49 protein-coding genes (2 of these 49 only partly in view) are annotated in these 56,703 nt (G+C 71.7%); 26 read left to right on the top strand and 23 right to left on the bottom strand.

Annotated elements, in window-relative coordinates; translation table 11 throughout:
- The 5 genes from ACWC5C_RS35095 to ACWC5C_RS35075 form a co-directional block, all read left to right on the top strand.
- Positions 1-915 carry the 3' portion of a Ppx/GppA phosphatase family protein gene (locus ACWC5C_RS35095; protein WP_450882194.1) on the top strand. It extends 87 nt beyond the left edge of the window, so only the last 915 of its 1,002 coding nucleotides appear in the window; its start codon lies off the left edge, out of view; the stop codon is at positions 913-915.
- A gap of 101 nt (positions 916-1,016) precedes the next feature.
- A complete protein-coding gene (locus ACWC5C_RS35090) occupies positions 1,017-1,463 on the top strand; it encodes a nitroreductase family deazaflavin-dependent oxidoreductase (protein WP_450882192.1) in 447 nt (148 codons plus the stop codon).
- Between the two features lie 201 nt (positions 1,464-1,664).
- On the top strand, positions 1,665-1,847 hold the full coding sequence (locus ACWC5C_RS35085; protein WP_450882190.1) for a hypothetical protein: 183 nt from the start codon (positions 1,665-1,667) through the stop codon (positions 1,845-1,847).
- A 202-nt stretch (positions 1,848-2,049) separates the two neighbouring features.
- Positions 2,050-3,987: a molecular chaperone HtpG gene (gene htpG / locus ACWC5C_RS35080; protein WP_450882188.1), complete on the top strand. Its 1,938-nt coding sequence runs from the start codon at positions 2,050-2,052 to the stop codon at positions 3,985-3,987.
- 182 nt (positions 3,988-4,169) lie between these two features.
- Complete coding sequence (locus ACWC5C_RS35075) at positions 4,170-5,126, top strand: alpha/beta fold hydrolase (protein ID WP_450882186.1); 957 nt, start codon at positions 4,170-4,172, stop codon at positions 5,124-5,126.
- Positions 5,127-5,144: 18 nt separating this feature from the next.
- Here ACWC5C_RS35075 and ACWC5C_RS35070 read toward each other — a convergent pair whose 3' ends face one another.
- Positions 5,145-5,774, bottom strand: coding sequence for a TetR/AcrR family transcriptional regulator (locus ACWC5C_RS35070; protein WP_450882184.1), 630 nt, complete (start codon positions 5,772-5,774; stop codon positions 5,145-5,147).
- A 73-nt stretch (positions 5,775-5,847) separates the two neighbouring features.
- Here ACWC5C_RS35070 and ACWC5C_RS35065 point away from each other — a divergent pair, with 73 nt between their 5' ends.
- Positions 5,848-6,792, top strand: a complete 945-nt coding sequence (locus ACWC5C_RS35065) for a threonine/serine dehydratase (RefSeq protein WP_450882182.1) — start codon at positions 5,848-5,850, stop codon at positions 6,790-6,792.
- Positions 6,793-6,852: 60 nt separating this feature from the next.
- Here the strand turns inward: ACWC5C_RS35065 and ACWC5C_RS35060 are convergent, their stop codons facing one another.
- Both ACWC5C_RS35060 and ACWC5C_RS35055 read right to left on the bottom strand, forming a co-directional pair.
- On the bottom strand, positions 6,853-7,335 hold the full coding sequence (locus ACWC5C_RS35060; RefSeq protein WP_450882180.1) for a VOC family protein: 483 nt from the start codon (positions 7,333-7,335) through the stop codon (positions 6,853-6,855).
- Positions 7,336-7,392: 57 nt separating this feature from the next.
- Positions 7,393-8,136 (bottom strand): MerR family transcriptional regulator, encoded by a 744-nt coding sequence (locus ACWC5C_RS35055; protein ID WP_450882178.1) that lies wholly within the window; start codon positions 8,134-8,136, stop codon positions 7,393-7,395.
- Positions 8,137-8,258: 122 nt separating this feature from the next.
- On the opposite strand from ACWC5C_RS35055, the gene ACWC5C_RS35050 reads away from it, so the two are divergent.
- Positions 8,259-10,550 (top strand): ATP-binding cassette domain-containing protein, encoded by a 2,292-nt coding sequence (locus tag ACWC5C_RS35050; RefSeq protein WP_450882176.1) that lies wholly within the window; start codon positions 8,259-8,261, stop codon positions 10,548-10,550.
- Between the two features lie 9 nt (positions 10,551-10,559).
- On the opposite strand, the gene ACWC5C_RS35045 is transcribed toward ACWC5C_RS35050, so the two are convergent.
- The 5 genes from ACWC5C_RS35045 to ACWC5C_RS35025 form a co-directional block, all read right to left on the bottom strand.
- Positions 10,560-12,128, bottom strand: coding sequence for a PTS ascorbate transporter subunit IIC (locus tag ACWC5C_RS35045; protein ID WP_450882174.1), 1,569 nt, complete (start codon positions 12,126-12,128; stop codon positions 10,560-10,562).
- A gap of 23 nt (positions 12,129-12,151) precedes the next feature.
- Positions 12,152-12,931 carry a PTS sugar transporter subunit IIA gene (locus tag ACWC5C_RS35040; protein ID WP_450882172.1) on the bottom strand — a complete coding sequence of 260 codons (780 nt, stop codon included), beginning with the start codon at positions 12,929-12,931 and terminating at the stop codon, positions 12,152-12,154.
- On the bottom strand, positions 12,861-14,525 hold the full coding sequence (locus ACWC5C_RS35035; RefSeq protein WP_450882170.1) for a sodium/solute symporter: 1,665 nt from the start codon (positions 14,523-14,525) through the stop codon (positions 12,861-12,863). The genes ACWC5C_RS35040 and ACWC5C_RS35035 overlap by 71 nt, the downstream gene beginning before the upstream one ends.
- Positions 14,522-14,911: a hypothetical protein gene (locus ACWC5C_RS35030; RefSeq protein WP_450882168.1), complete on the bottom strand. Its 390-nt coding sequence runs from the start codon at positions 14,909-14,911 to the stop codon at positions 14,522-14,524. Before ACWC5C_RS35030 ends, ACWC5C_RS35035 begins: the two co-directional genes overlap by 4 nt.
- A gap of 203 nt (positions 14,912-15,114) precedes the next feature.
- Positions 15,115-16,323 (bottom strand): PucR family transcriptional regulator, encoded by a 1,209-nt coding sequence (locus tag ACWC5C_RS35025; RefSeq protein WP_450882166.1) that lies wholly within the window; start codon positions 16,321-16,323, stop codon positions 15,115-15,117.
- 330 nt (positions 16,324-16,653) lie between these two features.
- Here ACWC5C_RS35025 and ACWC5C_RS35020 point away from each other — a divergent pair, with 330 nt between their 5' ends.
- On the top strand, positions 16,654-17,415 hold the full coding sequence (locus ACWC5C_RS35020; protein WP_450882164.1) for a dienelactone hydrolase family protein: 762 nt from the start codon (positions 16,654-16,656) through the stop codon (positions 17,413-17,415).
- A 93-nt stretch (positions 17,416-17,508) separates the two neighbouring features.
- Entirely contained in the window at positions 17,509-18,303 is a 795-nt protein-coding gene (locus ACWC5C_RS35015) for a lytic polysaccharide monooxygenase auxiliary activity family 9 protein (protein WP_450882162.1), read from the top strand.
- Positions 18,304-18,367: 64 nt separating this feature from the next.
- Here ACWC5C_RS35015 and ACWC5C_RS35010 read toward each other — a convergent pair whose 3' ends face one another.
- Positions 18,368-18,814, bottom strand: a complete 447-nt coding sequence (locus ACWC5C_RS35010) for a hypothetical protein (RefSeq protein ID WP_009720338.1) — start codon at positions 18,812-18,814, stop codon at positions 18,368-18,370.
- A 181-nt stretch (positions 18,815-18,995) separates the two neighbouring features.
- Here ACWC5C_RS35010 and ACWC5C_RS35005 point away from each other — a divergent pair, with 181 nt between their 5' ends.
- Together ACWC5C_RS35005 and ACWC5C_RS35000 are read left to right on the top strand one after the other, a co-directional pair.
- Positions 18,996-19,190 carry a hypothetical protein gene (locus ACWC5C_RS35005; RefSeq protein WP_450882160.1) on the top strand — a complete coding sequence of 65 codons (195 nt, stop codon included), beginning with the start codon at positions 18,996-18,998 and terminating at the stop codon, positions 19,188-19,190.
- 91 nt (positions 19,191-19,281) lie between these two features.
- Complete coding sequence (locus tag ACWC5C_RS35000) at positions 19,282-19,809, top strand: hypothetical protein (protein WP_450882158.1); 528 nt, start codon at positions 19,282-19,284, stop codon at positions 19,807-19,809.
- A 134-nt stretch (positions 19,810-19,943) separates the two neighbouring features.
- Here the strand turns inward: ACWC5C_RS35000 and ACWC5C_RS34995 are convergent, their stop codons facing one another.
- Positions 19,944-21,107, bottom strand: a complete 1,164-nt coding sequence (locus ACWC5C_RS34995; protein ID WP_450882156.1) for a LacI family DNA-binding transcriptional regulator — start codon at positions 21,105-21,107, stop codon at positions 19,944-19,946.
- A 435-nt stretch (positions 21,108-21,542) separates the two neighbouring features.
- On the opposite strand from ACWC5C_RS34995, the gene ACWC5C_RS34990 reads away from it, so the two are divergent.
- Positions 21,543-23,261 (top strand): glycoside hydrolase family 13 protein, encoded by a 1,719-nt coding sequence (locus ACWC5C_RS34990; RefSeq protein ID WP_450882154.1) that lies wholly within the window; start codon positions 21,543-21,545, stop codon positions 23,259-23,261.
- A 62-nt stretch (positions 23,262-23,323) separates the two neighbouring features.
- Here ACWC5C_RS34990 and ACWC5C_RS34985 read toward each other — a convergent pair whose 3' ends face one another.
- The gene (locus ACWC5C_RS34985) at positions 23,324-24,505 is read right to left on the bottom strand and encodes a MalY/PatB family protein (RefSeq protein ID WP_450882152.1); all 1,182 of its coding nucleotides are present in this window, start codon (positions 24,503-24,505) and stop codon (positions 23,324-23,326) included.
- A gap of 276 nt (positions 24,506-24,781) precedes the next feature.
- Between ACWC5C_RS34985 and ACWC5C_RS34980 the strand changes: the two genes are divergently transcribed.
- On the top strand, positions 24,782-25,879 hold the full coding sequence (locus ACWC5C_RS34980) for a mechanosensitive ion channel family protein (RefSeq protein WP_450882150.1): 1,098 nt from the start codon (positions 24,782-24,784) through the stop codon (positions 25,877-25,879).
- A gap of 3 nt (positions 25,880-25,882) precedes the next feature.
- On the opposite strand, the gene ACWC5C_RS34975 is transcribed toward ACWC5C_RS34980, so the two are convergent.
- On the bottom strand, positions 25,883-26,890 hold the full coding sequence (locus ACWC5C_RS34975; RefSeq protein ID WP_450882148.1) for a LacI family DNA-binding transcriptional regulator: 1,008 nt from the start codon (positions 26,888-26,890) through the stop codon (positions 25,883-25,885).
- Between the two features lie 115 nt (positions 26,891-27,005).
- Here ACWC5C_RS34975 and ACWC5C_RS34970 point away from each other — a divergent pair, with 115 nt between their 5' ends.
- Both ACWC5C_RS34970 and ACWC5C_RS34965 read left to right on the top strand, forming a co-directional pair.
- Complete coding sequence (locus ACWC5C_RS34970) at positions 27,006-28,676, top strand: fucose isomerase (protein WP_450882146.1); 1,671 nt, start codon at positions 27,006-27,008, stop codon at positions 28,674-28,676.
- Positions 28,676-30,166 (top strand): FGGY-family carbohydrate kinase, encoded by a 1,491-nt coding sequence (locus ACWC5C_RS34965; protein ID WP_450882144.1) that lies wholly within the window; start codon positions 28,676-28,678, stop codon positions 30,164-30,166. Before ACWC5C_RS34970 ends, ACWC5C_RS34965 begins: the two co-directional genes overlap by 1 nt.
- Positions 30,167-30,194: 28 nt before the next feature.
- On the opposite strand, the gene ACWC5C_RS34960 is transcribed toward ACWC5C_RS34965, so the two are convergent.
- From ACWC5C_RS34960 to ACWC5C_RS34925, 8 genes are read right to left on the bottom strand one after another with little or no spacing between them, the layout of a single operon-like run.
- A complete protein-coding gene (locus ACWC5C_RS34960) occupies positions 30,195-30,395 on the bottom strand; it encodes an oxygenase MpaB family protein (protein ID WP_450882142.1) in 201 nt (66 codons plus the stop codon).
- Positions 30,392-31,120, bottom strand: a complete 729-nt coding sequence (locus tag ACWC5C_RS34955) for a GntR family transcriptional regulator (protein ID WP_450882140.1) — start codon at positions 31,118-31,120, stop codon at positions 30,392-30,394. The genes ACWC5C_RS34960 and ACWC5C_RS34955 overlap by 4 nt, the downstream gene beginning before the upstream one ends.
- 20 nt (positions 31,121-31,140) lie before the next feature.
- The gene (locus tag ACWC5C_RS34950; protein ID WP_450882138.1) at positions 31,141-32,112 is read right to left on the bottom strand and encodes an ornithine cyclodeaminase family protein; all 972 of its coding nucleotides are present in this window, start codon (positions 32,110-32,112) and stop codon (positions 31,141-31,143) included.
- A 28-nt stretch (positions 32,113-32,140) separates the two neighbouring features.
- Complete coding sequence (locus tag ACWC5C_RS34945; protein ID WP_450882136.1) at positions 32,141-33,142, bottom strand: proline racemase family protein; 1,002 nt, start codon at positions 33,140-33,142, stop codon at positions 32,141-32,143.
- 5 nt (positions 33,143-33,147) lie between these two features.
- The gene (locus ACWC5C_RS34940; RefSeq protein WP_450882134.1) at positions 33,148-34,056 is read right to left on the bottom strand and encodes a dihydrodipicolinate synthase family protein; all 909 of its coding nucleotides are present in this window, start codon (positions 34,054-34,056) and stop codon (positions 33,148-33,150) included.
- Positions 34,053-35,537, bottom strand: a complete 1,485-nt coding sequence (locus ACWC5C_RS34935) for an FAD/NAD(P)-dependent oxidoreductase (RefSeq protein WP_450882132.1) — start codon at positions 35,535-35,537, stop codon at positions 34,053-34,055. The genes ACWC5C_RS34940 and ACWC5C_RS34935 overlap by 4 nt, the downstream gene beginning before the upstream one ends.
- Positions 35,518-35,799 carry a (2Fe-2S)-binding protein gene (locus ACWC5C_RS34930; protein WP_385441510.1) on the bottom strand — a complete coding sequence of 94 codons (282 nt, stop codon included), beginning with the start codon at positions 35,797-35,799 and terminating at the stop codon, positions 35,518-35,520. Before ACWC5C_RS34930 ends, ACWC5C_RS34935 begins: the two co-directional genes overlap by 20 nt.
- Positions 35,796-36,989 (bottom strand): NAD(P)/FAD-dependent oxidoreductase, encoded by a 1,194-nt coding sequence (locus ACWC5C_RS34925; protein WP_450882130.1) that lies wholly within the window; start codon positions 36,987-36,989, stop codon positions 35,796-35,798. Before ACWC5C_RS34925 ends, ACWC5C_RS34930 begins: the two co-directional genes overlap by 4 nt.
- A 98-nt stretch (positions 36,990-37,087) precedes the next feature.
- Between ACWC5C_RS34925 and ACWC5C_RS34920 the strand changes: the two genes are divergently transcribed.
- Positions 37,088-38,014, top strand: a complete 927-nt coding sequence (locus ACWC5C_RS34920; protein WP_450882128.1) for a hypothetical protein — start codon at positions 37,088-37,090, stop codon at positions 38,012-38,014.
- A 37-nt stretch (positions 38,015-38,051) separates the two neighbouring features.
- On the opposite strand, the gene ACWC5C_RS34915 is transcribed toward ACWC5C_RS34920, so the two are convergent.
- On the bottom strand, positions 38,052-38,705 hold the full coding sequence (locus ACWC5C_RS34915; protein ID WP_450882230.1) for a PAS domain S-box protein: 654 nt from the start codon (positions 38,703-38,705) through the stop codon (positions 38,052-38,054).
- A 198-nt stretch (positions 38,706-38,903) separates the two neighbouring features.
- On the opposite strand from ACWC5C_RS34915, the gene ACWC5C_RS34910 reads away from it, so the two are divergent.
- Positions 38,904-42,086, top strand: a complete 3,183-nt coding sequence (locus ACWC5C_RS34910) for a cytochrome P450 (RefSeq protein WP_450882126.1) — start codon at positions 38,904-38,906, stop codon at positions 42,084-42,086.
- 12 nt (positions 42,087-42,098) lie between these two features.
- Here the strand turns inward: ACWC5C_RS34910 and ACWC5C_RS34905 are convergent, their stop codons facing one another.
- Together ACWC5C_RS34905 and ACWC5C_RS34900 are read right to left on the bottom strand one after the other, a co-directional pair.
- Positions 42,099-42,689, bottom strand: coding sequence for a helix-turn-helix domain-containing protein (locus ACWC5C_RS34905; protein ID WP_450882124.1), 591 nt, complete (start codon positions 42,687-42,689; stop codon positions 42,099-42,101).
- Between the two features lie 46 nt (positions 42,690-42,735).
- Complete coding sequence (locus tag ACWC5C_RS34900; protein ID WP_450882122.1) at positions 42,736-43,938, bottom strand: cytochrome P450; 1,203 nt, start codon at positions 43,936-43,938, stop codon at positions 42,736-42,738.
- Between the two features lie 192 nt (positions 43,939-44,130).
- Between ACWC5C_RS34900 and ACWC5C_RS34895 the strand changes: the two genes are divergently transcribed.
- The 9 genes from ACWC5C_RS34895 to ACWC5C_RS34855 all read left to right on the top strand — a co-directional run.
- Positions 44,131-47,508: a pyruvate carboxylase gene (locus ACWC5C_RS34895; protein WP_450882120.1), complete on the top strand. Its 3,378-nt coding sequence runs from the start codon at positions 44,131-44,133 to the stop codon at positions 47,506-47,508.
- 158 nt (positions 47,509-47,666) lie between these two features.
- Entirely contained in the window at positions 47,667-48,701 is a 1,035-nt protein-coding gene (locus ACWC5C_RS34890; RefSeq protein ID WP_450882118.1) for a LacI family DNA-binding transcriptional regulator, read from the top strand.
- Positions 48,698-49,696 (top strand): 2-hydroxyacid dehydrogenase, encoded by a 999-nt coding sequence (locus ACWC5C_RS34885; protein WP_450882116.1) that lies wholly within the window; start codon positions 48,698-48,700, stop codon positions 49,694-49,696. The genes ACWC5C_RS34890 and ACWC5C_RS34885 overlap by 4 nt, the downstream gene beginning before the upstream one ends.
- Entirely contained in the window at positions 49,693-50,958 is a 1,266-nt protein-coding gene (gene manD, locus ACWC5C_RS34880; RefSeq protein WP_450882114.1) for a D-mannonate dehydratase ManD, read from the top strand. Before ACWC5C_RS34885 ends, manD begins: the two co-directional genes overlap by 4 nt.
- An 11-nt stretch (positions 50,959-50,969) precedes the next feature.
- On the top strand, positions 50,970-52,502 hold the full coding sequence (locus ACWC5C_RS34875) for a mannitol dehydrogenase family protein (protein WP_450882112.1): 1,533 nt from the start codon (positions 50,970-50,972) through the stop codon (positions 52,500-52,502).
- A 111-nt stretch (positions 52,503-52,613) separates the two neighbouring features.
- Complete coding sequence (locus ACWC5C_RS34870) at positions 52,614-53,993, top strand: MFS transporter (protein WP_450882110.1); 1,380 nt, start codon at positions 52,614-52,616, stop codon at positions 53,991-53,993.
- A gap of 214 nt (positions 53,994-54,207) precedes the next feature.
- Positions 54,208-55,248 (top strand): NAD(P)-dependent alcohol dehydrogenase, encoded by a 1,041-nt coding sequence (locus ACWC5C_RS34865; RefSeq protein ID WP_450882108.1) that lies wholly within the window; start codon positions 54,208-54,210, stop codon positions 55,246-55,248.
- 186 nt (positions 55,249-55,434) lie between these two features.
- Complete coding sequence (locus tag ACWC5C_RS34860; protein ID WP_450882106.1) at positions 55,435-56,223, top strand: hypothetical protein; 789 nt, start codon at positions 55,435-55,437, stop codon at positions 56,221-56,223.
- 183 nt (positions 56,224-56,406) lie between these two features.
- Positions 56,407-56,703, top strand: partial view of an SseB family protein gene (locus ACWC5C_RS34855; RefSeq protein WP_450882104.1) — the 5' portion only. The gene runs 102 nt beyond the window's last position; 297 of the gene's 399 nt are visible here — the first part of the coding sequence; its start codon is at positions 56,407-56,409; the stop codon falls past the right edge of the window.

Below are 56,703 nucleotides of genomic sequence, written 5' to 3'. Positions count from 1 at the left end.
ACCACGCTCAAGCAATCGGTCCATCTGGCTGAGGCGACCGATCACCAAGGCGTGATCAGTGACGACGCCATCCGGCGGCTGGTCGGCGCGGTGACCGAAAGCGAAGCGGTCACCGCGGCGCACGAGGCCGACGACCTGGTGCCCCTGGCGACTTCCGCGGTGCGTGACGCGGCCAACCGGGACGCCGTCCTCGCCGCGATCGAGGACGCCACCGGAGTCCGGGTGCGCTTTTTCACCGGCGAGCAGGAGGCGCGCCTGACCTTCCTGGCCGCGCGGAGCTGGCACGGCTGGTCGGCCGGGCAGATGCTGCTGTTCGACATCGGCGGCGGCTCGATGGAGCTGGCCTGCGGCGGCCGTACGGAACCCGCGGTGGCGCTCTCGCTGCCGCTCGGGGCCGGTCACCTCACCCGCCACCACCTGCCCGACGAGGGTCCGGTGCACAAGCGGGACGTGGCACGGCTGCGCGAGTACGCGCGCTCCGTCCTCACCGACGCCACGGTCGGCCTGCGCGACCAGCCGGTCCCCGTGTCCGCGATCGCCACGTCGAAGACCTTCACCCAGCTCGCGCGGCTCGCCGGAGCCCCCAAGCCGACGGCCGGGACGCCCGGCCTCAGCACCCTCGACCGCTCCGATCTGCGGCAGTGGATTCCCCGGCTGGCGGCCAGGTCCGACGCCGAGCGCGCCCGGCTGCCGGGCATCTCCGTCTCCCGGGCCCATCAGTCACTCGCCGGGGCGATCGTGGCGGAGGCCGCCATGGAGGTACTGGGCGTGCCGCGGGTCACCATCTGCCCCTGGGCCCTGCGCGAGGGAGTCCTGCTGGACCGGCTCGCCTCGCTCAGCACCCAGCCGCTTCCGGCGGCGGCCATACCGCGGGCCCGGAGCCACACCCTCCACCGGCTGCACACCGTCTCCTGAACCACCGCGCCGTCCGCCCGGCGCTCCCCCGGGATGATCGGGCGGGTCCCGCGCGTTATGCGGTTCGGCAATCTTTGTCGACGACGATGGGGACGGATGACATGCCTCTTCACGGTGAGTACGAGCCGAGCCCGACCCAGTGGGTGCGCGATCAGGTCGAGCTGATCGAGAGCTCCGGGGGCACCAAGGGCACCACGATGCGGGGCATGCCCGTCATCGTGCTGACCTCGCGCGGGGCGAAGAGCGGGAAGATCCGCAAGACTCCGCTGATGCGGGTGGAGCACGAGGGCAGCTACGCGGCGGTGGCCTCGCTCGGCGGCGCCCCCCAGCACCCCGTCTGGTACCACAACGTGCTGGCCGACCCCCGCGTCGAGCTGCGCGACGGGACGGAGCTGCGGGACATGACCGCCCGCGAGGTCACCGGCGAGGAGAAGGCGCGGTGGTGGCGGCGCGCGGTCGAGGCGTTCCCGAACTACGCCGAGTACCAGGAGAAGACCACGCGCGACATCCCCGTCTTCGTCCTGGAGCCCGCGGCCACACCGCACTGAGCCGCACCGAGCGGGAGCGGGAGCCCGGCCCGGCGGCCGCGCCCCCGCTCCGGCGCCGGGCGGCCTCCACCCGTCCATCACACAATCTCTACGTGATCGGGCCCGGGGGGACAACGGTGATATGCGTCCTCGCGACAGGGGAAACCGAGGGTTAGGCTCGGGTGGCACACCTGCACCACGGCACGAAGGAAGTACCTCAGCATGACCACCGCGAACAAAGGCGACCTGTCGCCGATCTACGACAGTCTCATAGCGGAACAGGGCGACGTTCTCGCCGAGGCGCGGGAAGCGGCCGAGGAGATTCAGCGGGAGGCCGCCGAGGCCCTCGACTGGAGCCGGATCCGCCCCGCCCAGGGCTCCAACCCGCACCAGAAGAGCGAGTGACGAGGGGTCCGTACGCCTCGCCCCGCAGCGGGCTCTTCGGATTCGACCATGACAACCGGCGCGGCCCGGGGCTCCAGCCATCGGGCCACGCGACCGCGCGAAGGCACTGGACCACCACGCGCGGTGACCTCCCTCTTCGATAAGATTCCGGCGACGCAACGGACTTGACCGCGTCGCACACTTATCGCATGAGGGGAATCAGGTGACTACAGGGGTAGAGACATTCGAGTTTCAGGTCGAGGCACGCCAGCTCTTGCAGCTGATGATCCATTCGATCTACTCGAACAAGGATGTCTTTCTGCGGGAGCTCATCTCCAACGCCTCCGACGCCCTGGACAAGCTGCGGCTGGAATCCCTCCGGGACGGGGAACTGGAGGCGGACACCTCCGATCTCCATATCGCGCTGGACGTCGACAAGGAACAGCGCACACTGACCGTCCGTGACAACGGCATCGGCATGTCCCACGAGGACGTGGTGCAGCTCATCGGGACGATCGCGAACTCCGGCACCGCGAAATTCCTCAAGGAGCTGAAGGAGTCGCAGGACGCGGCGGCCTCTCAGGACCTGATCGGGCAGTTCGGGGTCGGTTTCTACTCCAGCTTCATGGTCGCCGACGAGGTGACGCTGCTGACCCGGCGCGCGGGTGAGAGCGAGGGCACCCGCTGGGTGTCCAGCGGCGAAGGCACGTACACCATCGAAGCGGTCGAGGACGCGCCCCAGGGCACCACGGTCACCCTGCGGCTCAAGCCCGAGGACGCCGAGGACCACCTCTTCGACTACTCCTCCCCGTGGAAGATCCGGGAAATCGTCAAGCGGTACTCGGACTTCATCACCTGGCCGATCCGGATGGCCGGTGAAGCCCCCGCCGCCTCGTCCGAGGACGACAGCACGCCCGACGACGGCGGCGCACCGGAACTCGAGACCATCAACTCGATGAAGGCGTTGTGGGCCCGCCCGCGTGGCGAGGTCACCGACGAGGAATACAGCGAGTTCTACAAGCACATCAGCCACGACTGGACCGGCCCGCTCGAGACCATCCGCATGCAGGCGGAGGGCACCTTCGAATACCAGTCGCTGCTGTTCATTCCCTCCCGCGCACCGCAGGACCTGTATATGCAGGACCGCAAGCGGGGTGTGCAGCTCTACGTCAAGCGCGTCTTCATCATGGACGACTGCGAAGCGCTCATGCCGGAATACCTGCGCTTCGTCAAGGGTGTCGTCGACGCCGCCGACCTTTCGCTGAATGTCTCGCGCGAGGCCCTTCAGCAGGACCGTCAGATCCAGCTGATGCGCCGCCGGCTGGTCAAGAAGGTGCTGTCGACGGTGAAGGACATGATGTCCGACAACGCCGAGCGGTACGCGACGTTCTGGCAGGAGTTCGGCCGCGTCCTCAAGGAAGGGCTGCTGGGCGACTTCGAGAACCGGGACGCGATCCTGGAGGTCTCCTCGTTCGCCTCGACGCACGACGCGGAGCAGCCGACCACGCTCCGGAGTTACGTGGAGCGGATGAAGGAGGGTCAGGAGCACATCTACTACCTGACGGGCGAGTCGCGCTCGTTCGTCGAGAACTCGCCCCATATGGAGGCCTTCCAGGCCAAGGGGTACGAGGTGCTGGTCCTCACCGACCCGATCGACGAGCTGTGGGTCGACGCCGTCCCCGAGTTCGAGGGCAAGCAGCTGCGCTCGGTCGCCAAGGGGCAGGTCGACCTCGACGGTGAGGACGAGACGGGCGAGAACGGGCCCGAGCGCGAGCAGCAGAAGAAGGACTTCGCCGATCTGCTGTCCTGGATGACGACGACGCTGAGCGAGCAGGTCAAGGAGGTGCGGCTGTCCTCCCGTCTCACCACCTCCCCCGCCTGCATCGTCGGCGATACCCACGATGTCACTCCGGCGCTGGAGAACATCTACCGCGCGATGGGGCAGAACGTGCCCCAGATCAAGCGCATCCTGGAGCTGAACCCCACGCATCCGCTGGTCAGCGGTCTGCGCACGGCCCATGGTGAGCGCGCGGAGGACCAGGGCCTCGCGGACACGGCCGAACTCCTCTACGGGATGGCCCTGCTCGCCGAGGGCGGGGAGCTGAGCGACCCGTCGCGCTTCATCAAGCTGATGGCGGGCCGCCTGGAGCAGACGCTGTGATCAGCACCCTGTGATCAGCTCCCGGTGAGCCACACCCCCGGGCGGGCCGTCATCACGGCCCGCCCGGGGCGTTTCCGCCCGGCTTTTGCCGGAGCGGCAAATCCTCTCCGTACCTCCCCGGCCGCCGCCGCATGATCGTGACGTAGCGGGCCGGAAGGCCCCGGCAGCTCAGGGAGGATCCCATGCACCACCGGTTGGTCGACGTTCCGGACGCCCGTATCCATGTGGTGGAGGCGGGCTCCGGCCCGCTGGTCCTCCTGCTCCACGGCTTCCCCGAGACCTGGCACTCCTGGCGCCACCAGCTCCCCGCGCTCGCCGCCGCCGGATACCGCGCGGTGGCCCTCGACGTACGCGGCTACGGCCGCTCCTCCGCGCCGCGCGATGTGGCGGCGTACCGCATGCTCGCCCATGTCGGCGACAACGTCGGCGTGGTCCGTGCCCTCGGCGAGGAGACCGCGGTGGTCGTGGGCCACGACTGGGGCTCCCCCATCGCCGCGAACTCCGCGCTGCTCAGGCCCGATGTGTTCACCGCCGTGGGGCTGCTGGGCGTGCCGTACGCGCCCCGGGGCGGCCCCCGGCCCAGCGAGATCTTCGCGCGGATCGGCGGGGACGAGGAGTTCTACGTCAGCTACTTCCAGCAGCCCGGCCGGGCCGAGGCGGAGATCGAGCCCGATGTGCGCGGCTGGCTCGCCGGGTTCTACGCCGCGCTCTCGGGCGACACCGCGCCCCCGCCGGACGGCGGCAGCCCCTTCTTCGTCCCCCGGGGCGGACGGATGCGGGACCGCTTCCCGGACGGCCCGCCGCCCTCCTGGCTCACCGAGGCCGATCTCGACACCTGCGCCGCCGAGTTCGAGCGGACCGGTCTTGCCGGGGCGCTGGCCCGCTACCGCAACGCCGACCGCGACTGGGAGGATCTCGCGGCGTGGGACGGGGCACCGCTCACCCAGCCCTCGCTGTTCCTGGCCGGGGAGCGGGACGCCTCGCTCGGCTGGCTGGCCGACGCCATCGAGGCGTACCCCACCACCCTCCCCGGGCTGGTGTCCTCGCACCTCCTGGACGGCTGTGGTCACTGGGTGCAGCAGGAGCGGGCCGAGGAGGTCAACCGGCTGCTGATCGCCTGGCTGCGGGCGCTCGGCTGAGACCACGCGCCCGAGGGGTCAGCCGAGGTGTTCGGCGGCCGCGGCGCGGATCAGCTGGCGCAGCCCGTCGTAGTAGACGTCGTGATCGGTCAGGGCGGGCAGCACCACGTCCCGCTGGCCCGTCAGCACCGGGAACTCCTCGGGGTCCAGCGCGGCGAGCGCGGTGCGCGCCGTGGCCAGGGCCCGCTTCTCGTCGTGGTGGTCGACGAAGGCGACGGCGCCGAGGGTGAGCAGATACAGCCGCCGGTAGACCTGGATGGCCGCCGCCGGTGTCATCCCGGCGGCGACGCTCTGGGCGAGCTGCGGCTCGACCAGGCGGCTCAGCAGCTGCGGGCCGAACCAGGAGCGGCCCGCGCGCAGCGCCGCAAGACCCGGGTGCCGGAGGAGTACCTCGTAGAGCGCGGTGAAGCGGGTCTCGGTGGCGGCGGCCCAGTCGGTGTCCTGCGGTACGTGAGGCAGCAGCGTGGCCAGGTGGTCGGCGCAGACGTTCAGCAGTCCGTCGAAGTCGCCGCAGCGGCGGAAGACCGTGGCGTGCGAGACGTCGAGCCGCTGGGCCACCGCCCGGAAGCTCAGGGCCTCGGGGCCCTCCTCGTCGATGACCGCCAGGGCCGCCACCGCGATGGCGTCCGGGGCGGGTGGTTCGGCCACGGTCCGCTTCTTCCTCACGGGCACATACTTTCTCACGCGACGCGACGTTACAGTGGTTGTTACAGTGTATCTCGTGGTGACTCATCAAGACGTACAGGCCGCGGCGCGACGCGTCGCGGGGCACATCCGGCCCGTCGCGCTCGCCCCGGTGGACGACGGGGCCTTCGGTAAGGCCGAGGGCTGGCTGGCCCTGGAATTCCTGCAGCACACCGGCTCCTTCAAGGCGCGCGGGGCGTTCAACTTCATCGGCAGCCATGTCGAGGCTGGCACCGTTCCGGACGCGGGTGTCGTCATCGCCTCAGGTGGCAACGCCGGGCTGGCGTGCGCCTGGGCGGCGGCCCGGCACTCCGTGACCGCCACGGTGTTCGTCCCCGAGACGGCGCCCGCCGTCAAGGTGGGCAGGCTGCGGGCGCTCGGGGCGGACGTACGCCAGGTCGGCCGGGAGTACGCCGAGGCGCTGGACGCCTCGCGCACGTACGCCGCCGAGACCGGTGCGCTGGAGTCGCACGCCTACGACCATCCGCTGATCGCGGCCGGTGCGGGCACCGTGCTGGAGGAGATCCTGCGGTGCCGCCCGGACCTGGACACGGTGGTGGTGTCCGTCGGTGGCGGCGGGCTGTTCACCGGGGTCGCGGTGTCCGCGCTGGCGCACGGCGTCGGAGTGGTGGCCGTGGAGCCGCACGGTTCGCGCGCGCTGAACGCGGCGCTGGAGGCGGGGGCGGTGGTCGACGTCCCGGTCGGTTCGGTCGCGGCGGACTCGCTGGGGGCGCGGCGTGCGTCACCGATGGCGCTGGAGTGGGCGCGCAGGGACGGGGTGCGGTCGGTGCTGGTGTCCGACGAGGCGATCGTCTCGGCGCGGCAGGCCCTGTGGGACGAGCGCCGGATCGCGGTGGAGCACGCCGCGGCGACGGCGCTCGCGGCGGTGCGGTCGGGGGCGTACGAGCCCCGGCCCGGCGAGAAGGTGGCGGTGCTGCTGTGCGGGGCCAACACCGATCCGGGAGACCTGGCCCGCCCGTAGCCGCGGATGCCCCCGCCCCTCCTCCGTGCGCGGGGAGGGGCGGGTGGGAGGGGCGGCCGGCTACTCCCCCGCGTACGCCTTCCGCAGTGCGGCGATGTCCAGCTTGACCATCGGCATCATGGCGTCCATGGCGCGCTTCGCCTTCGCCGGATCGGAGTCGGCGATCATCTCGATGAGCCCGTCGGGGACGACCTGCCAGGACACCCCGAACTTGTCCTTCACCCAGCCGCACTGGAGCTCCTGGCCGCCGCCCTCCAGGAGCCGGTTCCAGTAGTAGTCGACCTCCTCCTGGTCCGCGCAGTGGATCTGGAACGAGATGGCCTCGTTGAACGTGAACTCCGGCCCGCCGTTGAGCCCGACGAACTTCTGGCCGTTGACCTCGAAGTCCACGGTCAGCACCGAGCCGGGGGTGCCGGGACCGGCCTCGCTGTAGCGGACGGTCCGCCCGACCTTGCCGTCCTTGAAGATCGATACGTAGTGCTGCGCCGCCTCTTCGGCCCGGCCGTCGAACCACAGACAGGTGGTGAATCCGTCGCTGGCCATCGGTGCCTCCTACAGGTGGGAGTGTTTACCTGTACCGACCGGCGCCGCGCGGCAAACTCATCGCTCCTCGGCGCACTGTTTTCCGGTGAGATAGCGGTGCAGCTGACCGGCGCCTTCGAGCATGGCCGTGGTGCGCCGGGTCAGCCCTTCCCGGCGCTCGGCGATGACCTCGCGCAGCGCGTCGCTGCTGCCCGTGTGGCGCAGCCCCTCCAGCACGGGCCGGATCCGGTCGAGGGGATAGCGGTCCTGCCGCAGCATATGAATCATCCGGGCGTCCCGGACGTCGGCCGGACGATAGGTGCGGTAGCGGGTGCCGCGCTCGCGCTTCGGGACCAGCAGCCCGGCGGACTCCCATACCCGGAGCGCGGAGGTGCGGACACCGAGGTACGCGGCCACCTCGCCGATGCGCAAGCCACCCCGGGGCACGTCCAGGGCCTCCGGGGTCTGCCCGGCGACCGCTTCGAGCGCCTCGCCCGCGGCCCGCAGGGACAGCCGCTGGTCGTGCAGGGCCGCGTGGGCGGCGTCCACGAGGCCGAGCGCGAGCGGTACGTCATCGGCGTGGACCGCCCGCATGACCTCCCGGGCGGTGTGGAGTCCGTACCCGGGGACGAGCGCGTCGTACGTGGCCAGCGCCCGGCGGTGGCGGGTGTCGAGCCTGCGGTAACCGGCCGGGGTGCGGGCGGCCTGTGGCAGGACGCCCGCGTCGACGTAGTTGCGGATCTGCTGGGTGGAGATTCCGGCCGAGCGCGCCAGGTCGATGGGGCGCAGCGGTGTTTCCGGGCTAGTGGTGGGACGGCTCATGGGGTGACTCTATCCGCAAGGTGTGTACGGCGAGTTGAGGGTTTTCCGCCCTCACCTCCCGTCGAGCTGGCGCGCGATGGCGAAAAGTCTCTACGCGGTACTTCAATGAAACACTTGAAGGCATGGATGTCAGTGACAGGGACGATGTTCGGCACCACCATGCCGCGGACGCACACGATGTGATTCAGGTCCGCGGGGCCAGGGAGAACAATCTGCGGGAAGTTTCCCTCGATATACCCAAGCGGCGGCTCACCGTCTTCACCGGAGTCTCCGGATCCGGCAAGTCCTCGCTCGTCTTCGACACCGTCGCCGCGGAGTCACAGCGGCTGATCAACGAGACCTACACGGCGTTCGTCCAGAACTTCATGCCGACGCTCGGCCGCCCCGACGTCGACGCGCTGCGCAACCTCAGCGCCGCCATCATCGTCGACCAGGAGCGCATGGGCGCCAACTCCCGTTCCACCGTGGGCACCGCCACCGACGCCCACACCATGCTGCGGATCCTGTTCAGCCGGATCAGCACCCCGTTTGTGGGCCCGCCGCTCGCGTTCAGCTTCAACACGGCCGAGGGCATGTGTCCGCGGTGTGAGGGGCTGGGCCGGGTGTCGGAGATCGATATCGGCCAACTGGTCGACCGGGAGCGGTCGTTGAACCAGGGGGCGATCACCGCCCCCGGATTCGGGGTGGACACGTGGTACTGGCAGCTTTTTGCGCACTCCGGCCTTTTCGACCCCGATGCCCCGCTGCGGGACTACACCCCCGAGCAGTGGCAGGAGTTCCTGTACAAGCCCGCGACCAAGATCAAGGTGGGCAAGAACAACCTGACCTACGAGGGGCTGGTCACCAAGGTCAGGCGGCTGTACCTGGGCAAGGACCGGGAGGCGATGCAATCCCAGGTGCGCGCGTTCGCGGACCGGGCGGTCGCGCTCGCCCGCTGCCCCGACTGTGACGGCTCCCGGCTGAACGAGGCCGCCCGGTCCTGTACGGTCGACGGCCGCACCCTCGCGGAGTGCTCGGCGATGCAGATCAGCGATCTGGCCGCGTTCGTCGGGGACATCCGGCACGACGCGGTCGGGCCGGTCCTGGAAACCCTCCGCGACACGTTGGACTCGCTGGTCGAGATCGGCCTCGGGTATCTGAGCCTGGACCGGGAGTCCGGCACGCTCTCCGGTGGCGAGGCGCAGCGGGTGCGGATGGTCCGCCACCTCGGTTCGAGTCTGACGGATGTGACGTACGTCTTCGACGAGCCCACCGTGGGCCTGCATCCGCATGACATCAGCCGTATGAACGCCCTGCTGCTGCAGCTGCGCGACAAGGGCAACACGGTGCTGGTGGTGGAGCACAAACCGGAGACGATCCTGATCGCCGACCATGTGGTGGATCTGGGCCCCGGAGCCGGTGCGGCGGGCGGGCAGATCTGTTACGCGGGCGATCTGGCCGGGCTGCGGGCCTCCGGAACCCTGACCGGCGACTATCTCGGCCACCGGGTGAGCCTGCGCGACAAGGTGCGTGAACCCCGTGGCCAGCTGCCGATCACCGGCGCCCGGCTGCACAATCTGCGGGATGTGAGCGTGGACATCCCCCTCGGGGTGCTCAGCGTCGTCACCGGGGTCGCCGGGTCCGGCAAGAGTTCCCTGATCCATGGCTCGCTGGGCGGGCGGGACGGGGTGATCGTGGCCGACCAGTCGGCGATCCGCGGCTCACGCCGCAGCAACCCGGCCACCTATACGGGGCTGCTGGACCCGATCCGGTCGGCGTTCGCCAAGGCCAACAAGGTGAAGCCGGGGCTGTTCAGCGCCAACTCGGAGGGCGCGTGCCCGCGTTGCAAGGGCATCGGCCTGACCTACACCGATCTCGCGATGATGGCCGAGGTGGCGTCGGTGTGCGAGGAGTGCGAGGGCAAGCGGTTCAAGGCGGAGGTGCTGGCGTACCGGCTGCGCGGGCGCAGCATCGGCGATGTGCTCGCCATGCCGGTGGCCGAGGCCAGGGAGTTCTTCACCACCGGACTGCCGCGGGTGATCCTCGACCGGCTGATGGCGGTGGGCCTCGGCTATCTGGGGCTCGGCCAGCCGCTCACCACCCTGTCCGGCGGTGAGCGGCAGCGGCTCAAGCTCGCCATCCACATGGCGAAGAACGGCACGACGTATGTGCTGGACGAGCCGACGACCGGGCTGCATCTGGCCGATGTGGACCAGTTGCTCGGGCTGCTCGACCGGCTCGTGGACGACGGCAACACGGTCGTCGTCATCGAGCACCACCAGGCGGTGATGGCTCACGCGGACTGGATCGTCGACCTGGGCCCGGGGGCGGGCCAGGACGGCGGCCGGGTGGTGTTCACCGGGACGCCCGCCGACCTGGTGGCCTCCGGTACGTCGCTGACTGCCACCCATCTGCGGGAGTACGTCAGCCGGTAGGCCCGTGCGTCACCGGGGCGGTGGCGGGGGCACGGGGGCGCCCGCGGGCGGGGCGATCTTCTGGTACGAGGCGGTCCCGCCCGGGGCGTCCTCCGCCCCCGCGTCCGTGGCCGCCGCCGTGTCCTTGGGCATCAGGGCGTCGCGGGCGGCGCCCGGGTCCCAGCCCGTGTCGACCACGCGCTTCTGCACCAGGACGGCCGCGCCCAGGACCGCCAGGCCGATCAGCAGGACGAGGGCGACGCCCACCCCGCCACCGGCCTTGCCCGCGTTGCCGATGAGCGCGCCGAACCAGCCGAAGTCGGCGTCACCGAAGGTGGTGTTCTGCTTCCCGAACGCGCCGAGCACCTTGAGCAGCAGGGCGGGCAGGAAGGTGATGAGCACACCGTTGAGGAACGCGCCCACGGCGGCGCCACGGCGGCCGCCGGTGGCGTTGCCGTAGACGCCCGCCGCGCCCCCGGTGAAGAAGTGCGGCACCAGGCCCGGCAGGACCAGCGCGAGGCCGAACGCCGGGTTGAACACCCAGGTGAGCAGCGCCAGGCTGGCCAGGCCGCCGGTGAAGCTGGAGAGGAAGCCGATGAGCACGGCGTTCTGCGCGTACGGGAAGACGATCGGCGCGTCCAGCGCGGGCAGGGCGCCGGGCACGACCTTGTTCGCGATGCCCTGGAAGGCGGGCACGAGTTCGCCGAGGATGGTCCGTACGCCGAAGAGGATGACCGCGACCGCGATGCCGAACTGCAGGCCCTGCATGACCGACTGCATCACATAGTTGCCGGTGTCCGTGGCGGCGGTTCCGGTGCCGGTGGCGAAGGCCTTGAAGGCCTTCTGCTGCCCGGCCTTGACGAGGAAGAGCACCGCCATCACGACGTAGATGAACAGCATCGACAGGGCCGTGGCCACCATCGAGTCGCGCAGGAAGCGCAAGCCCTCGGGGAGTTTCATCTCCTCGGTGCTGCGGCTGCGCTTGCCGACCACCTTTCCGGCCGCGCCCGCCACCACGTAACCGGCGGTGCCGAAGTGGCCGATGGCGACGGTGTCGCTGCCGGTGACCCGCTTGGTCCAGGGGTGGGCGAACGCGGGCATGGCCACCAGCATGATGCCGAGCAGCACACCGCCCACCGCCACCACCACGACGGTGGACTGACCGGCGCCCGCCAGCACCACGGTCAGCAGCGTGGCCATGAACAGCATGTGGTGTCCGGTCAGGAACACATAGCGCAGCGGGGTGAACCGGGCCAGCAGCAGGCTGACCACGAAGCCCAGGATCATCAGCCAGGCCACGCGCGACCCGAACTGTGCCTGGGCGATGCCGACGATGGCCTCGTTCGTCGGGATGACGCCGTGCGCGCCGGTGACGCCCTGGATCATCGTGCCCAGCGGGGTGAGGGAGCTGGTGACCAGCCCCGCGCCCGCTCCGATGAGCAGAAAGCCGAGGGTCGCCTTGATGGCGCCGCCGATGATCTGCCCGGTGGTCTTCTTCATCGCGATGAGTCCGATGGCGGTGATGATGCCGATCAGATACGCGGGTTCGCTCAGGATCTCGTTCACGAGAAACTTGGCGGGAGTTACGAGCCAGCCCATGATGTCTACTTCTGTTCCCGTCGTCAGACGTCGTACGTGTCCCGGAGCACCGCGTCGATCTCCGCGGTGCTCGTGAAGTCCTGAACCACCTTCACCGGCCGTCCCACATCGCCCAGGGTCCTGGCGATCTCACGGGAGGTGAGCAGGGCCACGGCCTCGGAGGCCTTGCCCTTCGCGGAGATGGTGTCGGTGGCCTCCACGGTGACGTACGCCGACCACCCCCAGCGGTCCAGGACCTGTTCCAGGGTGTTCTTGAGGAACAGGCTCGTGCCCACGCCGTTGCCGCACACCGTGAGGATCTTGTGCTGGGAAGCCCCTGCCGCCCGCGGCTTCGCGGGGGCGGATTCCGGCTGCTCGTCGCCGCTCAGCACGGCGAGCAGCGCCTCGGGGGTGGGCGCCGCCGCGAGGGCGGCCGCGGCATCGGGGTCGCCGAGCAGCCGGGCCAGGCTCCCCATCGCGGCGGTGTGGGCGCTCGAGTCGGTGGCGGCGAGGGCCACGACCAGGGTGACCGGATCGTTGGTCTCGTGCCCGAACTCCACGGGCTCGGCCAGCCGGACCCAGGACATGCCGGTCGCGCGGACGGCGGGAGAGGGCCGGGCATGGGCGAACGCCACACCAGGGGCGACGACGATGTACGGCCCGTTCTCCTCGACGCCCGCGATCATCTCCGCGGTGTACTCGGCGGTGGTGAAGCCCGCGTCCACCATGAGTCCACCGGCGACCGCGATCGCCTCACGCCAGTCCGCCGCCCCGGCGCCGAGCCGTACGCACCCGGCCGGTAGCAGATCTATCAGTTCGTCCATGGCGCGAAATCCTCGCATCCCCGCCCTGCTCACCAGGTGGCGAGGGGTCCTCGGGACGCGGCCGCCCCGCGAGGCGGGAACCGGCCCAGCCCAGCAGGAAGCCCGCCGGGATGGTGATCAGGCCCGGGTTGCGCAGCGGGAACCAGTGGAAGTCGCGGTCGGGGAAGACCGCGAGGTCGCCGCCCGAGACCGCCGGGGAGAAGACGATCGTGAGGAGAGTGAGGCCGATACCGCCGTACATCGCCCAGCGCATTCCGGTCACCGTGAAGCCGCGCCACATCGTCCCGTACAGCAGGACCGGAAGGAGCGCGGAGGCGGCGGCGGTGAAGGTGAAGGAGATCAGGATCTGCCGGTTCCAGTGCTGGGTCACCATGGCGAGGGCGACGGCCACCACACCGACGCCCACGATCGCCGCCCGGGCCGCGGCCAGTTCGCGGGCCGGGGAGAGCCGCCCCGGGAGCATGACCTTGGCCAGCACATCGTGGGCGAGGGAGGCCGCGGCGGCGAGGGTAAGCCCCGCGACGGCCGCGAGCGTGGTGATGACGACCGCGCAGGCGACGAGGGTGAACAGCAGGCTGCGGTGGGCCGCCTCGGCCCCCGGGTCGAGCGCGCGGGTGAGCAGCAGCAGGGAGTTGGTGCCGGTGGGGTCGGCGGCGCGCAGCGCCGGGGTGCCGACGATGGCCGTGGCGCCCGCGCCGACGATCACGATCAGCCCGCCCAGCACGGCGACCGCGCCGACGGCCCAGGTCGTGGCGGAGCGGGCGGCCCGCACGCCACGGATCGGATGGAGCCGCATGGTGATGTGCGGCAGACAGGCCGCGCCGACCGCCAGGGTCAGCTGGATGCTGATGACCTCCAGCTTGCCGGTGGCCGAGTCGCCGAACTGGCGGCCGGACTCCCAGAAGGCATCGCCGTAGCCGCTCTTGTCGGCCGCCGCGCCGAAGAGGGTCGCGGGGTTCCAGTCGAAGCGCTTGATGACGAGCACGGCGAGCAGGATGAACGCGCCGAGCAGGATCACGGTCTTGAGGATCTGGATGAAGCCGGTGCCCTTCATCCCGCCGAGGGCGGCGTAGCAGACCATGAGGGAGCCGATGAAGATGGTGCAGCCGGTGACCGACGCGGCGCCGGGGATGCCGATCAGCAGGGACATCATGTCGCCCGCGCCATTGAGCTGGACGGTGAGCAGCGGCATCGTGACCACCAGCACCAGCACGGCGGTGCCGATACGGGCGGGGCGCTCGCTCAGCCGCTCGGACAGCACATCGCCCAGGGTGTACCGGCCGTGTCCGCACAGGGGTCCGGCCATCACCAGCATGAACAGCAGGATCGAGACCACGGTGGACATGGTGATGAGGACACCGTCGAATCCGGCGATGGCGATGGTGCCGGTGGTGCTGAGGACGGTGGCGGCCGAGATGTAGTCGCCCGCGATGGCCAGGCCGTTCTGCATCGGGCCCAGGTTGCCGGTGCCGATGTAGAACTCGGAGGGGTCGTCGCTGTCGGTGGCCGCCAGGATGCAGAGCAGGAACGATACGGCGATAAAGCAGGCGAACAGGACGAACGCCAGGGTCCTCGGCTCGAAACCGCCGCTCATCGCTGTCTCTCCCCGGTGTCCTCGGCAGGTCCGCGCCGCTCGGCGCGGACCAGGACGGTGACCAGGACCGCCGCGTCGGCGCCCACCAGCAGGGCGCCCACCGTGAAGCCGCCGCCCGCTCCGAGGTCGATCCCTCCACCGGCGGTGCAGTTGACCACCACGGCGGCCAGATGGCAGGCCAGCGCGGCGCAGGCGGCCCGCGCCGTCCACGGCCACGGCCGCCGCCAGGGCGAGCGCCGCGCCCGGCGCTCCCCGCGGTGGTCCGGACGGACGTCAGTGGGCGGGGCGGGACGCATCCCCGTCACCTCCGGCGGCCGCGGGGGCATGACCTCAGCGGTGCGCACCGGGCGCGGATGTGTGGTCTGCCCCCATGCGTGATCGGACATGTGGTGCTCCTCGTGGCGGATCCGTCCAGCGCGGGTGGGACGAACCGCCACGACAGCAGCTCACCGGGACCGCCGTACAGCCCGTCGGGGTACCGCGTGGCAGAAGCACATGATCCACTGACGGCCGTTGTGCACGCCCACACTCTTCCTGGCCGCCCGCGCCCGTGGCGCACAGGTCCGTTACCGGATCCTCACGAATCCGGTCAGAGTGACAGCAGCCCGTGCGCCGCGAGGGCGAGCGACAACTCGACGACGTCGCGCGGGCGGTGCAGCGTACGCCCGGTCAGCTGCTCGTAGCGACGCAGCCGGTTGAGCACCGTGTTGCGGTGGCAGAACAGCGCCCGCCCCGCCTCGCGCGCCGACCCGTCCGCGCCCAGCCACGCCGTCAGGGTCGTCAGCAGGACGTCCCGGTCGGCGGGTTCGAGCGCCAGGACGGGCCCGAGCATACGGTCGGCGAGCGCGGTGGCCAGGTCCGGGGAGGACACCACCAGCGCCTCCGGGTAATGCTCCTCCAGCAGCGCGGCCTCGCCGGTGGCGGGGCAGGCGCGCAGCGCCGTATCGGCGAGCTGGCGGGCCACGTTCACCGACGCCAGGCCGGTGACGGCGGGGCTGACCCCGGCCCGGGCGCCGGGCTGGACGGTGAGGCCCCGGGCCACCTGCTGGGGGTGGACGTCCCCGAGGAGGACGATCGCGTGGGCGGTGGACTCCCCGGTGTGCCACACGGTACGGCCACCTGCCTGGATCTCCGGCGGGCGCGGCGCACCGGGGCCGGTGCCCGGGTGGTCCAGCGCGACGACCGCGTAACGCCCCTGCTCGGGCAGGCCCAGGACCTCCTCGGCCTCCGGGAAGTCGCTCACCCGGGCGGTGCCGTCCAGCAGCGCCTCGATGATGATCCGGAAGCGGTTCTCGCGGTGCCAGGCGAGCTGCCGTCCGACCTCGTGGTACGCCTCGGCGACGAGCGTGCAGTGCTCGTCGACGAAGTTCCAGATGTCGGCCGCCACATGCACCAGGCCCCGGGCGCCCACCGGGTCCTCGCGCGAGGCCGACTCCACCAGTTCGTCCCAGACGACGGTGCAGCCGATGCGGAAGCCGTGCAGCAGCGCGTCCAGCGGGAGGCCCTGGGCCGCGCGGTCGGCGCCGATCCGCCAGGAGCAGGAGCGGGCCGTCTCCCGGGTCTCCTTGGGGTACAGCAGGGCGCGGACGTTGTTGGACAGCGAGTCGTTGACATCCCGCCACAGCTCGTTCGGGTCGATGGCCGCGGAGTTGTAGACGGGTTCTCGCTCCCGCATCAGGGCGACCACCTCATCGGTGAGCCGGGGCAGTTCGTCGATGAGGACGCGGGCGGTCCGGTGCAGCAGCGCGACGGCCTCGGGGTCGGCCCGCGAACGTACGGGCGGGCGGGCGGCGGGCATACGGGGCAGCGCCCGGGCCCTGTCGGCAGACAGTCGGCTGGCAGAGCGCCCGGCGGCGGGGCCGGTAGCGCGGGAGCCGGTGACTGGGTGCATGACGTTCCTCCACCTCTGACGTGCGATGTGCCGCTCAACGCGGCATCATGAGGCCGGACCCGCTCGGGGGCCAGACCTCCACCGCTATTGCATCATCGGCATACCGCATGGTCGGTGACTTCGGACAATTCCGCTCGGCGCCGCCATCGCCGTCCGGCCACGTGAGCCGGTCCACGGGGTGCCGGGAGCACAGCGATACGGTGGGGCCGCCCCACGACGCGAGAGAAAGGTGCGGCCATGGCTTCCGTGCACGGCACCCCCCTGGACATCCCCACCCTCGACGGAGTCGCCGACGCCTACGTGGCCCATCCCGGCGACGGCGACCCGCACCCCGGTGTCCTGCTGTACCCGGACGCCTTCGGGCCGCGTGCCACGGTGGAGGAGGCGGCGAAGCGCCTCGCCGGACACGGCTACACGGTGCTGGTGCCCAACGTCCTCTACCGGGCGGGCCGGGCGCCCGTGGTGGATCTGCCGGAGTTCATCGACCCCTCGCAGCGGACGGACATCTTCGACCAACTCGGCCCGCTCATGCGGGCGCACACGCCCGAGCTGGCGATGCGCGACGCGGGCGTGTACCTCGACTGGCTGGCCGCCTCTCCCCTGGTCGCGGACGGGCCCGTGGGCAGCGTCGGCTACTGCATGGGCGGTGTGCTGGCGGTGCGCACCGCGGCGGCCCACCCCGAGCGGGTGGCGGCCGCGGCCAGCTTCCACGGCGGCCACTTGGTGACGGACGCCCCGGACAGCCCGCACCGGCTCGTCGACGAGGTGTCGGCGGAGCTGTACTTCGGCCACGCCGACCAGGACCCGTCGATTCCGGCGGACCAGATCGCCGAGCTGGAGGAGGCGCTGGACGCGGCCGGGGTGCGGTACCGCAGCGAGGTGTACGAGGGCGCCCACCACGGGTTCACCCAGGTCGACACCGCCATGTACGACGCCTCCGCGGAGGACCGGCACTGGCAGGAGCTGCTGGCACTCTTCGAGCGCACGCTGCGGCGGTGACACCGCCACCGACGGCCGGTTGAACACACCGGTTGCACAACCGGTTGAACGCACCGGTTGAACGCACCGCCCCTCCCTCTCGTACTCCCCGGCATGACCGCGCACCGCACCGCCGCCTCGGCAACCCTCGCCGGAACCGCCTCGCTGCTGCTCACCGCGGTGGGCGCCGGGCCCGCGCTGGCCCACGGGGCGCCGGTGGATCCGGTCAGCCGGACGGTGGCCTGCTCTCCGGAGGGCGGGCGGGAGGCGCGGTCGGCGGCCTGTAAGGCGGCGAAGGCGGCCGGGGGCGCGGCGTTCGAGGAGTGGGACAACCTGCGCATCGCCGACGTGGGCGGCCGGGACCGGCAGCGGATCCCGGACGGACGGCTGTGCAGCGCGGGCATCGACGGTTACCGGGGGCTGGATCTGCCGCGTGCGGACTGGCCCTCGACCCGGCTCGCCCCCGGGGCCAAGCTCACGCTCGACTACAGCTCCACGATTCCGCACACCGGGACCTTCGAGCTGTATCTCACCAAGCGGGGCTACGATCCGACGCGGCCGCTGAAGTGGTCCGACCTCGACGCCAAGCCGTTCGCGAAGGTCAAGGACCCGGCGCTGACCGACGGCGCGTACCACATCAAGGCCAAGCTGCCCTCGGACCGCACGGGCCGTCAGCTGCTGTACACGATCTGGCGCAACTCCAGCACCGCGGACACCTATTACTCCTGCTCGGATGTGGTGCTCTCCGCCGGGGCCGGGAAATCCGGCGCGAAGGGCGTCAGCGAAGACACCGGTGCGGACGGCGAGCAGAGTGACTCGGCCACCGCCATGCCGCTGGTCGCGGGCGGCTCGGCCGCTGCCGTGCTGACGGCCGCCGGGGTGTTCGTGACACGGCGTCGCCGCCGCTGACCAGCAGCGGCGGCGACCCGTCACGGTGATGTTTCAGGTGCTGCGGTGGGCGGGGCCGGGCGGATTACCAGCCCTTGGTCACCCGGTGCTCCTTGAGGGACGCGCAGTTCGACCCGTAGGTGAAGGTCGACTGGTTGTCGATGCCCCCGGCCCAGTCGACGCACTTCCCGCGCCCGTAGTCGTAGATCGGGCCTGCGTAGGACGTGTACAGGCCTTCGTCCAGCTGCGAGTCTTCCGAGCCGTTCACGTAGAGGTAGGCGAACATGTTCTTCGCCGCCCCGGTCGAGTTGCGGACGGTGACGACGCAGTTCTTGCCCTTGGCGGAGTTGTACGTGAGGAAGACGGTGCCCTGGGTGCCGATCGGCGCCGAGTTCACCACCTTGTACCCGCTGCCACAGGCCCCGTTGTACGCGGCCTTGGCCGCCGCCGAAGCGGACGGGGCCAGGACCACGGAGCCCGCGACGGCGGAAGCCAGGACCGCGGTCGCGGCAACATAGCGTGAAATCTTCATATTTCCCCCTTGTAACCCTAGGGCGCGTTTTTGCGACGTCTAGGTGACATGTGATGGCCCAGGATGGTTGCACGGAAATCTGTAGGGATCATCGAAAATCTATGGGGATCAACGGGGATCTTCCCTCGGACGGCGAAACGCCCCGGTCCCGGCGGCTTTTGAGTACGCGTACTGCGCAGACGTGGCGCGCTCCAGCGGACTCCCGCTGCCGCGCGGGATGTTCGAGCCGGGCGACGACGGCTCGCCGGTGCTCGGCGGCACGTTCTTCGTACTGCTGCCGTCGCTCGCGCGGGCGCCCCGGTGGCGCTGCCCGCCCGTACGCCACGGGTCCTCGCCCGGCAGCTCGGGCGGCTGGCCCCGCAGGCCACGTATCTGACGCCACCGCAGCTGCGGGCGGCGCTCGCCGCCTCGACCCGCTTCACCGGCCGGGTCTGGACCGGCTCGGCTCCGGCGGACGCGGACGAGGCGTGGAGCGTGTACGCGCTCACCGAGCTGTTCCCGGCGGCCGCCGTCGAGGAGGCCGAGACATCTACCCGGGGCTGTACGAGCCGTCGCTGCACGTCGCCGGGGTCGAACTGGCCCTGCCCGTCGGTGTCCCGGACGGCGACGGGGACGAACGGCTCGTCGCGCCCGTCCAGCCGAGCCCCGGCGCCGACCCGCGCCGGGTGCGCGCCCTGCTGGCCGGGCGGCGGTCCAGCTGGACGGCCGCGCAGCGCCTGTTTCCGTACGCGGCCTCCGGCCACGCCGCCGGGCGGGCGGGACCCGGGGCACCCGTCGTGCGGACACCCCGTCATGACCCCGCCGGGACCGCCGCGTCTACCAGGCTGCACACCCGGTGCTCCTCGCCCCGCTCGCCGCCACCCGCTCCCGCCCCGCCGTGCGCCTGGGCTCCACGGTCCTGGTGCACGGCAGGCGCGTCCGTATCGGCCATCTGCCGCGCCCCCGCGCGGTGGAGGCCTCCGCGCGCCACCGGCCGGACGCCCGGCCGGTGCTGACCCGCTACGCGGTGGACCAGCTCGCGGGGGTGTCTTTCGGATCAGGCCAGATCAGCGAGCGGCGTCAGGGGGCACCTCCCAGCGGGAGCGGGGGTGGGTCCCCCGGTGGGCCCTCGGCGACTACGTACGGCGGGTCACGCCGGTGTGCTGGCGCGGATGACGAGACGGGTGGGCAACTCCGGCGGCGCGGCGGGAACGCCGTGATCGGGGCGGTGGTCGGCGCGGTGCTCGCCGTACTGGTCGGTGTGATCGAGGAGCAGCCGGGCCGCCGATTCGCCCTTCTCCACGGTGGGCTGATGGACCGTCGTCAGGGGTACGACGGCGGTGGCGGCCGCCGGGATGTCGTCGTATCCGATGACGGCCAAGTCCCCGGGCACGGCGAGGCCATGGGCCCGGGCGGCCGCGCACGCGCCGAGCGCGAGGGTGTCGGAGACGGCGAGCAGCGCGGTGGGGCGCGGGCCCGGCGCGGTGAGCAGGGTGTGCACGGCCGTACGAATCGCCGCGATGTCGTTCCTGCCGCATTCGATGACGGTGAGATCCGTGAACGGCAGCCCCGCCTCGGCCCACGCGTCGCGGTAGCCCAGCAGCCTGCGGCGCAGGATCGCGCTGGTGGTGGCGAGCGCCTGGGGCCAGGTGGCCGGGCCGAGCCGGGGCTGAACGGCGAGCCGGTCGACCAGGATCACGGCCCGCCGGTGGCCGAGGCCGACCAGATGGCGGGCGGCGCGCCGGGCGCCGCCGAAGTCGTCGACGGTGACGAATCCCGCCCAGGCGTCGCCGAAGCGCTCACGTCCGGTGTCATGGCCGGGCGAGTCCACGGCCAGCACCGGCAGTTCGCGCTTGACCAGGATGTCCAGACCGGGGTGGTCCTCCTCCACGCTGTACAGCAGCGCGGCGTCGATCACGGCCTTCTCCAGCGCCGCGAGCGGCGCGTCGGCCACCTGCTGGACGGGGGCGGCGGCATGCCGGGCGAGCGGTCCCACGGCGGGCGGCAGGGCGAGCAGGGTCATGGTGGTGCGGCGGCGCTGGAACTCACGGGCCACGCCCTCCAGGAAGGCCGTGGCGGCCGGGTCGGCGAACGCCGTCTCCAGCGGGAGGGGCAGCACCACCCCGACGGTGCCGGTACGTCCGCGCCGGAGCGAGGCGGCGGCCGGGTCGGGACCCGCGTAACCGACCTCCTCGGCGGCCTGGAGGACCCGTTCGCGCATGGTGGCGGAGAAGCGGCCGGTGTCGTTGAGGACGTTGGAGACGCTCATCACCGAGACCCCCGCCGTGCGGGCCACATCCTTCAGCGTCGCCATCCGCTCTCCCGGTTTGCTCCGGCTTCTCGTGATCGCTTGCCGCTCACCCCCATCTTATGCCACTGTGCTTTATCGATACATCAACGGTGATGTGCCGCACGAGAGGGCCTGTCCGTGAGCAGTCAGAGGCACCGCATGCCCGCCGGGGAGCCGTACGCCGCCCCCGCCCCGGCCGCCCGCCGTTCGGCCCACCCCTCGGCCCACCGTAAAACCCGCGCCCCGCGCGGCATCTGAGTCCGCCCCGGGGGCCTCCGCGCGCCAACCGCGCCGCACCTCACCGGCGATCGGGCAGCACACCCCGCTGCCGACCGTGACGCCCTGCCGCACGGCGCCGGACCGCCCCTGCCCGGCCGACTCCCGTCAGCAATCGCAACGGCAAGATCCAGCACGAACCAGCAATGGGATGGACGCATGACAGCCCCGGATGAGCGCCGGATGACCGCAATACCGGCGAGTGGCGAGGCAACGGGCCTCGCTACGGCCACCACGGCGCCCCGCCCCTCCACGCACCGCGCGGAGGGCTCACCGAACGCCTGGTGGCGTGACGCGGTGATCTACCAGATCTACCTCCGCAGCTTCCTCGACAGCACCGGGGACGGCATCGGCGACCTCGCCGGGGCCCGGCTGGGGCTGCCGTACCTGAAGAAGCTGGGCGTGGACGGGATCTGGCTCAGCCCGTTCTACCCGTCGCCGCAGCACGACCACGGGTACGACGTCGCCGACTACCTCGGCGTCGACCCGATCTTCGGCGATCTGGACGAGTTCGACCGCCTGGTGCACGACGCCCACCGGCTCGGGCTGAAGGTCCTGATGGACATCGTCCCCAACCACTGCTCCAGCGAGCACGCCTGGTTCCGGGCCGCCCTGGCCGAGGGACCCGGCGGACCGGCCCGCGCCCGCTTCCACTTCGCCGACGGGCGCGGTGCGGACGGCGAACTGCCGCCCAATAACTGGCACGCCATGTTCGGTGGCCCCGCCTGGAGCCGGGTCACCGAACCCGACGGCACCCCGGGCCAGTGGTACCTCCACCTCTTCACCCCCGAACAGCCCGACCTCAACTGGCGCGAGCCGTCGGTCGGCGAGCACTTCCACGAGGTGCTGCGGTTCTGGCTGGACCGGGGCGTCGACGGGTTCCGCATCGACGTGGCGGCGGGCCTGTTCAAACACCCCGACCTGCCCGACTCCGACGACCCCACCATCGACGAACGCACCCGCGACTCCGTCAACCCCCTCGCCTGGAACCAGCCGGAGATCCACGACGAGTGGCGCCGCTGGCGCGCCATCTGCGACGAGTACACGGCCCGCGACGGAAACGACCGGCTGCTGGTCGGCGAGGTCTCCGTACAGACGCCGCTGGAGCAGGCCAAGTACGTCCGTTCCGACGAACTCCACCAGGCCTTCTTCTTCCACCTGCTCACCGCCCCCTGGAACCCGGACGTGTTCCGCAAGGTGATCAGCGAGGCGATGCGGGACATCGCCGACACCGGCTCCACCGTCACCTGGGTGCTCAACAACCACGACCAGGTCCGCACCGTGACCCGGTACGCGGGCGAACCGGGTGACGGCGAGGTGGCGTGCCTCGGCCCGTCCCGGGCCCGCGCCGCCGCCCTGCTGATGCTGGCCCTGCCCGGCGCCGCGTACGTCTACCAGGGCGAGGAGCTGGGCCTGCCCGAGGTGGTCGACCTGCCGGACGAGGTGCTGACCGACCCGATCTTCCACCGCACCGGAAGCCGTCAGCACATCCGCGACGGCTGCCGGGTGCCGCTGCCGTGGTCGGGGCACGCCTCGCCGTTCGGTTTCACCACCGGCGAGGCGGCGTCCCAGCCGTGGCTGCCGCAGCCCGAGTGGTTCGCCGAACACGCCACCGACCGGGCGCTGGCCGACACCGACTCGTTCTGGCATCTGTACCGCGAGGGGCTGTATCTGCGGCGCAGCCTGCCGCAGATGGGCGAGGGCCCGCTGGTGTGGATGGAGTCGCCGCCCGAGGTACTGGCGTTCATGCGCGGCGACGGGCTGGTGTGCGCGATCAACTTCAGCGACCACGCGGTCCCGGCCCCGGTCACCGGAGCGCCCATCCTGGCCAGCACCTCCTGCCCGCCCGGGACGCTGCCGGGCAGCGCCGCGGCCTGGTGGATCACGGACCTGACCGGCTGACACGTCAGCGTGGCGTGATCCGGGCGTACGTCGGTTGAGGACGTACGCCCGGAAGGCAGCCGTCAGGCGAGGGCCGCGCTCATCCGCCGTACCGCCTCGGCGATCACCTCCGGCGAGGTGGCCAGGTTGAACCGGACGTGGCCCGCCCCGCCCGTACCGAAGGGCAAACCGGAGTTGAGGGCCACCCGGCCGCGGTCGAGGAAGACGGCGGCGGGGTCGTCGCCCAGGTCCAGGGAGCGGCAGTCGAGCCAGGCGAGGAAGGTCGCCGGACCCGGCCGGTAGCGGACCCCGGGCAGGTGCTGGGCCAGCAGCTCGGCGAGCAGCCGCCGGTTGTCGTCGAGCCCCTTGAGGAGCGCGTCCAGCCACTCCACGCCCTCGCGCAGCGCGGCGGTGTGGGCGATGACCCCGATGTGGCTGGGGCCGTGGCCGACCTCTTCGGGCAGGCGCGCCAGGTCCTCGGCGGCCGCGGGTCCGGCGATGAGCAGCGCGGCCTTCAGCCCGGCGAGGTTCCACCCCTTGGAGGCGGACATCAGCGACAGTCCGCTCTCCCCGCCGGGCACGCTCAGATACGGGGTGAAGACGGTCCCCGGGGCCACCAGGGGCGCGTGGATCTCGTCGGTCACGACCCGTACGCCATGGCGGTCGGCGAGCGCGGCGACGGCGGCCAGTTCCCCGGCTGTGTGCACGGTTCCGGTCGGATTGTGCGGGCTGCACAGCAGATAGACGGCGCGTCGGCCGCCCGCCACGGCGCGCCGGAAGGCGTCCTCCAGCGCGGTGAGGTCGAGCCGCAGGTCCGCGCCCAGCGGCGCCTCCACGATCCGGCGGTCCATGTGCTCCACGAACGGGTAGAAGGGCGGATAGACCGGACAGTTGACCACCACCGCGTCGCCCGGGCCGCTGGTCAGCTTGATCGCCTCGACGACGCCCAGCATCACATCGGGCACGATCGCCGTACGGTCCACGGCGAGCCCGTCCCAGCCCCAGCGCTCCCGGGCGAAGCCCGCCAGCGCCTCGGCGTACGCCGTACCGGCCGGATAGCCGGTGTCGCCGAGGGCCATCGCCTCCGCGACCGCCCGCACCACCGGCTCGGCGAGCGGGACGTCCATCTCGGCCACCCACAGGGGCAGCACGTCGTCCGGGTAGGTGCGCCACTTCATGCTGGTCCGGCGCCGCAGTTGGTCGAGGGAGAGCCGGTTCAGCGGGTTGGGGTCGTCCTCGGTGGGGCCGTGCGGAATGAGATCCATGTCATCCATGGTCCCCGCGATGCCCGTGTTCGCCCATGTTCTCCACGTGGTCCATGCTGTGACGACCAGCCAATTCCGTCCTCGTGGTCATGGCCGGGCGGTCATCAGCATGTTGACGGGATGCGGCAAGATGGCAGGTCACGTCGAGGCCGTGTGAACGAGCCGCGACGCCATCGGCACATCCTCCGCACGAACAGGTGACCAGGTGAGCAGCAGACAGGACTCCGGGCCGGAGACGACGCGGCCCGCCGCCCTCGGGGCGTCGGGAGGTAAGCGGTGAACCGGGCACTCACGCTGCACGACATCATCATCGTCGGCGCCGCGCTGATCTCCGCCGCGGCGGCCGGACTGCTGGCGCGGATGGCGCTGCGGTGGCTGGGCGAGCGGGCCCGCAGGACGCGGTGGAGCGGGGACGACATCATCGTCGCCACGCTGCGCACCCTGGCCCCCTGGGCGGCGATGTCGGTGGGCGTGTCGTCAGCGGCCGCGGCGCTGCCACTGACCCGTGCCGTCGGCCACACCGTCAACCAGGTGGTGATCGCGGCGCTGATCCTGGCCACGACGGTCACGGCGGCACGGGTGGTCGCCGGTCTGGTGCAGACGCTGGCGCTGTCCCGGTCCGGAGTGGCGGGCACCGCCACCATCTTCGTCAACATCACCCGCATCGCGGTGCTGATGATGGGCGTGCTGATCCTGCTCCAGACCCTGGGCATCTCGATCGCGCCGCTGCTCACCGCGCTGGGCGTGGGCGGTCTGGCGGTCGCGCTGGCCCTGCAGGACACCCTGGCCAACCTGTTCGCGGGCGTGCACATCCTGGCGTCCAAGACGGTCCAGCCCGGCCACTACATCCGGCTCAGCAGCGGGGAGGAGGGGTACGTCGTGGACATCAACTGGCGTAACACCACGATCCGCCAGCTGTCCGACAACCTCGTGATCATCCCCAATGCCAAGCTGGCCGGGACCATCACCACCAACTACCACCAGCCGGGGCAGGAGATGTCGGTGATGGTGCAGGTGCGGGTCGGGTACCGCAGTGACCTCGAACACGTCGAGCGGGTGACGGCCGAGGTGGCCGCGAAGGTGATGGCCGACGTCTCGGGTGGCGTGGTCGATTTTGAGCCGAGTATCCGCTTTCACACCTTCGGCGAGTCCGGCATCGACTTCTCGGTCTTCCTGGGCGCGCTGGAGTTCAGCGACCAGTACCTGATCAAGCACGAGTTCATGAAGCGGCTGCACCGGCGCTACCAGGCCGAGGGCATCGAGATCCCGCTCCCGATCCGCACCGTGGTCCTCCACCAGCCGGGCCAGGTCCCCCTGCCCACCCAGCGCACCGGCGAGCCGACCCCCGACCCGGGTCTCCTGACGGAGCGCTAGGGCTCAGCTCTGGGGCGGCCGTAGCGAGCTGGCGCGGACGATGAGGGTGGGGGACAGCGTGATGCGGCGTGGGGGGCGTTCCGCGGGGGCGCGGAGGGATTCCAGCAGCAGCCGTGCCGAGCGCTCGCCCAGGGGGTGGGCGGGCTGGGCGACGACCGAGATGGGCGGCGTCATGTACGGGGCCCAGGGGGCGTCGTCGAAGGAGACGAAGCCGACGTCGGAGCCGACGCGCAGGCCGCGTTCGGCGAGGGCGGCCAGGGTGCCGAGCGCCATCGGGGCGTTGGCGACGAAGAACGCGTCGGGCGGATCGGCCCGGGACAGCAGCTCCCGGGCGGCGAGCATCGCGCCGTCCTGCCGGAAGTCGGCGTGCGCGACGATTTCCCGCAGGCCGTGGTGGTCGCGAAGGGCCGCGCGGTAGCCGCGCAGCCGGGCGCGGGCGGTGTCGGCGGACGCCGGGCCGGTGACACAGGCCGGGCGCGACCAGCCCTGCTCGATGAGGTGGGCGGTGGCGGCCCGGGCGCCCGGATAGGAGCGCACCACGATGGCGTCGGTCTTCTCGCTCAGCGGGCGGTCGATCACCACGACCGGGATACGGCTCTGGCGCAGCCGTGAGATGTCGGTGTCCCGGCCCTGCGGGGACAGCACGACCCCGGCCACCCGGGCCTGCTCGGCCACGGCGAGGTGGCGGCGCTCCTTCTCGGGGTCCTCGTCGGTGTTGCAGAGCAGGACGGTGAAGCCCTCCGCCTCGGCGGCGTCGGTGACGCCGCGCGCGACCGCGGTGAAGAACGGGTTGCCGATGTCGGGGATGAGCAGCGCGATGACCTTGGTGGTGCGGGTGCGCAGGCTGCGGGCGATCCCGTTCGGCCGGTAGCCCACCGCGTCGGCGGCCCGCATCACCCGCTCGACGATCTCCGGCGCGATGGACGGATTGCCGTTGAGGGCCCGGGACACGGAGGCCGGGGAGACCCCCGCCTCCTCGGCAACGGTTTTGATCGTCGGCGTTGGTGTCACCTCACCCACGGTAGCCACCTCTCGGCGCGGCATCACCACAGGTGTCGGACCCTTGTCCGAGAAATCGATTTCTGAGAGCCTGCGGGCACCCGCGGCGACCGTCGCGGACCCATCGATGACGCAGGGAAATGTGGTGGCGTCCATGCCGTACACCGTGCCGGTCCGTACGCCGAGGCCGACCGTGGAGCCCGCCACGGTGTGGCTCGTGGCCAGCGGCGATCTGCGCCCCTCCGCCAATGCGGCGGGGTGGCCGGTCCAGGAGGCGGTGGAAGCCGCGCTGGGCGACGCCTTCGGGAAGCTCGGCTGGACGGTGCGCCGGGCGCATGAGGTGGATCCGGTCAAGGGCCATGGCTTCATCGACAGCCAGCGCATGGGGCTGTCCGTCTTCCGCTCGATCCCGCCCGACGCGCCCCTGGTGGTCGCCGAGGCGGTGTGGCAGTACAGCCACCATGTGCTGGCCGGGCTGCGCACCCACCGAGGTCCCCTCCTGACCGTGGCCAACTTCGACGGCACCTGGCCCGGCCTGGTGGGGCTGCTCGGGGTGAACGCGGGCCTGACCAAGATGGGCAAGGAGTACTCCACGCTGTGGAGCGTGGACTTCACCGACGACTGGTTCCTGGACGGGCTTCGGAGCTGGGTGGACACCGGCACCGTTCCCCAGGACGCCTCGCACGTACGGCCGTTGCCGCCGCTCCCGGCCTCGCCCGAACGCGAGCTGGGACACGCGGTCGCCGACCAGCTGATGGCGGACAAGGCCATCATCGGGGTCTTCGACGAGGGCTGCATGGGGATGTACAACGCCATCATCGACGACGAACTCCTCAATCCCCTCGGCATCTACAAGGAGCGCCTGTCGCAGAGCGCGCTGTACGCCGAGATGGCCACGGTGCCGGAGGCGGAGACCAGCTCGGTGCGCACGTGGCTCACCGAGCGCGGCATGCGCTTCGAGACGGGGAAGGACGAGGCCACGGAGCTGACCGAGGAGCAGCTGCGCCAGCAGTTCGCGATGTACATCGCCGCGCTGCGGATCAGCGACGACTTCGGTCTTGACGCGGTCGGTATCCAGTACCAGCAGGGCCTGAAGGACCTGGTGGCCGCGTCCGACCTCGCCGAGGGGCTGCTGAACAACGCCGAGCGTCCCCCGGTACGCAGCCGCGACGGCTCCCGGGTGCTGTGGGAGGACCAGCCACTCCCCCACTTCAACGAGGTGGACGAGGGCGTGGCGGTGGACGCGCTGCTCAGCAACCGCGTCTGGACGGCGATGGGCCTCGACCCGGCCACCACCCTGCACGACGTCCGCTGGGGCGAGGAGTACGACGGCCGGTTCGTCTGGGTCTTCGAGATCTCCGGCTCCGTCCCGGCCTCCCACCTGGCCCGGGGCTACGCCGAGGCCGTCTCGCTGCGGCAGAACCCGGTGTACTTCCCGGCCGGTGGCGGCACCCTGTCCGGGGTGTCCCGGCCCGGCGAGATCGTCTGGTCCCGGCTGTACATCGCCGGTGGCGCGCTGCAGCTGGACATCGGCCGCGGGCGGGCGGTGGAGCTGCCGGAGGAGGAGACGCGGCGGCGCCGGGAGGCCACCAACCCGGAGTGGCCGATCATGCACGCGGTCCTCGACGGGGTGAGCCGCGACCAGTTCATGGCCCGTCACAAGGCCAATCACATCCAGGTGGTGTACGCGCCCGACGCGGCCACGGCCGACCGCGCGCTGGCCGCCAAGGCGACGGCCTTCGAACGGCTCGGGGTGTCCGTGCACCTGTGCGGCGACGTGGCGATCGAGGCCGGGTGATGACGTCGCACAGCGCACAGCGGCGCGCCGTGGTGGGCGTGGACATCGGGACCTCCAGCTCCAAGGGTGTGCTGGTGTCCACGGATGGCACGGTCCTCGCCCAGTCCGTCGTACGGCACTCCGTCGACCGGCCGCGTCCGGGCTGGGTGGAGATGGATCCGGAGGTGTGGTGGCGGGAGTTCATCACGCTGGTGCGGGATCTGCTCGGATCCGCCGAGGTGGCCGCCGAGGTGACCGTCGAGGCGGTCGGGGTCAGCGGGATGGGGCCGTGCGTCGCCGTCACGGACGACGCCGGGGTGCCGCTGCGTCCGGCGCTGCTGTACGGGATCGACACCCGCGCCACCGAGCAGATCCGCGAGCTGGAGGGCGAGCTGGGCCGCGAGGAGATCCTGCGTCGCTGCGGTTCGGTGCTCTCCACGCAGGCCGTCGGCCCCAAGCTGGCGTGGCTCGCGCGGCACGAGCCCGGTGTCTTCGCCCGCGCCCGGCGGCTGTTCATGCCCAGCTCATGGCTGGTGCACCGGCTCACCGGGGAGTACGTACTGGACCACCACTCGGCCAGCCAGTGCACCCCGCTGTACGACACCGGCGCGCTCGACTGGTACCGCCCCTGGTCGGACGGGCTGGCCGGGCGGATCGAACTGCCCCGGCTCGGCTGGTCCGGGGACGTGGCGGGCCGGGTGTCACCACGGGCGGCGGAGGCGACCGGGCTCGCGCCGGGCACCCCGGTGACGGTCGGCACCATCGACGCGTGGGCGGAGGCGGTCAGCGGCGACGCGCACAACGCCGGTGATCTGATGCTGATGTACGGCTCGACGATGTTCCTCATCAACACGGTCGAGGAGCGCGTCACCTTCCCCGCCCTGTGGGGCACCGTCGGGGCGCTCCCGGGCACCCGCAATCTGGCCGGTGGCATGGCGTCCTCGGGGGCCATCACCGACTGGCTGCGCTCGCTGTTCGGGGACCCGTCCGTGCCCGAACTGCTGGCCGAGGCGGAGACCTCGGGCACGGGTGCGCGCGGGCTGCTGATGCTGCCGTACTTCGACGGGGAACGCACTCCCGTCGCCGACCCGGCGGCCCGTGGTGTCCTCGCGGGCCTCACCCTCGCGCACACCCGCGGCGATCTCTACCGCGCGGCGCTGGAGGCCACCGGCTTCGGCGTCCGCCACAACGTGGAGGCGATCCGCGCCGCCGGTGGCCGCATCGACCGGGTGGTGGCCGTGGGCGGTGGCGCCCAGGGGCATTTGTGGACGCAGATCGTCTCCGACATCACCGGGCTGACCCAGGACATCCCCACCCACACCATCGGCGCGAGCCTCGGTTCGGCGTTCCTCGCCGCGTCGGCCGTCGGCGATGCCTCGATCACGCGGTGGAATCCGCCCGCCGTCCAGGTGCGCCCCGACCCGGCCACCTCGGCGCGCTACGACGAGCTGTACGCGCGCTACCGCGAGCTGTACCCGGCGACCGCGGACATCGTCCACGGGCTCTCTTAGGGCTCCTGGGCCCGCGTCCAGGAGTGTCCTACGGCTCCTGGACGCGCGGGCCGAGCACCCCGGGCACCCGGTCGGCCAGCATGCCGCGAGTGGCCTGCCACAGCGCCCGGCCCTCCGGGGTGGCGGCGAAGTGCGCGCGCTCGTGAGTCCTCATCCAGGCCTCGAACTCCCGCCAGGTGGCGGGCACTTCGGCGATGCCCATGCGGTCGGCGAGGCCGAGCTGGGTCATCCGGCCCGTGGCGGCGAGCACCCGGGCGGGTGGCCTTCGGGGGCGGGGGTCTGCTCGGCCCAGATGCCACGGACGTGGCCGAGGTGGCGGCGCATCAGGGCCTCCGCGCCGTCCGCGTCGCCCGCCTCGATGAGGTCGAGGAGTTCGGCGTGTTCGTGGGAGGAGTCGAAGAGGGCGCTGCCCTCGGTCAGTGTCCGCAGCCCGTAGAGCCGGGAGCTGGTGCGCAGGGAGCGCACGATCTCCACCAGCCTGCTGTTCCCGGCCTGTTCCAGCAGGGTGAGGTGGAATTCCATGTCGATGGTGACGTGGGCGATGAAGTCGCGGCGGTGTGCGGCATCCTCGATGCCCGCCGCCAGCGGCCGCAGCCGCGCGATGACCTCGGGGGCCACGCCCGCCTCGGTGATCTGCCGGATCACCGGGATCTCGATGAGCGCGCGCAGGTGGGTGATGTCGTCCAGCTCGGCCGCGGAGAGATGGGTGACCCGGAAGCCCTTGTTACGGGCGATCTCGACCAGCCCCTCCTTGGTGAGGTCGAGCATGGCCTCCCGTACCGGTGTGGCGGACACCCCGAAGTGTTCGGCCAGGCTCGGCGCGGAGTACACGACACCGGGCTTCAGCTCTCCGGAGATCACCGCGCCACGGAGGGTTTCGGCGATCTCCTCGCGGAGGCTGAGGCGGCCGCGGAGCGAGGGCAGGCGCGTGGTGGCCCCGTCGTCCACGGTCATGCGGTCTCCTTCATCTGTCGCTACTCGTCGGCCTGACGGGACTCGATGGCCTCATGGACGGTACCGGCGAGTACCAGATCTTCCCATGCCATTCCCACACTCTTGAACAGCCGGGGGCGTCCGCTGTCCACGGCCGGGCCGCCCGGCCGGTCGCGCACCAGGTCGGCGAGGGGCAGCAGTTGGGCGGGGTCGAGCAGGCCTCGGTCGATGACCTGGATGAGGTCGCCCGCCTCCCGGGTGGCGGCGGCGCGGGACTCGACCACGACGGTGGCGTGGCGGACGGTGTGGTCGTCCACTTCCCTGGCATCGGGTTCATGCGATCCCACGGCCATCACGGTGGCGTGCGGGGGCAGCAGGGTCCCGTCGAACAGCGGGGTGCGGGCCGTGGTGCAGCAGGCGATCAGATCGGCGTCCGCGACCGCCTCCGGCGCACCGGCCATGACGCGGACCCCGGCGGTTCCCGGGAAGCCCTCGACGAGTTGGCGGGTGCGCTCCGGGGTGCGGCCCACGACGGTGACCTGGGTGATCGGGCGGATCGCGCGCAGCGCGGCCAGATGGCTGTGGGCCTGTGGGCCGCCGCCGAAGAGCACCAGCCGGGACGCGCCGGGCGGGGCGAGCAGGTCGGCGGCCGCTGCGGACATCGCGGCGGTGCGGACGTTGGTGAGCGCGACCCCGTCCAGCAGGGCGAGCGGGGTGAGGGTTTCGGCGTCCAGCAGCAGGTACTGCCCCTGGATGCGGGGAAGTCCGCGCGCCGGGTTGTCCGGTGCGACGGTGGCGATTTTGACGCCCGCGTAGGCGCTTCCCCGGGTGGTACGGCCTTCGGCGGGCATCAGCAGCAGCTGGCCGTGGTCCACCGGCACCACCGCGCGGGGCGGGGCCGCCTCGGGGTCGAGCCCGTTCCGCAGCGCCTGCTGGAGCGCCCGGATCGCGGTGTGCGGGGACAGGGCGGCGGCCACGGCGGCCGCGTCGACAGTCTTCATACTGGTCTTCATGAGTGGTCGGCTCTTTACGCTCGAATCTCTACAGCTCGAAACCTTCGGGGAACGGGTCGTCGGGGTCGCGCAGATACTGGGCGGTGCCGGTGATCCAGGCGCGCCCGGTGACGGTGGGCACCACCGCGGGCAGTCCGCCGACCGTGGTCTCCTCGACCAGCCGCCCGGTGAAGTGGGTGCCGATGAACGACTCGTTGCGGAAGTCGGTGTGCAGCGGCAGCAGTCCACGGGTGTGCAGCTGGGCCATGCGGGCGCTGGTGCCGGTGCCGCAGGGTGAGCGGTCGAACCAGCCCGGGTGGATGACCATGGCGTGGCGGGAGTGCGTGGCGTCCGATCCGGGGGCGGCCAGATAGACGTGGCGGCAGCCGCTGATCTCGGGGTTTCCGGGGTGGACCGGGCGGTCCTGCTCGTTGATGGCGGCCATGATGGTCATCCCGGCGTCCATGACGCGGTTCTTGTGGGCCCGGTCGAAGGGGATTCCGAGGTCGCCCAGGTCGGCGATGGCGTAGAAGTTGCCGCCGAAGGCCATGTCGTAGCGGATGTCGCCGAAGGACGCGGTCTTCACCGTACGGTCCAGGGCGAGCGTGAACGCGGGTACGTTGCGCAGCGTCACCCCGCGCGCCGCGCCCGCCTCGACGGCCACCTCCACCACGACCAGCCCGGCGGGGGTGTCCAGTCGGATGGTGGTGACGGGCTCCTCGACCGCCACCATGCCGGTTTCCACCAGGACGGTGGCGACGCCGATGGTGCCGTGTCCGCACATCGGCAGACAGCCGGAGACCTCGATGAAGAGCACACCCCAGTCGGCGTCGTGGCGGGTCGGCGGCTGGAGGATGGCCCCGCTCATCGCGGAGTGGCCGCGCGGCTCGGTCACCAGGAACCGGCGGATGTGGTCGAGGTGTTCGATGAAGTACCGGCGCCGGTCGAACATGGTGGCGCCGGGAATCACCCCGACGCCGCCCGTGATGACACGGGTCGGCATCCCCTCGGTGTGCGAGTCGACGGCGTGGAAGACCCGGTCGCTGCGCATGGGTGTCAGCCGAGCCCTTCCGCGAGGGCCTTCTCGGTGGCCTTGCGCACCGTGTCGGCGTGTTCGGGGGTGAGCGGTACGCGCGGATGGCGGCAGGGTCCGCCGTAGCGCCCGGCGATGTCCATGCTGCCCTTGATGGCCTGGACGAACTCGGTCCTCGCGTCCCAGCGCAGCAGCGGGTGCAGGGTGCGGTAGAGCGGCAGCGCGGTGGTGAGATCGCCTTCGGTGGCGGCCCGCCACAGCTCGGCACAGGCGCGCGGGAAGGCGTTGGGGTATCCGGCGATCCAGCCGGGCGACCCGGCCACGGCCAGCTCCAGGGCCACGTCGTCGCTGCCGCACAGGACGTCGAGTCCGGGGGCCAGCTCATGGATCCGGTAGCCGCGGCGGACATCGCCGGTGAACTCCTTCACCGCCACGATCAGCCCCTCGTGGTACAGCTCCGCCAGCAGTTCGGGCACCAGGTCGACCTTGGTGTCGATGGGGTTGTTGTACGCCACCACGGGCAGCCCGGCCCTGGCCACCTCCCGGTAGTGGTCCCGTACCGCGCGTTCGTCGGCGCGGTAGGCGTTGGGCGGCAGCAGCATCACGGCCGGGGCGCCCGCCTCGGCCGCCTGCTCGGCCCAGCGCCTGGCCTCGTCCGCGCCGTACGCCGCCACTCCGGGCATGACGGTGAAGCCCTCGGGGGCGGCCTCGACCGCGGTGGTGACGACGCGGGACCGCTCCTCGGCGGTGAGGGTCTGGTACTCGCCCAGGGAGCCGTTGGGGACGACACCGTGACAGCCGTTCGCCGCGAGCCAGGCGACGTGTTCGGCGTAGCCGTCGAAGTCGACCGCGAGCTTGCCGGTGGTGTCCGCGCGCAGCGGCAGCGCCGTCGCGACGAGCACTCCGTGCCATGGTGTGGCGGTTGCGTTCATGCGCCCTCCTCGTCGTGGTGTGGCATGGTTCCGTCTTTCAGGTCCCTCAGCAGCCCCAGCGGCACCGGCTGGGCGATGGGTCTGCTCGCCAGCCCGCGCAGGTCCTCCTCGGTGACATCGCGCCCGGCGTGGGCGGCGGTCAGGGCGGCGGTGGCGTAGCCGCACACCCTCCCCTGGCACAGGCCCATGCCGGGGCGTGCGCACAGCTTCACCGCCCGTGGGTCGGTGGCGCCCAGGTCGGTGACCGCTTGGCGGATGGCTCCGGCGGTCACTTCCTCGCAGCGGCAGACGACGGTGCCCTCGGTCAGCCACTCCCGCCAGCCGGGCCGGACCGGATACGCGGCGTACAGCGCGGCGGCGAAGCCGCGCCGGGCGGCCCTGCGGCGCAGCAGCCGGGCGACGCGGCGCGGGTCGGGGCGGGTGCCGGTAGTGGCGTACGCCGCGTGCAGCCCGGCCAACTCGCCCTCGGTACACGCGAGTTCGGAGCCTCCGACGCCGCATGCCTCGCCCGCCACATAGACACCGGGCACGGTGGAGCGCTGCCGGGTGTCCACGCGGGCGCTCAGGCTGCCGTCGCCGTCCCGGTCCATCGCGCAGCCCAGTTGCAGGGGGATCTCGGTCTGCGGGGTGAAGCCGTAGCCCACGGCCACCGTGTCGCACTCCAGACGCTGACGGCTGCCGGGCACGATCCGCCACCGGCCGTCCAGCCGCGCCACCTCCGCCCCGGTGACGGTGTCCGCCCCCAGGGCCCGGACCACCGTGGTCCGGGTGCGGTACGGGACCCGGTGGCGCCGCAGCGTCCGCAGGTAGTGCGCGCCCTCGGCGAGTTTGGCGGCGGCGCGCAGGGTGGTGAGCGGGTGGCGGGCGAAGGCCGTGGGCCGCCCCGCCTCGAAGACGCCGAGGACTGTGGCGCCCGCCTCGGCCAGGCCCGCGGCCACCGGCAGCAGGAAGGGCCCGGTCCCGGCGACGACGACGCGCCGCCCCGCGACGACGCCGTGCCCCTTGAGCAGGGCCTGCACACCGCCCGCGGTGTAGACACCCGGTAACGTCCAGCCGGGGAAGGGAAGTTGACGGTCGTAGGCTCCGGTGGCCACGACGACGGTACGGCTCCGGACCTCGCGGGACGTGCCGTCGCTCAGGGCGTGGGTGACGAAACCGGCGGCGGTGCGCTCGATGTGCCAGACGGCGTGGCCGGGCAGGTGGTCGAGTCGGGCGCGATACGTGTCCAGAGCCGTGCGCAGCCGCTGGAAGGCGGGCCAGTCGTGGTGTGCGGCGCCGTCGTCGGCGGGGCGGTGGCGCCAGTACTGGCCACCGGGGCGGGGTGCCGCGTCCAGCAGTGCGACCCGGGCGCCGTGGGCCGCCGCGGCGGTCGCGGCGGCCAGCCCGGCGGGCCCGGCGCCGAGCACCGCGATGTCGTACGGGACACCGTCACACTCAAAGGGCTCGGCAGACCCGGCGGGCTCAGCAGGCGAGGTCGGCACGGCCCGCTCCCTCCTGCGTCTCCACCACGTCCCCCGGCGCCACCTCGGCCAGGCACGCGCGGTGGTTGGGGCGCCCGTTGACGGTCACCAGGCAGTCGAAGCACACGCCGATGCCGCAGAACATCCCGCGCGGGCGGCCGCCTTCGCGGGTGCTGCGCCAGGAGCGCTGTCCGTCGGCGATGAGCGCGGCCGCGATGCTCTGGCCGGGCTCGGCCCGCACCTCCCGGCCGTCGAAGCGGAAGGTGAAGGGGGTCCGGTTCATGCGGCGGCCTCCTCGAATCGCTGCGGGCGAAACGGTGTGAGGGGCAGGTCCGGTGCCCGGCCGGTGAGCAGTTGGGCGAGCAGCTGCCCGGTGGCGGGCGCCAGGCCGATCCCGGCGCCCTCGTGGCCGCAGGCGTGGACGAGGCCGGGGACGCGGGGGTCGGGCCCGATCACCGGCAGATGGTCGGGGCAGTACGGGCGGAAGCCCAGATAGCCGCGGAGCAGCGCGACCTCGGAGAGGAACGGGAAGAGCCCGATGGCCTGGTCCGCCAGCTTCCGCAGCACGGGCAGCGCCACCGTGCGGTCGAACCCCACGCGCTCCCGGCTGGCGCCGATCAGGACGGTGCCCGCCCGGGTGCCCTCGACCACGACCGAGGTCTCCAGACCGGCGTCGTCGCTGGCGACGTTGGCCACGTACTCGGCGGTGTACACCTTGTGCCGTACGACGCGTGGCAGTGGCTCGGTGACCAGGATGAACCCCTTACGGGGCAGCACCGGCACCGGCGCCCCGGCCAGCTCGGCGAGGTGCCCGGCCCAGGTGCCCGCCGCGTTGACGACCCATCGGGCGGGCAGCGTGGGCAGCGTGGCCGAGTCGGTGCGGACCCCGGTGACGGCGCCCCGCGAGTCCCGGAGGAAGCCGGTCACGTCCATGCCGGTGTGGACGGTGGCGCCCCGGGCGCGGGCGGCGCGCAGCAGCTGTGCGGCGGCCAGTACGGGCTGGACCTGCGCGTCCTGCGGGTAGTGGGCGCCGCCCGCCACCTCGCGGGTCAGGTTCGGCTCCAGTGCGAACAGTTCGTCCGGGCGGACGTCCACCGCCTCGACCCCGGCCGCGCGCTGGCGTGCCGTGAGCTGACGCAGCCCCGCCGAGGTGGCGTCCGAACCGGCCACCACCACACCGCCCTTGGCGTGGTACTCCACGGCGGCGGCGCCGAGATCGTCCCGGATGTCGCGCCACAGCCGGGAGGACAGCAGCGCCAGGTCCAGTTCGGGTCCGGTCTCCTTGTCGGACACCAGGATGTTGCCCTCGCACGCACTGGTGGTTCCGCCGCCGATCGCGCCGCGCTCCACCACGGTGACGCGCAGCCCCGCTGACGTGCAGTAATACGCGCAGGCCGCGCCGATGACACCCGCCCCGATGACGAGCACATCCGGGGGGCGGGGAAGGCCGGGTCGGGTACTCGTACCGGTCATGGCCAGTAGCGTGTCATATTGCACTACCCCTGGCCAGGGTGCGGCAACGGACCATGGCTAGAATTCGCCGCCACGGCACAGTCGAGAGAGGAGTGCACGTGGCTACGGGGGGATGGCAGCCGCCGAACAATCCTGGGCAGGGAGGCCCGTGGGGGCCACCGCCCCCACCCGGTCCGTACGGGCCGCCGCCGCAGAATCCGTACTACGGCCCACCGCCGCCGAACCCCTACGGACCGCCGCCGCCCGGCCCGTACCGGCCCGTTCCGGTGCGCCGCCGCCGGTGGTGGCTGCTCTCGCCGCTGATCCCGCTGGTCCGTTCAGCGAACCGCGCGGCGAAGCGGCTGTTCGACAAGGAGGGCGGCGGGCGGGTCCGTGACCCGCTCGTCGATAAGGTCCAGCTCACCCGCTCGCTCCTCGGTGTGCTCGCGACCCTGGCGCTCGTCTACATGTACGGGGCGGACGGCGGCTGGAGCGGTGCGGCGACCGACGGTGCCGCCAATCTCTTCGCGACCCCGCTCCTGCTCCTGCTCACCGGACCGCTGGTCGTGTTCGGCTTCATCCTCTACGCGCCCCCGCACCGCCGCCCGGTACTGCGCTCCCGGCTGGGCGGACCGCTCAAGACGGTGGGCTGGTATGTGCTGATCCTGGCGGCCTTCGGCGCCTTCATCTATGTGGTGGGCCAGACGACGCTGCTGCACGGGCTGCACGGCGTGATGCTGTTCGTGGTCGGCCTGCCGCTGATGGTGGGTCTGCCGTGGACGCTGGTGTTCCTCTTCCTGTCCTCCGCGTACGTCGCGCGCAGCGCCTTCAACACCGCCTATGTGCACGCCGCGCTGCCGCCCGTGCTCACCGGGGTGCTGGTGTGGCTGATCTCGGGCTTCAACCTGCTGTCGGACGGGATGCCCAACGGGCCGCTGCCCGCCCAGCTGTGCGCCGTGTTCGGCGGTCCGCTGTCGGTGACCGCGCTGTCGCTGTGGGAGCTGCGGCGGCTGCGTACCCACCACGGCGTGACCATACGCGGCTGAACCGCCGTCAGGGCGCAGGCCGACCGGGACCCGGCCCTCAAGAGGGTTCCGGCGGCCAGACGTCCGGGGCCAGCACGCCGAGTACGTACGCCCGGGCCACCAGCTCCGCGCGGTTGCCGACGCCCCAGCGCCGGGAGAGCCGGGTGAGGTGGTAGTTGACGCCGTCCGCGGTGAGGCCGGTCTGCCGGGCCATCTGCGCGGTGGTGTGGCCACCGGCGGCGAGCGCGAGGATCCGGACCTCGATGGGGGCGGCCCGCTCCGCCTCGCCGGGGGCCGGGTCCACCGCGCCACCGCCCCGTGGCCGGGGTTCCTCGCCGAGCACCCGCAGCAGCACCAGCAGCCACATCGGGCTGTCGGTGTCGCTCACGGTGTCGGCGGTCAGTTCGCCGTACCGCCGCACGCCGTCCGGCGACTGCCACCGCACTTCGACCGGGTAGCGGGAGCGGCGGCCGAGCCGGACCGCCTCCACGATGCGATACACCTGGTCGGCCGTGCTGGGGTGGAACAGCTCCAGCACATTACGTCCCGCCAGCTGCCCCGGGGTAACGCCCCACTCGCCCGCCATCGCCGGGTTGGCCATCAGGATCTCGCCGTCCGTGCCGCACACCGCGCACGGCACCGGTACCCGGTCGAAGAGCAGCAGGGAGCGGTTGCGCCAGACGACCCAGTCCTCGCCGCCGAGGATCCGCATCGCCTCTACCGGCACCTCGTCGTCGTTCACGCCGGGCCTCGCTCTCCTCTGGGTACCGCCCCTTGACACCACGGGCGGCGCGTGCGCAAGTCGATCACACCATCCGGCACTACAAAATCATGTAGTGCGGTGTGCGAGCGGCAGGGGGCGGCGGGGCGAGGCTGGAGACATCCCCCGCATGGAAGGCATCGCATCGTCATGACCGAAACCCCCCTCCTTCCGGCCGAGACCGCTGATGGCACCGGCGCCGACGGCGTCCCGGTCGTCGACATCTCCGCGCACACGAACAACACGCCCATCCAGCAGGTCATGGAGCTGACGCGGCGCCATGGCCCGGTGGTGCGGCGCCGGCTGCACGGCACCGACATACTGTTCGTCAGCGACCTCGACCTGGTGGCGGAACTCTGCGACGACCAGCGGTTCTCCAAGTACGTCAACCAGTCGCTGGAGAACGTCCGGGAGTTCACCCACGACGGGCTGTTCACCGCGTACAACGACGAGCCGAACTGGGCGAAGGCGCACGACATCCTGATGCCCGCCTTCGCGCTCGGCTCGATGCGCACGTACCACCCGGTGATGCTCCAGGTGGCGCGGCGGGTGATCGACGCGTGGGACGCGAGCGCGGCGAGCGGCGAGCCGGTCGCGGTGACGGACGACATGACACGGATGACGCTGGACACCATCGGGCTGGCCGGGTTCGGCTACGACTTCGGCTCGTTCGACCGCGCCGAGCCGCATCCGTTCGTGCAAGCCATGGTGCGCTGCCTGGAGTGGAGCATGCGCAAGGTGGCGCGCCGCCCGGACGTGGACTACAGCGAGCAGGACGAGGCGTTCCGCGCCGATACGGCGTATCTCACGTCCGTCGTCGACGAGGTGATCCAGGCGCGCGTCGCGGCGGGCGAGTCGGGCACCGACGATCTGCTGGGGCTGATGCTCGGCGCCACGCACCCGTCCGACGGCACCCCGCTGGACCACGCCAACATCCGGGACCAGGTGATCACCTTCCTGATCGCGGGTCACGAGACCACCTCGGGCGCGCTGTCCTTCGCCCTCCACTACCTGTCCAAGAACCCGGGCGAGCTGCGCCGGGTGCAGCGGGAGGCGGACGCGCTGTTCGGCGCCGACGCGGACCCGGAGCCGACGTTCGAGCAGGTGGGGCTGTTGCGCAACACCCGCCAGGTGCTGAACGAGGCGCTGCGGCTGTGGCCGACCGCGGCCGCCTTCTCCCGGCAGGCGCGCGAGGACACGATGCTCGGCGGGCGCATTCCGATGCGGGCCGGGGAGGCGGCCATCGTGCTCACCCCGATGCTGCACCGCGCCGGGGTGTGGGGCGACAACCCGGAGCTGTTCGACCCCTCGCGCTTCGACCCGGAGGCCGAGGCGGCGCGTCCGGTGCACGCGTACAAGCCGTTCGGCACCGGTGAACGGGCCTGCATCGGGCGGCAGTTCGCGCTGCACGAGGCCACCATGCTGCTCGCGATGCTGGTGCACCGCTACCGGCTGATCGACCACGCGGACTACCAGCTGGACATCAAGGAGTCGCTCACCCTCAAGCCCGAGGGCCTCACCCTGCGGCTCGTCCCCCGCACAGCGGAGGAGCGGGCGGTGGCGGCGGCCGCAGCGGTGGCGACAAGCACGCCCGCCCGGGACGCCTCGCTGCCCACCCGGGTCCACCAGGACACCGGTGCGCTGCTGCTGTACGGCACCAACTTCGGCACCTGCCGCTCCTTCGCCGAGGACCTGGCCGAGGGCGCGGAGGAGCTGGGCTGCGCCACCGAGGTCGCCCCGCTCGACGCGTACGCGGGCGGGCTGCCCGCCGAACGCCCGGTGATCATCACCGCCGCCTCCTACAACGGGCAGCCCACCGATGACGCCGCCGCCTTCCTGGCCTGGCTGGAGACGGCCGAGCCGGGCGCGGCGGACGGTGTGAGCTACGCGGTGCTCGGCGTCGGCGACCGCAACTGGGCCGCCACCTACCAGCGCGTGCCGACCCTGATCGACGAGCGGCTGGCCGCCCTCGGCGCCACCCGGCTCGTCGACCGGGCCGCCGCCGACGCCTCGGGCGATCTCAGCGGCACCGTACGGGACTTCACCGAGCGGCTGCGCACCGCGCTGCTGGAGCGCCACGGCGACCCGGCCACCGTGGGCGCGGCCCCGGCCGACACCACGGACGACGGCCCGGCGTACACCGTCACCGAGGTCACCGGCGGGCCGCTGGACGGTCTGGCGCGGCAGCACGGCATGGTGGCGATGGAGGTCACCGAGACCGGCAGCCTCAGCGATCCGTCGTACGCACGCGTCAAGCGGTTCGTCCGGCTGGCCCTGCCCGACGGGGTCACGTACCGCACCGCCGACCATCTCACCGTGCTTCCGGGACACGACGCGGAGCTGGTGACGCGTGCCGCGAAGCTGCTCCACACCGACCCGGAGACCGTGCTCAGCATCGTGCCCGCCCGCCCGGGCCGCCGCGGTGGTCTGGCGGTGGACCGGCCGGTCACCGTACGGGAGCTGCTGACCCACCATGTGGAGCTGAACCACCGTCCGAACGCCGAGCAGCTGGCCCTGCTCGCCGAGCTGAACCCCTGCCCGCCGGAGAAGGCGGCGCTCGCCGCGCAGACCCCCGGTGAGCGCACCCTGCTGGACCTGGTGGAGGCCAACCCGGCGCTGCGCGAGACGCTGACCTGGCCGGTGCTGCTGGAGCTGCTGCCGCCGCTGCGGCCGCGCCACTACTCGGTCTCCTCCTCCCCCGCCGTCTCCCCGCGCCACGTCGATCTGATGGTGTCGCTGCTGCGCGACGAGGCGAGCGGCTTCCAGGGCACCGGCTCCGGCCATCTGAACGCGGTACGGCCCGGGGACACCGTGCTCGCCCGGGTGCAGCCCTGCCGGGACGCGTTCCGTATCGGCCACACGCCGGACCGGCCGGTCATCATGGTGTCCGCCGGTACCGGGCTCGCGCCCTTCCGCGGCACCATCGCCGACCGGCGGGCGCTCGTGGAGTCCGGCACACCGCTCGCCCCGGCGCTGTGCTACTTCGGCTGCGACGCGCCGGACGCCGACTATCTGCACGCCGAGGAGTTGGCCGCCGCCGAGGCGGCCGGTGCCGTGTCCATGCGCCCGGCGTTCAGCCAGGCCCCGGTCGGCGGACACCTCTTCGTCCAGCACCGCATCGCCGCCGACGGCGACGAGATCTGGCGGCTGCTGGCGGAGGGCGCCCAGGTGTACGTGTGCGGCGACGGCGCCCGGATGGCCCCCGGGGTGCGGGAGGCCTTCCGGTCGGTGTACGTGGCCCACACCCCGGGCGCCGACGAGGCGGCGGCGCAGCGCTGGCTGGACTCCCTGATGGCCGAGGGCCGCTTCGTGGAGGACGTCTACGCCGGGTGACCCCGGGCCGGTTCAGTCGGCGGTGGGGCGGGCGCGCACATGCATGCGCTCGCCCTGGGCGCCGAAGAGGCTGAGGAACTCGACGGGCTGCGCGCTCGCGCTGGCGAAGCCGTGGGGCGTACGGGTGTCGAACTCGGCCGCCTCGCCCGCGGTGAGCGTCAGATCGTGCTCGCCGAGGGCGAGGCGCAGCTTGCCGGAGAGGACGTACAGCCACTCGTACCCCTCGTGCACCGCCTGCGAAGGCCGGACGTCGGCGCCCGTCTTCCGGCCGGGCAGGATCTGCTTGTAGGCGTGCAGCCCGCCGAGATAGCGGGTCAGCGGCACGAAGGTCTGCCCGTGCCGGGTGAAGGGGCGGGGGTGGATGCGGGGGTCGCCGGTGGGCGGCGCGCCGACCAGTTCGTCCAGCTGGACACCGTGGGCCTTGGCCAGGGGCAGCAGCAGTTCCAGCGTGGGCTTGCGCTGCCCCGACTCCAGCCGCGAGAGGGTCGAGAGCGAGATCCCGGTGGCCTCGCTCAGCTGGGCCAGGGTGGCTCCGCGGTCCCGCCGCAACGCCCGCAGTCGCGGGCCGACGCCGTTCAGCACCTCGGGAATGTCGTCTGCCATGGCCCTATTTGCCGGTGCGGCAAGGACATTTGTCAACCCGCGCCGATCACCAGGTGACGGGCAGCTCATGGGCCCCGTAGATGACCATGTCGCTGCGCATCGGCACCTTCTCCGGCTCCACCGCGAGCGCCAGGCCCGGGAAGCGGCCGAGCAGTCCGCGGTAGCCCGCCGCCAGCTCGATCCGGGCCAGGTTCGCGCCGAGGCACTGGTGGATGCCGTATCCGAACGCGAGGTGGCTGCTGCGGGGGCGGCCGACGTCGAGCGTGTGGGGCTCGTCCACCAGTGCGGGGTCCCGGTTGACGGCGGGCACCGAGACGGCCACGCTCTGGCCCGCCGTGACGGTGACGCCGCCGACCTCGACGTCCTCCAGCGCGATCCGGACCGGGAAGGCGTTGACGATGCTCAGGTAGCGCAGCAGCTCCTCGACCGCGCCCGGCACCAGCTCGTCGTCCTCGCGCAGCCGCCGCATCTGCTCCGGGTTCTGGAGCAGGGTGAAGGTGCCGAGGCTGAGCATGTTGGTGGTGGTCTCGTGTCCGGCGATCAGCAGCAGCGCCGCCATGTTGGTGATCTCGACGTCGGACAGCTCGCCGACGGAGGTGAGGTACGAGATCAGATCGTCCTGGGGAGCGCGCCGCTTGGCGGCGGTGAGTTCGCCGAGGAAGCCGGTGATCGTCCGCATTCCCTGGTCGAACTGGCCGCCCGTCTGGTCCTGGACCAGGATCTGCGCGCTGGCCCGCTGGAACGTCTCGCGCTCCCCGTAGGGCACGCCGAGCATCTCGCAGATCACCAGCGAGGGGACCGGCAGCGCGAAGTGTTCCACCAGGTCGGCCGGTTTTCCGGCGGCCTCCAGGGCGTCCAGGCAGTCGGTGACGATGCCGTCGATGCGGGGTTCGAGAGCGCGCATCCGCCGTACGGTGAAGTAGCGGGTGAGTAACCCGCGATAGTGACTGTGTTCGGGGGCGTCCATGGCCAGAAACGACCCCGGCCCGTTGCCGCGGTTCTTCCGGATGCTCTGCGGGACGGGCCGCACGGTGTCGTCGCCGCGCCACCGCTCGGCGCTGAACCGCGGGTCCCGCAGCACCTCCCGGGCCTCCTGGTATCCGGTGACCAGCCATCCCGTACTGCCGCCGACGAACCGGAGCGGGCTGATGGCGGGGCCGGTGATCAGTGCGGGAGCGGGGTCGACGTAGTTGGCGCGCTGGATGGGGTACGGCGGGGCCTGGTGGGGCGCGGACGACGGGGCACTCACGATGGTCCTCCTCGGAACGGCCTGCTGGCTCGTGCGGACTCCTCCGGGGAACGCCGTTCGGTCCCCCGGGCACCATGCCCGAGGTGCGAACTGGATCACAAGGGTGCCGTCTGGCGTGCGGGGCAGCAGTAGTGTCGCGGGCAAGCTGTATTCGTACCGGGCAGTAGGACGGGCAGTAGGAAGGGATGGGACATGTTCCGCAAGGTGCTGGTCGCCAACCGTGGAGAGATCGCCATTCGGGCGTTCCGCGCCGGATATGAGCTGGGAGCGAGGACGGTCGCCGTGTTCCCGCACGAGGACCGCAACTCGCTGCACCGGCTGAAGGCCGATGAGGCGTATGAGATCGGGGAGCCGGGCCATCCAGTGCGGGCCTATCTGTCCGTCGAGGAGATCGTCGCCGCGGCGCGGCGGGCCGGTGCCGACGCGGTGTATCCCGGATACGGCTTCCTGTCCGAGAACCCCGACCTCGCGCGGGCCTGTGAGGAGGCGGGGATCACCTTCGTCGGCCCGAGCGCGGAGATCCTTGAGCTGACCGGCAACAAGGCGCGTGCGGTGGCCGCGGCCCGGGCGGCGGGGGTGCCGGTGCTCGGCTCCTCGGAGCCCTCCTCCGATGTGGACGAGCTGGTACGGGCGGCGGAGGAGCTGGGCTTCCCGGTGTTCGTCAAGGCCGTGGCGGGCGGTGGCGGGCGCGGGATGCGGCGGGTCGAGGAGCCTCGGCTGCTGCGCGAGTCGATCGAGGCGGCGGCCCGCGAGGCCGAGTCGGCCTTCGGCGATCCGACGGTCTTCCTGGAGAAGGCGGTCGTCGAGCCCCGCCATATCGAGGTGCAGATCCTCGCCGATGGCGACGGTAATGTCATGCACCTGTTCGAGCGGGACTGTTCACTGCAGCGCCGCCACCAGAAGGTCATCGAGATGGCGCCCGCGCCCCATCTCACCCCGGAGCTGCGCGAGCGGATCTGCGGCGACGCGGTGAAGTTCGCCCGGCAGATCGGCTACCGCAACGCGGGCACCGTGGAATTCCTGCTGGACCGCGACGGCAACCATGTCTTCATCGAGATGAACCCGCGGATCCAGGTCGAGCACACGGTGACCGAGGAGATCACCGATGTCGACCTCGTCCAGTCGCAGCTGCGGATCGCGGGCGGCGAGACCCTGTCCGACCTCGGTCTCTCGCAGAACACCGTCTATCTGCGCGGCGCCGCGCTCCAGTGCCGCATCACCACCGAGGACCCGGCCAACGGCTTCCGCCCGGACATCGGCATGATCAGCGCCTACCGCTCCCCGGGCGGCTCGGGCATCCGCCTCGACGGCGGCACCACCCACGCCGGTGCCGAGATCAGCGCCCACTTCGACTCGATGCTGGTGAAGCTGACCTGCCGGGGCCGCGACTTCGACCACGCCATCGGGCGGGCCCGGCGCGCGGTGGCCGAGTTCCGTATCCGCGGCGTGTCCACCAACGTTCCGTTCCTCCAGGCCGTGCTGGACGATCCGGACTTCCGGGCCGGGAAGATCACCACCTCGTTCATCGAGCAGCGGCCGCATCTGCTGACCGCGCGGCACTCCGCCGACCGTGGCACCAAGCTGCTCACGTATCTCGCCGACGTCACGGTCAACAAGCCGCACGGCCCCCGTCCCCAGCTGATCGACGCGGCCGGAAAGCTGCCGCGGGTGCCGGACGCGGCGCCGCCCGCCGGGTCCAAGCAGACCCTCACCGAGCTGGGCCCGGAAGGGTTCGCGCGGTGGCTGCGCGAATCGCCGCGGATCGGGGTCACCGACACCACCTTCCGGGACGCCCACCAGTCGCTGCTGGCCACCCGCGTACGGACCAAGGACCTGCTCGCCGTGGCCCCGGTGGTGGCGCACACCGTGCCGGAGCTGCTGTCGCTGGAGTGCTGGGGCGGCGCCACCTACGACGTGGCGCTGCGGTTCCTCGCCGAGGACCCCTGGGAGCGGCTGGCGGCGCTGCGCGAGGCGGTGCCCAACATCTGTCTGCAGATGCTGCTGCGCGGCCGCAACACCGTCGGGTACACCCCGTACCCGACCGAGGTGACGGACGCCTTCGTCCACGAGGCCACCGCCACCGGCATCGACATCTTCCGGATCTTCGACGCGCTCAACGACATCGGGCAGATGCGGCCCGCCATCGAGGCCGTACGGGACACCGGCACCGCGGTCGCCGAGGTGGCGCTGTGCTACACCAGCGATCTGTCCGACCCGTCGGAGAAGCTGTACACGCTGGACTACTATCTGCGGCTCGCCGAGCAGATCGTGGACGCGGGCGCGCACGTACTGGCCATCAAGGACATGGCGGGGCTGCTGCGCGCCCCGGCCGCCGCGAAGCTGGTGTCCGCCCTGCGCCGGGAGTTCGACCTGCCGGTGCACATCCACACCCATGACACCGCGGGTGGCCAGCTCGCCACCTATCTGGCCGCCATCCAGGCCGGCGCGGACGCGGTGGACGGGGCGGTGGCGTCCATGGCGGGCACCACCTCACAGCCCTCGCTGTCGGCGATCGTGGCCGCCACCGACCACTCCGAGCGGCCCACCGGGCTCGACCTGGAGGCGATCGGGGGGCTGGAGCCGTACTGGGAGAGCGTGCGCAAGGTCTACGCACCGTTCGAGGCAGGCCTCGCCTCGCCGACCGGGCGGGTGTACCACCACGAGATCCCCGGCGGCCAGCTGTCCAACCTGCGCACCCAGGCCATCGCGCTCGGCCTCGGCGACCGCTTCGAGGACATCGAGGCGATGTACGCCGCCGCCGACCGCATCCTCGGCCACCTGGTCAAGGTCACCCCGTCCTCGAAGGTCGTCGGCGACCTCGCGCTCCACCTGGTGGGCGCCGGGGTGTCGCCGGAGGACTTCAAGGCCGAGCCCAACAAGTTCGACATCCCCGACTCGGTCATCGGCTTCCTCCGCGGCGAGCTGGGCAGCCCGCCCGGCGGCTGGCCTGAGCCCTTCCGCACCAAGGCCCTGGAAGGCCGCGCGGAGGCCAGGCCCACGACGGAGGAGCTGTCCGCCGAGGACCGGCAGCACCTCGCCGACGACCGCCGCACGACCCTGAACCGGCTGCTGTTCCCCGGCCCGACGAAGGAGTTCGAGACCCACCGGGAGACGTTCGGCGACACCAGCGTGCTGGACAGCAAGGACTTCTTCTACGGGATCCGCCCGGGGAAGGAGTACACGGTGGACCTGGAGCCCGGGGTGCGGCTGCTCATCGAGCTGGAGGCCATCGGCGAGGCCGATGAGCGCGGCATGCGGACGGTGATGTCCACCCTGAACGGCCAGCTGCGCCCGATCCAGGTCCGGGACACCTCGGCGGCCTCCGACATCCCGGCCACCGAGAAGGCCGACAAGAGCAAGCCGGGCCATGTGGCCGCGCCGTTCGCCGGGGTGGTGACGCTGACCGTCGCCGAGGGCGACCAGGTCGAGGCGGGCGCCACCGTGGCCACCATCGAGGCGATGAAGATGGAGGCCACCATCGCCGCGCCGAAGGCCGGCCGGGTCTCCCGGGTGGCCATCAACGCCATCCAGCAGGTGGAGGGCGGCGACCTGCTGGTCGACCTCGGCTGAGCCGGGCCAGATCGAGGGCCCCGGTCCGGTGGGTGAGCCTCCCGCCGGACCGGGGCCTTGCCAATATTGCGGCAAGCGTTGACAAGGTTGCCGGGTGGTGAACACCCTTAACTATGTCGTTCACCCGCACTGTCTCCTCGCACCGGTAGCGGGCCGCCATGGCCCCCACCCTCACCGACGTCGCCAAAAGCGCCAATGTGGCGCTGTCCACGGCCTCCCGGGCCTTCAGCAACCCGGACCGGCTCGGCCCCCAGACCTTGCGCAAGATCCTGACCGTCGCGCAAGAGCTGGGCTACGAACCACCGGTGGCCGCCCGTGCCGCGGAGGCCCCCGCCACCACGGAGACCGCCACGGTCGCCGTCGTCGTCCCCGACATCGCGAACCCCGTCTTCGGGTCGTTCGTGAAGGCCGCCCAGGGCGAGGGGTGGCGCCACCGGCAGACCGTCGTGCTCGCCGACACCGACCTCGACCCGGGCCGTGAGCGCGAGGTGATCGCCCACCTGAAGGGCCAGGCGGACGGCCTGATCGTGTGCTCGCCCCGGCTGGACGCGGACGAGGTCCTCGACCTCTGCGGACGCACGCCCGCCGTCCTGGTCAACCGGGAGACGGCCGGTGCCGACTGCGTCATCGCCGACGCCGCCCACGGGATGCGCCAGGCCGTGGAGTACCTGGCCGCGCTCGGCCACCGGCGGATCGCCTATGTGCAGGGCATGCAGCGCTCCTGGTCCAACTCCCACCGAGTGACGCTGATCCGCGCCGAGACCGAACGGGTCGGCCTGGAGCTGGAGTTGCTGGGCTGGCAGGCCGAGACGGTGGCGGGCGGAACGGCCGCCGCGGCCAGCGTCATGGCCTCGGGCGCGTCCGCCGTGATCGCGCACAACGACCTGATGGCCCTGGGCGTGATCTCCGGCGCCCGGGCGCTGGGGCTGAGTGTTCCCGAGCGGCTGAGCGTGATCGGGGTCGACGACATCCCGTTCGCCGAAGTGGCGCAGCCGTCCCTGACCAGCATCGCGGTGCCGATGGCCCGGGCGGGGCGGCTCAGCCACGAGATGCTGGGGCAGATCCTCGGCGGCGAGCGGCAGACCCCCCGCACCCTGCGGCTGCCCACCCAGCTCATCGTGCGCGGGTCCACCGGCCCGGCGCACTCCGCCCTGGCAGGTGTCGCGGTGGCGGCGGGGAAGGACACCCCATGACCACCGAACCCCTGACCGTGGTGGTGGCCGACGCCAACCTCCATCCGCTGCGCGCCGAGTTCGAGGCCGCCCTTCCGGCGGGTACGGCCGTCAGCTGGCCCGACCCCCGGGACGCCGGGGCGGTCGAGGCCGCGGTGGCCGCCGCGGACGTTCTGGTGGCGGGGCAGTGCACCGCCCGGACGGCCGCCCGCGCCACCCGGCTCCGGCTGGTCCACACGGCCGGTGCCGGAACGGACAAGATCGACCTGACCGCGCTGCCGCCCGGCACCCAGGTGGCCAACACCTTCCACCACGAGGACGCGATCGCCGAATACGCCGTGGCGTCAGCGATCCTGCTGCGCCGTGGCTTTCTGCGCCAGCACGACGCGCTGCGCCGCGCGGTGTGGGACTCCCCCGCGCACGATCCGCGCTCCCCCTGGATGGACTCGCTGTCCGCGGCCACCGTCGGCTTCGTCGGCTTCGGCCACATCGGCGCCCGCTGCTGGCAGCGGTTCCGGGCGTTCGGCGCGAGCGGCGTGGCGGTCACCCGGCGGGGCGAGGTGGACGCGGCGGCCGAGGGGCTGACCTGGGCCGCGACCACCGACGAGCTGGGCGCCCTGCTGGCGGCCTCCGATGTGGTCGTGGTGTCGGCACCGCTCACCCCGCAGACCACCGGGCTCATCGGCGAGGCCGAGCTGTCCCGGATGGGCCCGTCCACGGTGCTGGTCCATGTCGGACGCGGTCCCGTCGTGGACGAGGACGCGCTGTACCGGGCGCTGAGCACCCACACCATCGGGGCCGCCGCGCTCGACGTCTGGTACCGGTACCCGGCGAGCGGACACGCCGGCGCCCCCAGCGAGCACCCCTTCGAAACGCTGGACAACGTACTGATGACCCCGCACTCATCCGGTCTCACCCGGCAGACCTTCATCGGCCGCGCCGCCGACATCACCGCCAACATCGGCCGACTGGCCACCGGAGCGCCGCTGCACAACGTGGTGGCGGTGGCCCGGTGACCACGACACCCCGGAGCGACACCATCGCCACCACCGCGCCGCCCCGAACCGACACCATCGCCACCGCCGAGGTGCTGGTCACCAGCCCCGGCCGCAACTTCGTCACGCTCAAGATCACCACCGCCGAAGGCCTCGTCGGCTGGGGCGACGCCACCCTCAACGGCCGTGAGCTGGCCGTCGCCTCGTATCTGCGGGACCATGTGGCGCCGCTGCTCATCGGCCGCGACCCGGCGCGGATCGAGGACACCTGGCAGTACCTCTACCGCGGGGTCTACTGGCGGCGCGGCCCGGTGACGATGACGTCCATCGGCGCGGTGGACATGGCGCTGTGGGACATCAAGGGCAAGACCACCGGCCAGCCCGTCTACCAGCTGCTGGGCGGCGCGGTCCGCGACCGGATCCTCACGTACACCCATGCCACCGGCTGGGAGATCCCGCAGCTGCTGGAGTCCATCGACGCCCGGCGCGAGGAGGGTTTCCGCGCGGTGCGGGCGCAGAGCGGGGTCCCCGGGCTGGACACGGTGTACGGGGTGAGCCGCGGCGGCCGTGGCTACGAACCGGCCGGGCGCGGCGCCGCCCCGGTGGAGGAGGTGTGGGACACCGACGCCTACCTGCGGCACGCGCCGAAGGTCCTCGGCGCGGTACGGGAGCATGTCGGGCCCGAGCTGAAGCTGCTGCACGATGTGCACCACCGCCTCACCCCCGGCCAGGCCGCCCGGCTCGGCCGCACGCTGGAGGAGGTGGACCTGTTCTGGCTGGAGGACGTCACCCCGGCGGAGAACCAGCAGGTGCTGCGGCATGTGCGGCAGCACACCACCGTGCCGCTGGCGATCGGCGAGGTGTTCAACACGGTCTGGGAATGCCAGTCGCTGATCACCGAGCAGCTGATCGACTTCGTACGGACCTGTGTGAGCCACGCGGGCGGGATCAGCCATCTGCGGCGGATCGCGGCCCTCGCCGAGATCTGGCAGATACGGCTGGGCCCGCACGGCCCCTCGGATGTGTCCCCGGTGGCGCTGGCCGCGTCGCTGCACGTGGGCCTGGCCACGCCGAACTTCGCCATCCAGGAGTACATGGGCTACGAGCCGGTCGTGCACGAGGTGTTCGGCCACGCGTGGTCCTACGCCGATGGACATCTGCACCCGGGCGACCGGCCCGGCCTCGGCATCGAGGTGGACGAGGCGCTCGCCGCCCGTTTCCCGTACGAACCCGCCTACCTGCCGGTCGCGCGAAAGCTCGACGGCTCGATGACGGATTGGTGAGGATCTCCCCGATGGCCACGACGCCCACCACGCTGGTTACTCCGGCGCGCCTGCCGCGCCTCGGCCGCGCCACCACCCCGGCGGCGGCGCTGACCCCCCGGCGGCCACCCGCCGAGACCGGCATCGTGCATCTGGGGCTCGGCAACTTCCACCGCGCCCACCAGGCCGTGCACACCGCGGCCGCCCTGGACCACACCGAGGGCCCCTGGGGCATCCTCGGGGTCGCGGGCCGCTCGGCCACGGTGGCCCGGGCGCTGCGCGAACAGCAGCTGCGCTACACGGTGGTGGAGATCTCCCCCGACGGCACCCGCGCCACGGTGCCCGCGGTGCACACCGGGGCGCTGGTGGCGTCGGAACAGCCGGACGAGGTCCAGGACGCGCTGGCGGCGCCGGGCACGGCGATCGTCACCCTGACGGTCACCGAACACGGCTACACCTTCTCGCCGCGCACCCATGGACTCGACCTCGACTCCCCCGAGGTGCGGGCCGATCTGCGCGGGGACGCCCCGCCCCGCACCACCATCGGGCGGATCGTGCGCGGGATGCAGCGCCGGGTCCGCACCCACGCCCGGCCGCTGACGGTGCTCAGCTGCGACAACCTGGTGGGGAACGGAGCCCAGACCCGGCGGCTGGTGCACGAGTTCACCGAGGCGCTCCCGGCCGCGGAGCGCGAGGAGCTGCTGCCCTGGCTGACGCGTTCGGTGACGTTTCCCAGCTCGATGGTCGACCGGATCGTGCCCGCCACCACCGATGTGTACCGTGACGCGGTCGCGGGCCGCCTCGGGGTGCGGGACGCCGTCCCCGTACCGGCCGAACCGTTCTCCATGTGGGTCATGGAGGATCGTTTCGCCGCGGGCCGTCCGCGCTGGGAACGCGGCGGGGCGCTGTTCACGGACGATGTGGAACCGTACGAGCTGCTGAAGCTGCGGCTGCTCAACGGCACGCACTCGCTCATCGCCTATCTCGGCGCCCTGGACGGCCGGGAGACCATCCCGGACTCCATCGCCCGGCCGTTCATCGCCGAGGCCGCGCGCGATGTGCTCCACGACGACTATCTGCCGAGTCTCACCGTGCCCGCCGACATCCAACTGGAGGACTACGTACGGCAGTTGTTCGACCGCTGGGCCAATACCGCGCTGGGCCACCGCACCCGGCAGGTCGGCTCGGACGGCTCGGTCAAGCTCCGCCAGCGGGTGCCGGAACCGGCCCTGCTCCATCTGCGCGCCGGGCGGATGCCCCACCATCTGGCGCTGACTGTGGCGGCGTATCTGTGCTGTGTGGCACCGCCGTCCGGCTTCGAACCCGGGCCGCAGGCGGCCGCGATGGCCGATCCGGCCCGTGAGCCGCTCGCCGACCTCGCCCGGCGCGCGCCCGCCGGGCCCCGCACCGCGTTCGTCGAAGCTGTCCTGGAAAGCGGGCTGCTCGGCGACCACCTGACGGACCATCCGGCCTTCACCGCCCGGATCGCCGAACTCATCGACGTCATCGTCCGGCACGGACCCGCCGCGGCGGCCGCCGATGCCACCGGTGGCCGGACCGCCTGACACCCCGACCACCCCCGTCCCTTCCCCTTCCCCCGCCCTTCCCCCGTCCCCTCGCTGCTTCGCCCTGCCGGATTCCGCTCCGGACACGATCCGTTCAAGGAGGCATGGATCATGGAGAGCAACACCACCACTCCCCCGCCACCGGCCACCACCCCCAGCGCCGAACCACCCGCCGACCCCCAGGCGGTACGCCGCGCGGCCTGGGCCGGTCTGGTCGGCACCGCGCTCGAACAGTACGACTTCGTCATCTACGGCACCGCCTCGGCGCTGATCTTCAGCGATCTGTTCTTCCCCAATGTCTCGGCGTCCGTGGGCCTCCTCGCCAGCTTCAGCACCTACGCCGTGGGCTTCGCCGCCCGGCCGCTGGGCGGGCTCTTCTTCTCCCGCTTCGGCGACCGCCTCGGCCGCAAGTGGGTGCTGATCGCCACCCTGTTCCTCATGGGCGGCTCCACCCTCGCCATCGGTCTGCTCCCGACGTACGGGGCGGTGGGCATCCTCGCCCCGATCCTGCTGCTGATCTGCCGCATGGCGCAGGGCTTCGGCGCGGGCGCCGAGCAGGCCGGAGGCGCCACTTTGCTCACCGAGACGGCCGCCACCGGGCGGCGCGGCAGGCTGTCGTCCCTGGTCATGACGGGGGCGGCGCTCGGTACCGCGCTGGGCGCGGTGGCCTGGATGCTCGCCCAGCAACTCCCCGAGGACGCCCTGATGTCCTGGGGCTGGCGGGTGGTCTTCGCCAGCAGCCTCCTAGTGACCGTGGCCGCCATGATCATGCGCCGCAAGCTGAACGAGAGCCCGGTCTTCCAAGAGCTGAAGGACCAGCACGAGCGGCCCGCCTCACCGGTCAAGGAGGTCTTCAAGCACGGCCGCAAGCCCCTGTTCCTGGTGATCCTCATGAACTTCGGGGTCAGCACGCAGTCGTACACCTACCAGGTGTTCATGGCCTCCTACCTGGTGTCCAGCGTGGGCGTCGAGAAGAGCTTCGTCCCCGAGGTGCTGCTGCTGGGCTCCCTGTGCGGCGGCGTGGCGGCCATCGCGTTCGGCACCCTGTCCGACCGCATCGGACGCCGCCCGGTGTGTACGTTGATCCTCAGCGCCATGGTGCTGCTGCCCGCCCCGACGTTCATCGCGCTGAACTCCGGCTCGAAGGTGGCCATCACGGTGGCGATCGCGGTCGGCTTCATCCTGGCCTGTCAGGGCCTGGTCGGTGTGCACATGAGCTACTTCCCCGAGCTGTTCGGCAACCGCTACCGCTACGCCGGGGTCGCCCTGGGCCGGGAGTTCTCCTCCGTGATCGGCGGTGGTGTCGCGCCGCTCATCTGCAGCGCCCTGCTCACCGCGTTCACCGGCTCCTGGATACCCGTCGCGGTCTATATGACGGTGGTCGCGGCGGTGAGTCTCATCACCACCCGGATGACCCCGGAAACCCTGGACCGCGATCTGAACACCCCGGTCGACGCCACCGGCCCGGCCCTCGCCACGGAATCGCGCTGACACCCGTGTGACCTGGTGTTTTCCCCTCTGCGGGCGGGTCGTCGGCGCCCCACCGGCGGCCCGCTCGGGGCGTTCCTCCCCCGCTAGCCACCATCCTCGCAGGTTGACCCTACTTTTGGCCACTCCTGCCTCGCCTTGGCACCCTTGCCACCGTGTTCGGCCATGGATTCAAAGGAAACCGGACACGGAACCACCGCAAGGAGTGAAACGCCCCATGAGTACCGTTGCCGCGTACGCCGCACCTGCCCCCAAGGCCCCGCTGGAGCGCACCACGATCGAGCGCCGCCCGGTAGGCGAGTTCGACGTGGCGATCGACATCACGTACTCGGGCATCTGCCACTCGGACATCCACCAGGTCCGTCAGGGCTGGAGCGAGGTGCCCTTCCCGCTGGTGCCGGGCCACGAGATCGCCGGTGTCGTCCGCGAGGTCGGCCCCGGTGTCACCAAGTACTCCGTCGGCGACCGGGTGGGCGTCGGCTGCTTCGTCGACTCCTGCCGTCGTTGCGAGAACTGCCGCAAGGGCCTGGAGCAGTACTGCGCCCAGGGCGAGACCGCCACGTACGCCGCCACCGACAAGTACGGCGAGACCACCCAGGGCGGCTACTCCACCGGCATCGTCGTCGACGAGAACTACGTGCTGCGCATCCCGGACGCGCTGCCGCTGGACGTGGCCGCGCCGCTGCTGTGCGCCGGTATCACCACGTACTCCCCGCTGCGCCACTGGAAGGCCGGCCCGGGCAGCAAGGTCGCCGTCCTCGGCATGGGCGGCCTCGGCCACGTGGCCGTCAAGCTCGCGCACGCGATGGGCGCGGAGGTCACCGTGCTGAGCCAGTCGCTGCGCAAGCAGGACGACGGGCTGCGGCTCGGCGCCGACCACTACTACGCGACCAGCGACCCGCAGACCTTCAAGGAGCTGGAGGACACCTTCGACATCATCCTGTCGACGGTGTCCGCTCCGCTGGACTTCGGCGCGTACCTCAAGCTGCTGAAGACGGACGGCGCGCTGATCAACGTGGGCCTCCCGGAGGAGCCCATCACGCTCAACCTGTTCTCGGTGGTCATGGGCCGCAGGACCCTCGCCGGTTCGTTCATCGGCGGCATCGCCGAGACGCAGGAGATGCTCGACTTCTGCGCCGAGCACGGGGTGGGCGCCGAGATCGAGACCATCCGCGCCGAGGAAATCAACACGGCGTACGAGCGGGTGCTCGCCAGCGACGTCCGCTACCGGTTCGTCATCGACGCCGCCACCATGTGACACACCGTCAACTCCGCACGGCGGCCGCTCCCCCTCCGGGGAGTGGCCGCCGTGACCGTCACCGAGACATGGGATGAATAACCGCGTCGCGAGCCTTGACGACCCCCTTGGTCCAGTCCATCGTAAGGGCCCATGGCAGAAGACTCCGCTCCACGCGGTTTCAGTCGTCGGATGTTACTCGGCTCCATGACCGCCACGGCCGTCGGCGCGCCCCTCCTCGGGCAGCTGACATCGGGCGCATCCCCGGCCGCCGCGGCCGTCCGGGCGCCACAACTGGTCTGGAATCCCAGCCCGTCCGGCGTCGGGCTCAAGGCCTTCGAGGGCATCGAGGCCGACCGCGGCAACCAGCACCCCGACCGCGACTATGTCGTCATCGAAGGCGGTGACCACTACCGCTTCAACATCTGGAAGGACGACCGGGACACCACCGGCGGCGGCGACCGCCAGCGCACCGAGTCCAAGGGGATGGTGCAGGGCGGTACGAAGCTATTGATGCGGGACGGGGAGACCTGGACCCTCTCGTACGAGATGTATATGCCGTCCTCGCTGCACGGCACCAGCAGGTTCACCCACATCTTCCAGACCAAGACCCCGGTCGACAACGGTGGCCCGTATCTCACACTGAGCCTCGGCCGCAGCGGCAGCAAGGAGACGTTGCGGGCGCGGGCCTACGCGAACTCCGGCTCGCCGGACATCGCCTCCACCGACCTGGCGCCGCTGCGCAACAAGTGGATCACCGTCGAGTGGAAACTGACCATCGGGGCCAGCGGAACCGCCACGTTCACGGCCCGCAACGGCACCGGTTCCGGCGCCCCGGTGGCGGTGCAGGGCAGCATGTCGAACGTCAAGATGCCGGACCAGGGCGACTACCAGCGACCCAAGTGGGGCATCTACCGGTCGGTCGAGAGCGCGTCCTCCGACATCCTGGACACGTATCTGCTCTTCCGGAACTACAGGGCGTACCGCGGCACCTGAGCTGCACCGGAGCTGCGCCTGAGCTGCACCGAAAGCCGCCCCCGACTCCGCGTCCCAGCAGAAAACGAAAACTCTCCGCCACGGGATGTGTGAGCGCCGTACAACCGGGTATTCGAGCCAGCCGTGGTCAGGACGCCCACTCCCGGGCACCGCCACTCGCTTATCCCGATCTTGGACGGAATCATGACTGCTCTTCCCGATGACAACGCCGTTACCGCCACCCAGCACGCCCTCGGTGAGCTGGCCGCGGACCGTGCGGACGAGACCGCGCTGAACACTCTCGCCGGCAGTGAGGTTCTGCTCCCCGCCGCCGAGAGCACCGAGAACACCGACCCGCAGGCGGTGACCCTGCCGGTGTTCCAGCAGGAGGACGGCGCTCAGCTGGTGCCCGTCTTCACGACTCCGGAGCGCATGCACCAGGCGCTGCCGCAGATCGAGCGGTACCACCAGGTGCCGCTGGGTGCGCTGGCTCAGGGCTGG

This window comes from Streptomyces sp. NPDC001700, assembly GCF_053596435.1.
The sequence above is the reverse complement of the archived record's forward strand: the minus strand, read 5'-3'. Positions and strand labels throughout refer to the sequence as shown.

Coding starts and splice junctions, on each gene's coding strand:
- ACWC5C_RS34945 (WP_450882136.1), bottom strand. CDS start 33,142: ATGCGCAGCGACCGGGTCTTCCACGCCGTCGACTCGCACACCGAGGGG.
- ACWC5C_RS34890 (WP_450882118.1), top strand. CDS start 47,667: ATGGCCCCCACCCTCACCGACGTCGCCAAAAGCGCCAATGTGGCGCTG.
- ACWC5C_RS34940 (WP_450882134.1), bottom strand. CDS start 34,056: ATGAACGCAACCGCCACACCATGGCACGGAGTGCTCGTCGCGACGGCG.
- ACWC5C_RS35075 (WP_450882186.1), top strand. CDS start 4,170: ATGCACCACCGGTTGGTCGACGTTCCGGACGCCCGTATCCATGTGGTG.
- ACWC5C_RS35090 (WP_450882192.1), top strand. CDS start 1,017: ATGCCTCTTCACGGTGAGTACGAGCCGAGCCCGACCCAGTGGGTGCGC.
- ACWC5C_RS34995 (WP_450882156.1), bottom strand. CDS start 21,107: ATGGCGACGCTGAAGGATGTGGCCCGCACGGCGGGGGTCTCGGTGATG.
- ACWC5C_RS34915 (WP_450882230.1), bottom strand. CDS start 38,705: ATGCGGATCCTCGGCGGCGAGGACTGGGTCGTCTGGCGCAACCGCTCC.
- ACWC5C_RS34875 (WP_450882112.1), top strand. CDS start 50,970: ATGGCCACGACGCCCACCACGCTGGTTACTCCGGCGCGCCTGCCGCGC.
- ACWC5C_RS34955 (WP_450882140.1), bottom strand. CDS start 31,120: ATGACCGTGGACGACGGGGCCACCACGCGCCTGCCCTCGCTCCGCGGC.
- ACWC5C_RS35020 (WP_450882164.1), top strand. CDS start 16,654: ATGGCTTCCGTGCACGGCACCCCCCTGGACATCCCCACCCTCGACGGA.
- ACWC5C_RS35060 (WP_450882180.1), bottom strand. CDS start 7,335: ATGGCCAGCGACGGATTCACCACCTGTCTGTGGTTCGACGGCCGGGCC.
- ACWC5C_RS34930 (WP_385441510.1), bottom strand. CDS start 35,799: ATGAACCGGACCCCCTTCACCTTCCGCTTCGACGGCCGGGAGGTGCGG.
- ACWC5C_RS34925 (WP_450882130.1), bottom strand. CDS start 36,989: ATGACCGGTACGAGTACCCGACCCGGCCTTCCCCGCCCCCCGGATGTG.
- ACWC5C_RS34970 (WP_450882146.1), top strand. CDS start 27,006: ATGACGCAGGGAAATGTGGTGGCGTCCATGCCGTACACCGTGCCGGTC.
- ACWC5C_RS34905 (WP_450882124.1), bottom strand. CDS start 42,689: ATGGCAGACGACATTCCCGAGGTGCTGAACGGCGTCGGCCCGCGACTG.
- ACWC5C_RS35030 (WP_450882168.1), bottom strand. CDS start 14,911: ATGTCCGATCACGCATGGGGGCAGACCACACATCCGCGCCCGGTGCGC.
- ACWC5C_RS34960 (WP_450882142.1), bottom strand. CDS start 30,395: ATGACCCAGCTCGGCCTCGCCGACCGCATGGGCATCGCCGAAGTGCCC.
- ACWC5C_RS35035 (WP_450882170.1), bottom strand. CDS start 14,525: ATGAGCGGCGGTTTCGAGCCGAGGACCCTGGCGTTCGTCCTGTTCGCC.
- ACWC5C_RS35085 (WP_450882190.1), top strand. CDS start 1,665: ATGACCACCGCGAACAAAGGCGACCTGTCGCCGATCTACGACAGTCTC.
- ACWC5C_RS35015 (WP_450882162.1), top strand. CDS start 17,509: ATGACCGCGCACCGCACCGCCGCCTCGGCAACCCTCGCCGGAACCGCC.
- ACWC5C_RS35050 (WP_450882176.1), top strand. CDS start 8,259: ATGGATGTCAGTGACAGGGACGATGTTCGGCACCACCATGCCGCGGAC.
- ACWC5C_RS35045 (WP_450882174.1), bottom strand. CDS start 12,128: ATGGGCTGGCTCGTAACTCCCGCCAAGTTTCTCGTGAACGAGATCCTG.
- ACWC5C_RS34985 (WP_450882152.1), bottom strand. CDS start 24,505: ATGGATCTCATTCCGCACGGCCCCACCGAGGACGACCCCAACCCGCTG.
- ACWC5C_RS35025 (WP_450882166.1), bottom strand. CDS start 16,323: ATGCCCGCCGCCCGCCCGCCCGTACGTTCGCGGGCCGACCCCGAGGCC.
- ACWC5C_RS34965 (WP_450882144.1), top strand. CDS start 28,676: ATGACGTCGCACAGCGCACAGCGGCGCGCCGTGGTGGGCGTGGACATC.
- ACWC5C_RS35055 (WP_450882178.1), bottom strand. CDS start 8,136: ATGAGCCGTCCCACCACTAGCCCGGAAACACCGCTGCGCCCCATCGAC.
- ACWC5C_RS34870 (WP_450882110.1), top strand. CDS start 52,614: ATGGAGAGCAACACCACCACTCCCCCGCCACCGGCCACCACCCCCAGC.
- ACWC5C_RS35040 (WP_450882172.1), bottom strand. CDS start 12,931: ATGGACGAACTGATAGATCTGCTACCGGCCGGGTGCGTACGGCTCGGC.
- ACWC5C_RS34885 (WP_450882116.1), top strand. CDS start 48,698: ATGACCACCGAACCCCTGACCGTGGTGGTGGCCGACGCCAACCTCCAT.
- ACWC5C_RS34990 (WP_450882154.1), top strand. CDS start 21,543: ATGACCGCAATACCGGCGAGTGGCGAGGCAACGGGCCTCGCTACGGCC.
- ACWC5C_RS34950 (WP_450882138.1), bottom strand. CDS start 32,112: ATGAAGACCAGTATGAAGACTGTCGACGCGGCCGCCGTGGCCGCCGCC.
- ACWC5C_RS34895 (WP_450882120.1), top strand. CDS start 44,131: ATGTTCCGCAAGGTGCTGGTCGCCAACCGTGGAGAGATCGCCATTCGG.
- ACWC5C_RS34865 (WP_450882108.1), top strand. CDS start 54,208: ATGAGTACCGTTGCCGCGTACGCCGCACCTGCCCCCAAGGCCCCGCTG.
- ACWC5C_RS34860 (WP_450882106.1), top strand. CDS start 55,435: ATGACCGCCACGGCCGTCGGCGCGCCCCTCCTCGGGCAGCTGACATCG.
- ACWC5C_RS34910 (WP_450882126.1), top strand. CDS start 38,904: ATGACCGAAACCCCCCTCCTTCCGGCCGAGACCGCTGATGGCACCGGC.
- ACWC5C_RS35010 (WP_009720338.1), bottom strand. CDS start 18,814: ATGAAGATTTCACGCTATGTTGCCGCGACCGCGGTCCTGGCTTCCGCC.